Consider the following 41,143-nt stretch of genomic DNA (forward strand, 5'->3'; position numbering starts at 1 on the left):
CCCCCCCCCACAACTATTTAATCGGGGGTTCACTTGCCAAATTCAGCCATTCCAACCTGCTCGGACCTGATCAAGAGCGGGTTCGTCAAGCGGCGAAAAATCATTGGCGAGGTCATGCGCGCCTTTCTGTTTCTCAGCGCGGCCCTGTCGATCTTCGTGACCACGGCCATCGTGTTCGTCCTGCTGCGTGACGCCTGGCCCTTCTTCGCGCAAATTCCGCTCACGGATTTCCTGTTCGGCACCATGTGGACTCCGGTCTTTGCCGATCCGCAGTTCGGGGTGCTGCCCCTGCTGTTGGCGACGCTTCAGACCGCCGGACTCGCGATGATCATCGCCGTTCCCTTCGGCCTGATCATGGCGATCTATCTCAGCGAGTACGCCAGACCGTCCGTGCGTGAGACGATCAAGCCGGCGCTCGAGATGCTGGAAGCGGTGCCGACCGTCGTGTACGGGTATTTCGCGCTGCTCGTGATGACGCCATTCCTGCAGAATTTCATCCCCGGGCTGAAGGGAATCAACCTGCTGGTGCCCGGCATCATCCTTGGCATCATGATTCTGCCCTATGTCGTCTCGATCTCCGAAGACGCCATGCGTGCCGTGCCCAACGGGCTGCGCGAGGGTGCCTACGCGCTCGGCATGGCCAAGTGGCAGGTCGCGATCAGGGTGGTCATTCCGGGGGCATTTTCCGGCATCACAGCGGCGTTCATTCTTGGCATGTCGCGCGCGGTGGGCGAGACGATGGTGCTGGCCATCGCCGCGGGTCAAAACCCCAACCTCACCTGGGACCCGCGCGAAGGCGCGGCCACCATCACCGCATACATTGTGCAGATGAGCCTGGGCGACGTGGCGCACGGGTCGCTGGCATACACGACGATCTTCGCGGTCGGCCTGCTTCTCTTCCTCATCACGCTCACGTTCAACGTCATCGGCTTCTATCTGCGCCGCAAGTTCCGCGAGGCTTATTAAGATGGCCGTTACGACGGAAGGAAATCTCGGCGCGTCGACCAATACCAGCCGAGCTGCATTCAACGCCGTCCGTGCAGCGAAGCGGAAGGACATCGTCTTTGCCCTTGGCGGGCTTTTGGTCATGGCCATTGCCATGACGCTTTTGCTCACCTTGATAGGCGATCTCGTGGTGCGCGGATTGCCGCGGATCGACTACGATTTCCTGACCAATTTCCCGTCGCGCCGGGCCGCGCGCGCCGGCATCCTTTCGGCCTGGGTCGGATCGCTCCTTGTCATGCTGGTAACGGCGCTGCTTGCCGTGCCGGTCGGGGTGGCAGCCGGCCTCTATCTGGAGGAGTATGCGAGGAAGGGGAAGCTGGCGAACATTATCGAGATCAACGTGGCGAACCTCGCCGGCGTGCCTTCGATCATTTACGGACTGCTTGCGCTCGGCCTCTTCGTCTATGGCATGAACCTCGGCAAGACCGTGATTGTGGCCGGCATGACGCTGGCGCTGCTGATCCTGCCGATCGTTATCGTGTCCACGCGCGAGGCGGTGCGTTCGATTCCACGCGTCATCAAGGAGGGCGCCTACGGGCTTGGCGCCGACCAATGGCAGGTGATGTGGAACTACATCATTCCCGCGGCGCGGCCTGGTATCCTGACCGGCGCCATCGTTGGACTCAGTCGCGCCATCGGCGAGACGGCGCCAATAATCACGATCGGCGCACTGACTTTCATTGCCTTCCTGCCGCCGCCCCCGGTGTCGGGTGAGTTCCCATTCATTTCTTTCGAGTGGCTGACCGCGCCCTTCACCGTGCTGCCGATCCAGATGTTCAATTGGGTGTCACGCCCTCAGGTCGATTTCCACACGAACGCGGCGGCGACCGGCGTCGTGCTGATGGTGCTGACCCTCTCGCTCAACGGCATCGCGATCTGGATACGCTACCGGCTTCGCAAGGCGCACAGAAACTAATTCCACGGTGAAAGATATGAACTTCAGCAGTACCCAGACCAGCGTGATCTCCGAAATTCCCGGTCCGGTGGATGACAAAATGCCGCCCCCGATCAAGCCGGCAGCGGAGCAGGAGAACCTGCGCGCCCGGCTCGAAGACTTCAACTTCTTTTATGCGGACGGCACGCAGGCGATCAAGAATGTGACCATGCCGATCCTCGATCGGAAGGTGACAGCGATTATCGGACCTTCCGGCTGCGGCAAGTCCACGCTTCTTCGCAGTCTCAACCGGATGCACGACCTTTATCCGGGCAACCGCTACGAGGGGCGGATCATTCTCGAGCCTGAAGGCGAGAATCTGGTCGGGCCCGATGCGGATCCGGTACTGGTGCGGCTGCGCATCGGTATGGTGTTCCAGAAACCGAACCCCTTTCCAAAATCCATATACGAGAACGTCGCTGCCGGATTGCGCGTGCGGGGCGTCAGAAATCGCGTGGTGATCGACGAAGCGGTGGAAAGCGCGCTCAAACGGGCTGCGGTGTGGGACGAGACCAAGGACAAGCTGCACGGTTCGGCCTATGACCTTTCGGGCGGGCAGCAACAGCGCCTGTGCATTGCTCGCGCCCTGGCGTCGAACCCCGAAATTCTGCTCCTTGACGAGCCGACTTCTGCGCTTGATCCGATCGCAACGGCGAAGATCGAGGACCTGGTGCAAGAGCTTTCGGAGAGCGTCACGATCGTAATCGTGACGCACAACATGCAGCAGGCAGCGCGCATCTCGCACCGCACGGCATTCATGTATCTGGGAAATTTGATCGAGTTCGGCGAAACCGAGCAGATTTTCAGAGCGCCGAAGCATCCGAGAACCGAAAACTACATCACGGGTCGCTACGGTTGATCCTCTTTGCGATTGAGTTCTGGAAATGTTACCGCGGAAGGCCGGAAAATGACTGAGAAGCATACGCTGCGTTCGTTCGATGATGCCCTTGACAATCTGTCTTCGCGAATTTCGACCATGGGACAGCATGTCATCGCAATGGTGGACACAGCGGGAAAGGTATTTCGTGACCGGGACGTCGAAGGCGCGAAACAACTGGTAAGAAGAGATCTGGACATCGACCGTCAGCAAGACGAAATCAATGCCGCCGTGGTCGAGTTACTCTCCCGTTTCAATCCCATTGCCCGCGACCTGCGGGAAGTACTGGCAATGGAGCATGTGGCGGCGAATCTGGAGCGGATAGGCGATCACGCGAAGAACATCGCCAAGCGGTCGATCACGGGTCCCCAGCCGATTGCTTCCGGGGGAGGCGCGGAACTTCTGGATCAGCTGCACAATTTCGTTTTGCGCTCGCTCCGCGATGTGATGCGCGCACTGGGCGATCGCGATGTTTTGCTTGCGGACCAGGTACATCGCAATGACGACCATATGGACCAGCTCTATGACGACCTGTTCCACACGATCATAGCTGACCTTCAGGTATCCCATGGAACGGCCGCCAACGAAATTCAGGCACTTTTTGTCGGCAAGAGCCTGGAGCGCATCGGGGACCACGCGACCAACATAGCCGAGGAAATCCGTTTCATGACCAAAGGAGACATGCCGTCGGCGACACGTGAATCTGATCTGTCTCATTGAAGATATGGCGGCTTCACAGGATTGAATGGAACCTGCCGCGGTTCCGTTCGGCATGCCATCATAGCGCCCCGCATCGACGATAAAGGTCAATCGACGGAACCCGGATCGACGGCGACGCCATTGCGAACGGCCCTGACGATACGTGGCGCACTCGCCGAAGGGATCCTTTCACCGTTTCCTATCCGTGTGACCCTGTACAGCTTTACGTCTTCGAAACCGGAGCGTTCCGGCGAACTCTCGTTACCGACGTGCCGGCCGCCCGGTCCCAGGTCGCGGGCTGCGGTGGCCACGGCGGTACCGGACGATTCCGCCTCCACGATAACTTCGTCCCAGCGGGAATGGTCCAGCCAGCGCGGATCCGTGGGATCGGCCACGGGTTCTATCTTCCAGAGATGCATATCCTGCCGCTGCATACCCGATGCGCCACTTCTCCAGTAAGGTCTATCGGACTCACCTGTTCAGATCGACCCGGTCGCGGTTCCACTTACCGACGTCGGTACCATGACATCATCCGGACAGGCTCTGCTTCCAGGCACTCCTCACCGGAGGTCGCCAGATCCAGAACGATAGGGCAATGGTCGGAACGCCCGCGGTCTAGTATCCCGGTACTGGTACAGCGCAGGCCGCGCGCCAGACATCGGTCTAGCCGGAACGGAACGACATTGGCTGCCCGGTGCGTCGCCCGACGGGGACCGATATCGGTAAAGCCGCGAAGGAATATCGGACCGACAGCATTGAAATCCCCGATAATGGCGGCGGGACCTTCAAGGGACGCCGCCGTGTAAGTAAGCTGACGCCGGTTCAGCCGTTGTCCGTGCGACAGATGTATATTCGCAAAGGCAATTCCATTGAGTTGCACTATCTGCGCAATGCGGCGCGGCAGACGGCCGGGCAGAGAGGAAACAGGCAGCGACAGTTCCGTCGGCTGCTCCAGGCGACCCGGAGTCCAGGCCGCCAGCCCGTATATCCGGCCAGGCATCGGCATGTGCCGGATGTTTCCACCGGCCAGCGACGTCAAGGCTTCAATATCGTTCGTCGCTTCCTGCAACAACAGGAGATCAGGTCGCTCCCTGTCGATAAGCATCGAAATGTTTTCGACAGTCGCACCTGTCTGGCGCAGAAGGTTCCAGCTGATTACTTTCACGCAGGCTACTCCCTGTAGAATAATGTCCTTCCGTCCGGCCGACGAGCAACCAGGATGTTGCGGGTTTTTGTAAAATGGAATACGGGTCAAGGGTACCCGGTATTACAGATGGTTACAGCGGCACGGAGTTCAAGGACTTCAGGCAAACAAAACCTTATAAATACGGCAACATCAGCCGCGCCGCCGCGTCCCGCAGACGCAAGGCAAGCGGTTGCGTCGCGAGTTGCGACGCCGGCACCCGGTGCGATACCGCGATCCTTGCGTCGATCATGCCGTCAATTTCCGCGGTGGTTGCACGGGAATACGCCTCCAGATTGAATTCGAAGTTCAGTCTCGTGCTGCGAGTGTCCCAGTTTGCTGTTCCGATCAGGCACCAATGGCCATCCACGGTCATCAGTTTCGCGTGACTGAACGGCTGGGATACCCGATAGATGCTGATGCCGGGTGGCAGCTGCCTGAGATGCGCACCCATGGCCCAGTCCAGCACGCGGTGGTCCGACCTTTCCGGAATGAGGATGTCTATCGAGAGTCCGCGCAGTGCCGCCCATTCTATCGCATACATGAGTTTCTCATCCGGGAGAAAATACGGCGTTACAATCCGTAGCCGTTTGTTGGCCGCAAAAATCGCGGCGGCCAGAACGGTTTCCAGAATTCCGACCTGCTCATCCGGACCGGAACTTATGCCGCGCGCCCAGACAGAACCGGCATTGTGGAGTTCGGGCCACCAGACGTCGTCGTCAAGCATCTCCCCGGTGGTAAACCCCCAATCCTCCGAAAACGTTTCCATAAGGTGGCGAACCGCCGGGCCCTCCACGCGAAAGTGAATATCGGAAACGGGATGCTCCGGGTGACGGCCGATAACGTTCTCGTCAGCGATATTCATCCCGCCGGTAAAAGCTGTCCTGCCGTCCACGACCAGTATTTTCTTGTGGCTGCGCATGTTCAGATACGGCATCCGCCAGGGCAGCCTGTTATGGAGGAAGCGCGCAACGGTTACGCCTTCGCGGCGTAGCGCCCGAACCGCGGGCGCGTAAAAATAGCCGCCGCCGATGCCGTCGATGAGCACCCGTACATGGACGCCCCGCGCTTGCGCTTCGCAAAGCGCCTTGATGAATAACCGGCCGACCCTGTCGGCCCGAAAGATGTAGGATGCAAACGCGATGCTGTGCCGGGCATTCCGTATCGCGGACAGCATCGCCGGGTAAGCCTTGTCACCGCATTCCAGCGCAACGATGCTGTTGCCGCCGGTCAGCGCCTGCCCCGTCAGTTGTTTGACGACGCGTGCTATGAGGCCGATGTTTTCAGGAATCTCGGGGGCGGCGCATCCCTGCGGCGCAGCCGCGCGCAAATTGATCGCCTGACGCAGTCGCGAGGCGCGACGGGCAACGCGGTTTATCCCGAAGAAATAATATGCGGTTGCGCCGAAGAGCGGCGACAGCCACGCCACCCCGATCCAGGCAATCGCGGCCCGGACGGATCTGCGGCGGAGAAGAACATGGATCGTTACGGCGCCTCCCAGGATCACGTGAATAACGCCGATCAGCATTCCGTGACTGAATAAATCCGGCAGGACATAGGTCATCGAAGAATGTCAGCAGTCGGTCGCCGGGGCTGCGGCTCCGGGTGTAATAAGCTGCGACTGGGACTGCATGGGGATTTTCAACACCGCACGAACACCGTCAGGGTCGAAGCGGATATCCACCGTGCCGTCGAGTTCGTATTCCACTTCACGTTCGATCAGCGTTGTTCCGTAGCCGCTTCCCCTGGGCGCGACGACAGCGGGACCGTCCGTTTCTCGCCAGCGTAGGACAAGCCAGTCTCCAATCTCGTCCTGTTCTGTCTTCCAGTCGATTGATACCCTGCCTTCGGACGCGGAAAGCGCGCCATACTTCACCGCGTTGGTTCCCAGTTCATGCAAAACCATGCCAAGCGCCAGGGCGGCCTTCGGATTGACCCGCAACGGCGGACCCGAAAGCGAGATGCAAGCGTCACCGGACAGTTCATGCGCCTGCGTTGCATCGCGGATCAGTTCGGCCAGGTCGACACTGGTCCATCCCTCCTGCGAGATAAGATTATAGGAGGTGGCCATGGCCTCCAGGCGGCCCGAGAAGACCTCCACGAACGCTTCGGGATCGGTGGTGCGGCGGGCGGTCAGCCTGGCCAGCGCCATTATGACTGTCAGCATGTTCCGTACGCGGTGGTTCAACTCGTCGATCATGGTGCGAAGGTGATCCTCCGCATGCACGATCTCGCTGACATCCACGAACGTCACGAGTGTTCCCTCGACTCCCTCGCCGCCGCCCTGATACGGCAGTACTCTCATCAGGAAATGCTGATCGCCGCAATTCACGCGCCGTTCCAGCGGTTCGCCGGAATTCGCAACCGACTGAATGTTGTCGCACAGATCGGGCAGGTCCACCTTGTATGTAATGTCGGTCAGGGGACGGCCCCGATCGCTCGGGAGCAAATTGAAAATTCCTTGTACTTTCGGCGTAAACATGCGAATTCGCAGGTTCAGATCGAGGAAGACAACGGCAATATCCGTGCCTGCGAAGACATTTTGAAGGTCGCTGTGCGCCGTATCGAGCGCGCGCATCTTCAACTCCAGATCGGCATTCACACTCTGGAGCTCCTCATTCATCGATTGAGACTCCTCCTTCGAGGTCTCCAGTTCCTCATTTGCCGATTGAAGCTCCTCATTCAGCGAAAGCAGCTCTTCATTCGTGGACCGCGCTTCGTTCAATGAAATCTCATATTGCTCCGTTAACAGCTGAATACGCTCACGCATCTCGTGCAATTCCTGCTCCAGCTGTCTGCCATCGTCTTCGGAGCGATTGGCCGGCAGGGGAATGCTGTCATTCTCCCGGACCTGCGTCGGTCCGGTTTCGTCAAACAGGACCACATACAGCGGTTCTTCCCTGTCGATGGTCAGGGGCTCAACGATCAGGACGACCGCCTGTACCTTGTCGCTGTCCGGTTCAAGCATCATGCCACGCCGGGATGCAGCGCGGTTCCCTTCCCGGGCCTCCTTCAAGGCGAGCATTAAATCGAAGCGCAATTCCTTCCGGGCCATCGGCAGAATCTGCTGGATCGGCTTTCCGGTGGAAAGTTCAAGATATTTTCCGGTGCCCGACGACGAATGGATAATATTCCCGGAACGATCCACGACCACGTGCGGCGGGACATAGCGCGCCACGACCAGTTCACCGACGGCGCGACTCACCGCCGACATGCCGGCCGTCCTGTTTCTGTAATGCCCCTCGCCGGCCGAACGGGTTCTGGTAAAGGGCAATATCGGGGCAGGCGCGGCGCGGCCCGGATCATCGTTGCGCCTGAAAATCGAATTCGTGCTGTCCACCGGCGTAAACAGTTCGGTTCCCCTGGAAACGCTCTCCGATGTCCCAAGGAACAGGAATCCCCCGGATCGAAGAGCGTAGTGAAACACCGGAAGTAGCTGCTGCTGCAGGTCGCTGCCAAAATAGATCAGAAGATTGCGGCACGATATCAGGTCGAGCCGCGGAAAAGGCGGATCGTTTGTAATATTGTGATGCGAGAATACACACAGTTTACGCAACTCCTTGCGAACGGTATAGGTGAGACCGTCGCTGTCGAAGAAGCGTTCCTTGCGCTCTTCGGATACGCCGCGCAGCAGCGGGGCCGGATATCTTCCCGCTCGCGCGGCCGCCAGTGCGTCCTCGGCGAGGTCGCTGCCAAAAATGCAGATTTTGGGACGCGATCCCGCCCTTGCCGCACCTTCACTCAACAGGATAGCCAGTGAGTATACTTCCTCCCCGGTTGCGCATCCCGGAACCCAGACCCGAACATCCGTATTCGGGTCGATATCCTCCACAAGTTCCGGAATTACGTTTTTTTCCAGACTTTCAAACGCATCGTCGTTGCGAAAAAAATAGGTGACGCCTATCAGCAGGTCCCGAAACAGGGCTTCGTGTTCCGCCGGATTGTCGCGCAATGTATCCACATAGTCGCCAACGTTGAAAATCTGCAGCACCTGCATCCGCCGCTGCACACGGCGCATGAACGAGCCTTCCTTGTAACCGCTGAAATCATGTCCCAACTGCTTTGCAAGCAGCGCGCATATCTCCAGACGAACCGCATCGGGATCCTGCGTCGGCGTTTCTTCTTCTATTGCGGTTGCAACACTTTCCGCGGCCTTCAGGTAGGCGGTAATGCGATCCATCATCTTTTCAGGCGGAAGAATATAGTCGCTCAGACCGGCGCTTATGACGCTTTCAGGCATGCCGGTATGCTTCGGTGTGGAATGATCGGCGCCCTGGGTGATGGACAGGCCCCCATGTTCCTTGATTCTCTTGACGCCGATGGTCCCGTCGCTGCCTGTACCCGAAAGGATGATACCGATCGCCCGTTCCGCCGCATCCGCCGCCAGCGAGGAAAAAAAGATGTCGATCTGGTTGAGCGGGCGCTGGTTTCCGGCGGCGGCCACCTTCAGCCGCCCCGATTCAATCGTCAGTAAAGTGCCTGGCTGAATAACATGCACGCTGCCCGGCTCGACCGCATCGCCGTCTACCGCCGGCTTTACGGGAATCGGCGCACTACGGCGTAAAATCTCCACGAGCATACTCTCGCGATCCGGCGAAAGATGCGCAATCACCACAAAGCCCATAGGGGTATCCGGCGCGATCGTCCGGAAAAACGCCTGCATCGGTTCCAGCCCGCCCGCGGACGAACCCAGCGCCACTATGGGAAAATCGGTTGCCAATGCATCGCCATCCTGAATTTTCGCATCAGAAACGCGCCGTGAAGTGGCCGGCGAGTACGGTAAACGCGAAATACGCCATTACCGTTCCATCCCGGGAGCCTCGGGCGCACCTACTGCAGGATTCGCCGGAGCGCCGTTTCCAGTTCATATAACCGGAATGGCTTTTTCAGGACCTGTCGGTCCGCGTATTTAGGCTCGACAACCCTGTCGCTATAGCCGGTGCAGAATATGAACGGTATGCCTTTCCCGGCGAGAGCGTCGGCGACCACGAAGCTATCCTGACCATTCAGATTCACGTCGAGGATCGCGGCGTCGATGCCTTTTTCCGTCAGCACCCGCAACGCCTGGGCAGGTTTCCTCGTCACTACCACGTTCCGGCAGCCTAACTCGTCGAGCAGTTCCTCCAGTAAAATCGTTATCATCATCTCGTCTTCCAGCACGAGAATGCGATGACGGGACAGCATATCGTCCATCGGAAGGCACCCCCCTGTCTTTCAAAAGATCTACGTGAATATTACGGCCTCCTTGGAACGCAAATGTCAGTGTCAGGGTCTTTATTTTGTCGCATTGTCACTGGACAGGCGCCGCAACCCGCTTCAGACCGCCCTGCCGGTGGTTCCCCGGCAACAGGGCTTCGCGGCGCGCATTACCGTCCAGATATTAAGCCACATTAAGATAGTATTAACGCTGCCAGGATTTTGCAACTGCCAGTCGACGGGGAAAGCAAGGACGCAATCGGTAGAATCGGGGCACAGGACACAGGTCCATGTGGAACCCGAAACCGAAATCCGGCGTTTGCTGAAAATACGTCACAGCAACTGCCCATACCCGGCGAGACGGAAGCCAGCAATTGAAACTCTATTGCAATCCAATCGTTCCCAGTACGCGCAGCATACTCGTGACGGCGATGGAAGCGGGCCTCGAAGACGAACTGGATATTGTCCGGACCGGCGGCACGGACGTCGAGGCTTCGGAGGCGGCACGGGCGGCGGGAGTCGTTCAGGAACCCAGACTGGCCCTGGACGACGGGACTGTCATTGTCGGCGCGCAGCAGATTTGCGCCTGTCTGGACAGTCTGCATGAACGCCCGGGCATGATTCCCGGCGCCGGCGAGGCGCGACTTGAAATCGATCAGCTTGAATCGGCGGCGGAAGAACTGTTCGAGGCGGCGCTATACCGCTACCAGGCGCTCCATTGGCCCGATACAGGCGACAACGTTGCGTCCGCGCAATGGCAGCGCATGCAGCAGATAATAGAGACACTGGAATCGGTTGCCGGAACGGTCATGACCGGCCCCGTCAATCTGGGTCAGATAGCCGTGGCCTGCACGCTTGGCTGGCTCGATAAATATCTTCCGGACGACGACTGGCGCAGCCGGTCGCCCGCGCTTGCCCGATGGTATCGCAGGTTTCGCGACCGTCCCTCGATGCGCGCCACAGAGCAATGATTTCCGGGCGACCGCCATCCAGGTCCGCTGACGTCGCGTTAACGGGAACGAATTGTCCCGGCCGCCGTTAACCGAACGGGAACCATGGCTGCCCGCACCTGCCATTGAGGCGAGAATGACCGAGACCGTGGCGCAGGAACATACTGTCGATCTGCATGTCAACGGAAGCCATTACCGGATCGCGGTGGATGAGCGTACCAGCCTGCTTGACGCCTTGCGCGACCGGCTGGGCCTGATCGGCGCCAAGAAAGGCTGCGACCACGGCCAGTGCGGCGCATGCACCGTCCATATGGAAGGCCGCCCGGCTCTCGCGTGCCTGACATTCGCTGTCATGGCGGACGGACGGAACATCGTGACGATAGAGGGGCTCTATGGCGCCGACGGAAAACTGCACCCGATGCAGCAGGCCTTCATCGATCATGACGCTTTTCAATGCGGTTATTGCACGCCAGGCCAGATCATGGCGGCGGTGTCATGTGTTGTTGAGGGGCATGCGGAATCCGGCGCCGATATCCGTGACTACATGAGCGGAAATCTCTGCCGCTGCGCGGCCTACCCGAACATCGTCGCCGCGGTGGAACAGGCCCGCGACCGGATGAAGGACGGCTGACATGCAGCGCTTCAGCTTTGAACGCGCAAAAACCGCGCGCGATGCGGCGATCTCGGCACAATCGGACAACTGCCGGTTCATTGCCGGCGGCACCAACCTGATCGACTATATGAAGCTCGGCGTCGAGCGTCCCGAGGCGCTGATCGACATCAATTCCCTGGCGCAAGGCGATCCCGGAACGATCCGGGCGAACCCGGAGGAATTGCGGCTGGGGGCGCTGGTTCGAATGGCCGATGCCGAGGCGCATCCCGAAATCCGTCGCAGCTATCCCGTTATCGTCGACGCGTTGCGCCTCGCCGCGTCGCCCCAGATTCGCGCCATGGCAAGCCTTGGCGGCAATGTCCTGCAGCGAACGCGATGCGAATATCTGCGCGAACGGTCGTGGCCCTGCAATCGGCGGGATCCGGGAAGCGGCTGCGCCGCATTCAACGGCATCAACCGCGAACACGCCATCCTTGGCGTAAGCGATGCGTGTATCGCGGCCTATCCGGGGGATCTCGCACAGGCGCTTATCGTGCTGGACGCGACGGTGGAAACGATGAGCCGAGGCGGCGGCCGGATTATCGCCTTCGCCGACCTGCACCGTCCGCCCGGCAATTCCCCGGAAATCGAGACGATCCTCGATCCTGGCGAGTTGATTACCTTCTTTTCGGTACCGGCAGGCCCGCATACCCGGCGGTCACGCTTCGTAAAGATACGCGACCGGGCCTCGTATCAGTTTGCGCAGGCATCGACGGCCGTTGCGCTCGATCTCGACGGCGACATCGTGCGCGACGTACGAATTGCCCTCGGCGGCGTCGCAACGGTCCCATGGCGGGCGCGGCAGTCGGAGGCCCTCCTGCGCGGGCGCAAGCTCGACGAAGCCGCTGCACGGGATGCGGCCGAGTGCGCATTTGCCGACGCAGAAACACGCGATCGCAACGGGTTCAAGCTGACGCTGGGCAGGCAGACCGTCATGCGCGCACTGCTTGAAACCGTCACGATGGAGATCGGGGATGGATGATACGACCCGATCGTCCCGGGGCGAAGCGGACATGGCGCCGCCGCGTATCGACGGGCGTCTCAAGGTCACCGGCGCATGCCGCTACGCCGCCGATTTCCGGTTGCGCGGCCTTGCCCACGCCGTAATGGTAACGAGCGATATCGCCCGCGGCCGGATTGAGGCGGTCGACATGGATGCGGCGCGGGCTGTTCCAGGCGTGCTCGATATCCTGAGTCATGGCGATATGGAGGGTGTGAACCCGCCCGGCTTCGGGACATCCAGTTTTACATCGCTCGGCCCCCTGCATACGCAGGACATCGTCCATGACGGCCAGATTGTCGCCCTCGTGGTTGCCGAAAGTTACGAGGCCGCATGCGAGGGCGCCGAGGCCGTTGCGATTACCTATGCCCGCGAACCGGCCGCCGGCACCCTTTCGGCTGATGGAGTCGAGGTTGAGGAGGACGAGGACAGCGCGGTGTCGACAGGCGACTTCGACGCCATTTTCGCCGATGCGCCTGTCCAGCTCGATCTGGAATATCATACGGCATCCGAGACCCATAACGCCATCGAGCTGTTCTCCACGACCTGCGTTTGGGAGGAAGGCCGCCTCACGGTTTATGAGCCGAGCCAGAACGTGTTTGGCTTCCGGGGACAGATTGCCGCCCAGCTTGGGATCGAGCCCGGCCTGGTGCGTGTGATCAGCCCGTATGTCGGCGGCGGCTTCGGTTCGAAAGGACCGATCACACCGCGTACGGCCATCGTCGCGGTTGCGGCCCGGCGCCTCGGCCGGCCCGTCCGCTGCGTTGCCACGCGCATGCAGGGTTACACCACAACGAGCTACCGCGCGGAAACGCGTCAGCGCGTGCGGATAGGGGCGCACCGGGACGGGCGGATCGCCGCATTCGGCCATGACGGCTGGGAGCTGACGTCACGCACGGACGACTATATCACCGGGGGAAACGACCTTACGGTTCGTCTGTATGGTTATGACGCCGTCTGTGCGCGCACATATGCCGTGCGAACGGATCGCCAGACCCCCGGTTACATGCGGTCGCCGCCGGAAACGCCATACGTTTTCGCATTGGAAACGGCGCTGGACGAACTGGCCGAAAAGCTCCGGATCGACCCGGTGGCATTGCGCCGGATCAACGACACCGATATCGACCCGGTTTCCAGAAAGACTTACACCAGCCGTTCCCTGATGCAGTGTTACGATGCCGCTTCCGATGCGTTCGGCTGGTCGCGCCGCAACCCGGCCCCGCGATCCATGCGCGACGGCGAATGGCTTGTGGGGTTCGGCTGCGCCACCGCCACGTATCCGACACACGTTGCCGCCGCGACGGCGCGGGTGCGCTTCGGGGCGGACGGAAGCGTCCTGGTGGAGAGCGCCTCGCACGAGATTGGCACGGGGATTCGAACGGTCGCCGCCCAGATGGCCGCCGAGCGGCTGGGCGTGCCGCTGTCGTCCGTTTCGGTCGCGATGGGCGACACCGACCTGCCCCCGGCGCCGGTATCCGGCGGTTCGAACAGTACGGCAAGCGTCTGTTCGGCGGTGATGCAGGCTTGCGATCGCATCCGCGACCGTTTGTTTCGCGCCGCACCCGCGGACAGCCGTCTTGGCAACGGAGACCCCGACTCGTTCCGGATAAAAGACGGCGCGGTCAGGGCCGGTGAAAACCGCATCCTTGGAATCGAGGAAGTGTTCAGGTCCATGGGGGCCGGCATGATCGAGGAATATGCCGAGTTCGTACCCGCGGGGGCGCCCGATGACGCAATCCGCAAGCTTTACGACGGCAAAACCAGCATGGTCGGCGAGTATATGGGCAGCAAGCTTATGTATGCGTTCGGCGCAATATTCGTCGAGGTCCGCGTGCACTCGCGCACCCGGGAAATACGCGTACCGCGAATGACCGGCGCCTTTGCCGCCGGTCGGATCATGAACCCGCGCACGGCGCGCAGTCAGTTGATGGGCGGCATGATCTGGGGCATGAGCTGCGCGCTGCTGGAGGAAACCCAGATCGATCCCCATACCGCGCGCTACGTCAACCGGGACCTGCAGGATTACCTGCTGCCGGTCAACGCGGATATCGGCGAGGTTGATGTTCTGTTTGTTCCCGAAGAAGACAACGAAGTGAATCCCGCCGGCGTAAAGGGGCTCGGAGAGTTGGGAAACGTGGGCACAAACGCCGCAGTTGCCAATGCCGTCTATCACGCCACGGGAAAGCGCGTGCGCCATTTCCCCATCAGGATTGAAGACCTGCTCGAAACCGGATGACGGCCCGCGCCACCGTCCGCGACGCGCCCGCTTCCGGCCAGACGGACGCGGGGCGGCGGTGTGCATGCGGCTGGCCGTGATCCGACCGGATGGCCGACACAGCATCCGTATCGTCCGGTATTAAATTCCGGTATCGGACAGGAATCACCGGAACAAAACCCCCGATGAGCTCGTTTCAATACTATAGTGCCAATAACCGGGATGTCGTCGTGAAGGTGCTTATCGTTGAGGACAATGTATTCGTTGGCATGCATCTGGAAGACGCGTTATGGCGGCTGGGCCATGAAGTGATAGGGCCTGTGAAGACAGTGGAAGAAGCGATCGCACTGATATCCAATGGCGACGTCGAGTTTTCCCTGGTCGACGTGGAACTGGAAGAAAGTCTTGCGACGGACGTAGCCCAGGAACTCTGCGATCGGTCCATCCCGTTCATCTACGTTACCGGCTGCGATGAAAGGCTGGTGCGCGCGACGATGCCAGAGGGGCCTATCCTGAGCAAGCCCGTTTCCATGGCCCGGCTTCGCAAGGTACTGCAGCCCGGGCAACGCGATGACGCACGCAAGGCGCCGGCAAGGAACTACGAGATAGAACCGCTATAACTGGCTGCCTTTACCTGACCATCCCCTATGCGCTCGCCCGGTTTAAATGACTGCCCGGCCTGCCGGGCACAGGTTTATAATTCACTTGTCTTTATTTTGTGGTGTCCATTTTTCGTCCAATGTAGCACGCCAGAATGGCGATAAGGGCAGCGATAACCATTAACAACATAAACTCCATGTCTCCCCTCTCTTTCAATACACAAATCAGCCGGTAAAATTAAAGATTGTTCAGACCCGCCTGCATGCGGACATGTGGATATTCGACCGATCGCCATTCATGCAGACCGAGACTTAATCACTGAGCGACGGCAGGTCGGGCGACGCGGGTCCGCGTCATCGTCGTCGGTAGCAGACCGGTTCAATCGGCCTGGGAATTGCTCTAACAGAAATCAGGTAGCGCATCATTTTCCCCCTCTCGTTGGGGTCGGTGGGAATTCTCCCGGGCTCCGCCATCGACGGAGACGCCTTAAAATCAAACGCGAAACAGCCTGCACGGTTCCGAAGGCCTTTCGAATTTTCGGTGCTGAACCGCACATTGCTCAAGGTCATCCGGAATTACCGCACTTGCCGCTGAATTACCTTTCCGGCTTTTTCGAGCTGGTTGTAACAATCGATTTCATTGCCTCTTTTGGCTTCTGCCCGGGCGGCAATAAGGATCGACTCCAGCAGGATCCGGTCAGACGGATTCAGTCCTGCCAGATCCTGATTTTCTGCGGGTTTTGCGCCACCGTTTACGTCCGGCGTGGTGGGCATGCCGTAGCGTCGGTCGTCAGGCGGTTCCATGACTCCCTGGTCACCAGTGGGCGCGGGCTCGAATACGCCCCCTTGCGGCGGCGCCTCGTCCGGCGCCTCGGTTCCCGGCACGTTTTCCCGGCCGATATCCGGCGGATCAATCGAAAGCCCGTAGATGTCAGCTATTTCGTGCGCCTGTTCGAGGCATGTTTCGGCGGACGCCGGCGCCGCAGCGATACCGGCGCCCAGTAACCCGTAAACTGTCATACGGCGTAGCAAGCACATAACGTTGCCGCCAAAACATTCCAGCGTTCTTTCCGCCATTGGGATTCTCCGGTTACTGCGAACATTCGAAGTAAACGGTTGCCCAGGGGCGTTGGTTCCTGGTTTGCGACATTCCCGGCGCGCGCGCTGCGCCGTTGTTGCGGCAACCGCGGATCATGCCGCTTTTACATTCAACGCGTTCAATGCGGATTGTTTCAGGCCCTGGCGAACGCTACCGTACCCTTCCCATGGATCCCGTCCTGCAAGGCGCTCCCGGCCCTTGTCGATTGTGACAATGTTCGCCGCACTGAAGTCGCCCAGCACGTCCCACGACACCGGCCATGCGACAGGCCCTCCCTCCCGCGCGCGCGGAGAATAGGGCGCGATTGCCGTTGCGCTCCTTGAATTGCGCAGGTAATCGATGAAGATGCGTCCCGTTCGCCTGGCCTTGCTCATGGTCGCCGTAAATCGTTCGGGGTCATGATCGGAAAACCGTTCCGCAAGCGCTTTTGCGAACGCTTTTACGACAGGCCATTCGTGACGCCGCATGAGCGGTACAACCACATGAATGCCCTTGCCGCCCGTGAGCAACGGAAAGCATTTCAGACCGAGGGCATCCAGCGCATCCCGCATGTCTGTTGCTGCATCTTTTACCTCGGAGAAATCGATCCCCGGACCCGGATCAAGATCGAATACAATTCGTTCCGGCCGCTCGATATCGTCGATCCGCGACCCCCAGACATGTATTTCCAGGACACCCATCTGTGCCGCGGCGACGAGGCCGGCCTTTCGCGTCAGATAGAGATAGCTTTCCGTGCCGCCGGATTTCGCGGGAATTTCCATCGATTTGAGATCGGACGGCAATCCCGACCCCGCATGACGCTGAAAGAAACAGCTTTTTTGGCGACCCTGCGGGCATCGAACAAGGCTCACGAGCCTGTTCCCGCAATAGGGAAGCATGCGCTCTCCAACGGCGTCAAAATATTCCGCGAGACCGTGTTTCGTTATGCCCTGCCTGGGAAACAGGACGCGATCCGGGTGGGTCAGGCGGATCCCGGCAACTGTCTTGTCCTCCGCATCTGGCATCCTGTCCACCTCATCTTGGTCCACGGGCCTGATCGGCCGCTCTGCTGTGACTTCCATTGGCTTCTTGTCTTCGCGCAGCCCCAGATACCTTCCGTGCCGGACGAGGCCATCCCGGGTGAATTCCGCAAAGGCGATCTGGGCCACAAGCTCGGGCCTGATCCATCGGGCGGATTTGGCTATCGCACCTGGTGGCGGCGTATCCAGCGGTGACGTCTTTCGCGACAGGGCGCGGAACCGCGTCGCCAGCCTGCCCAATTCCGATTCGCTGAACCCGGTTCCGACGCGGCCGGCATACACGAGCCTGTCGCCATGGTATTGACCCAGCAGGATCGAAGCAAACGGCCGACCCTTGCTCGACGGCGACCATCCCACAACGACAAACTCCTGATCCTTGCTGCATTTTACCTTCAGCCATTTACGTCCGCGCCCCGGCCGGTAAGGCGCGTTCATATGCTTGGCAATGATGCCTTCCCAGCCCCTGTCACACAGTGTGTCCAATAATGTCGCGCCATCCGAAACGTCGTCGACGTAATAGAGCGGTCCCTTGCGCGGCAGATCGCTCAGCAGTTCCTTAAGCCGTGCTTTCCGCTGCGTAAGGGGTTGGCGAACAAGGCTGCTGCCGCCGTCGGCAAGAAGGTCGAATATAAAATACGACAGATTGCCCGAACCTGATTTAAGCGCGTCCTGCAGCAGACCAAAGTCCGAACGACCGTTTCCGTCGATAGCGACGACCTCTCCATCGAGTAGTACGCCATTCAGATTCAACGCAGACAACGCATCCGGGATTTTCGGATAACGCGCTGTCCAGTCGAGGCCGCTCCGCGAGTACAGATGTGCTACGTCACCGGAAACCGCGGCGATTGTCCGGTATCCGTCGAACTTCACCTCGAACCGCCAGACGTCACCCTCAGGTACTTCGTCTACCAGTGTGGCCAATGCGGGTTTGTGAAACGCCGGCAGCGGTGCGCCGCCGGTCTTGCGACGCCTGTTCGTTCTGCCGCCGCTCTCCCGCTGTACTTCGGGATGCGTCTCAATGGCATCGATGGTGCGGCCCGAAGCCACGCTGTCCGTCGCCGCCCCGGTGACGTCGGTTTCACGGTCGGCAAATTCGTCATCTTCCTTTATGAGCAGCCAGTTTTCCCGCTTTTCCGATCCCTTTCCCTTGAAGCGAACAAGCGCCCATCCGCCCTTCAGCCGCTCGCCGTTCAATCGAAAGGTCAGCTTTCCTGCCTTCAGGCCTTCCCGGGGATCATCGTCCGGCATCCAGTTTCCTTCATCCCACAGGAGTACCGGGCCCGCACCGTACTGGCCGTCGGGAATGCGCCCCTCGAATCTTGCATATTCCAGAGGATGGTCTTCCGTACGGACCGCCAGGCGCTTTTGCGAGGGGTCCAGGCTTGGGCCTTTCGTGATGGCCCAACTCAGCAGGACGCCATCCAGTTCCAGGCGCAGGTCGTAATGAAGCCGGCGAGCAGCGTGCTTCTGAATGGCATAAAGATTCCCCTTCCGGGCGCGGCTTACATTCCCTTTCGGCTCAGGCGTTTCGCCGAATCGGCGCTTGCGATTGTAAACATCGAGAGCACTCGCCCTTTGGCGATTCCGGGAGGAGGCCATGAATCATCCGGTCTTTTTTTGCCGGCCACCGGAGGACGACCGGCGGTTTTTGTCCGACTTCGCCCCGCTAACGCTTCGCTTCAGCGCTTCAACAAGGTCAATCACATTCGCGCCGCCGGACGCGCCTTCCTCCTCGTCAACCCTGACGACTTTCTTCCGCTTCGCTTTTGCATCGATCAACTCGCGTACCGCAGCGGTGTAGCTGTCCTTGAACTTTGTCGGATCGAATGCGGCGGATTTTCGCTCGATAAGTTCCTTCGCCAGATCCAGGAGTTCCTTGTCCGGACGGGTGTCCGAAAGCGTTGAAAAATATGGCGCCGCACTCCGCACCTCATCGTCGAAACGCAGCGTTTCCAGCAACATGCCCTGCCCGGACGGCTTCAGCGCGCCGATATACTCACGACCCCGCATGACAAATTGCCCGATCCCGACCCGTTCCGATGACCGGAGCGCCTCGCGCAGGATGCCATAGGCCTCTTCGGCCAATTCATTGTCGGCGACGACGTAATAGGGCCGATCGAACCAGATAGGGTCGATTTCGCAATGGCCGACAAACTGCACGAGATCCAGCGTCTTTCTGGCTTCCAATTTTATATCCTCAAGTTCGTGGGGGTCGATCAGGATATATTTTCCCTTCTCCAGTTCGTATCCCTTCACGATGTCGTCGGTATCGACAGGACCGATCCCCGGGACAACTTTTTCGTAGCGGATGCGTTTCCCCGACGGTTCATGGATCTGGTGAAAGCTGATATGCTGGCCGCCCTGTGTCGCCGGGTACAACTTCACGGGTACCGACACCAATGCCAGACGCAGGTTACCGGACCAGGACGGACGCCTGCCTTCGATACCTCGACCGGCGTGACTGGATGACCGTGTCGTCTTCTTCCGGGCCGAAGACGATGGTGTGGTTTTCTTGGCCGCCATGATAGCGCAGTAACGGACAGAACCATCCGCCGGTTCCGCTATCGGGTATTGAAACAGGCGATACGCGGGCCGGAATCGGCGCAAGTCAGTGCCCGCGCGAACGGAACCTTCCGTCGGCCGCGGCGTTCACTGCGTAGATGACGCAAAATCCCACGTTCATCGAACACAGGATTTCGACGCGACAGAAGGAGAAATCAATGCCCATCAGTCTTCCGGAATTACCATACGCCCTAGATGCCCTGGCGCCACACATGTCTGAACGGACGCTTCAGTTCCATCACGGAAAGCATCACAAGAGTTACGTCGACAAGGCGAACGGCCTGATTGAAGGAACGCCCCACGAAGGCAAGGAGCTGTACGAGATTGTCGTTGCGGCAGCGCGTGACAAGGACACGGCGCTATTCAACAATGCTGCGCAGGCGTGGAACCACAGCTTCTTTTGGCAGTGCATGACACCGAACGGCGGCGGTGCGCCCGAAGGCGAAACCATGGATGCGATTGAAAATGCCTTTGGCGGTCTCGATGGTTTCAAGAAGGAGTTTCGGGAGAAAGCGACCGGGCAGTTTGGAAGCGGCTGGGCGTGGCTCGTACTCCGCGACGGAACGCTGGAGGTTACAAGCACGTCTAACGCTGAAACGCCAATTGTTTCGGGTCTTCAGCCTGTCCTGACCTGCGATGTCTGGGAGCACGCCTATTACCTCGATTATCAGAACGAGCGGCCCAAGTTCGTGGATGCTTTCCTTGACAATCTGGTCAACTGGAATTTCGTCGCCGAGCAACTGGCTGCCTCGGAGTCGACGGAAAAACGGCGCGGCGTCGGTTGAACCAGCGTTGCTGGATCATCGATAAGACAGGTCAGGTCATGGTTGCTGGATCGCCACAGGCGAATTCAACAACCATGACCTGACCTAGCAGCGGATGAGGGACAATCCGGAACGACGGTCGTACTGCTTCTGAAGATGGACCGGATGTTCCGTCAGGATAATTTCCAGGGTTGGCCGGACAATAGCCTTGGCAAGATGGCCGCCATGCGCCGTTCCATCGTGTCTGCCAACGATCAGATGGCAATGCAGCGCCGGCTTCCCCTCTTCGTCCAGGGCGATATCACCTGTCAGGGTCAGGACTTCGACCTGCTCGTTGAATTCCGCGGCGTTTTCATACTCCCGAGTCTCCCAGTTGAACCAGGTGGTCCTGACATAGGAAAACGCGCCGATACCCTTGAAGCTGCTGCTCGTGAGATGTTCTCTCGTCGCGAATTGCCGCAGTTCGTCGAGGACGTCGTCTCCCGTCTCCAGGATCAGGGCGAAGGTTTTCGGCTTTTCGGAGATCTTCTTGCTGAACATTCCATGGACCCGCTTGTTTCTGAATTGGCCAGTCTCTCGTTTTATTAACGGCAACGGGCGTTCGCTGTTCCGCAATCCGGGACGCCCTGTGCATGGGACAGGCTCTCCTGTCACGCCGCCTCCGATCAGATCGTGTTTGGCTGGAGTCCCCTCACGCGATCAGCGTCAGGCCGAACAGGATCGCCAGCCACAGGCCCGTGGCGGCAACGGCGAGCCGTGGCAACATCCCGTGCGAAGACAGGTGCATGAACAGTGTTGCAATCAGCGTGGCTTTGCCCGCCGCAATAACGATGTTGAGAACGGCGTTGAATACGCCGAGTTCCACGAAAGAAAATCCGACGGTCAGACCGAGCAGCGCCATGAGCGCCCCATAGATCATGAAAAGTTTGCCGGTCTCGCTCATCGGTCTATCAGGTAGAGGATCGGAAACAGGAAGACCCAGACGATATCCACGAAATGCCAGTACAGCCCCATCGCCAGTATCCGCCGTCCGCGGCCCGCATCGCCTGTCCGGCGCCACATGCCCAGTATCCACAGCATGGCGACGAGCCCGCCGAGCAGGTGGGCCGCGTGCAGCGATGTCATCGTGAAATAGAGATTGAAGAAATATTCGGCGTGGACCGGTTCCGGCCCCTCGTAACGGAACGCCAACCCGAGAACCGGCGCCAGCCCCTCGCGGAATTCGCTGTAATATTCGTAACCCTTTATCGCCAGGAACGCCGTGCCAAGGCATGCCGTTGCGGTCATGGCCAATACGCAGGGGCGCCAATTGGATTTCCGTGAATACGCGTGGGCGAGGGCCATCGTCAGGCTGCTGGTGATCAGCACGGCCGTATTGAAGGTCCCCAGAGGCAGGGAAAGGTGCTGCGACGCGGCAGAAAATGTCTCGGCATGTTCAAGCCTTGCGGTGAGGTAGACCAGCAGCAATGCGCCGAACAGCATCGCTTCCGAACCAAGAAAGATCCACATTGCGAAAGCGTCGGCTGCCCGCTCCCGCGCCGCGATCCTGAAGGCCTCGCTCTGCGTGTTGTCGGTCATGGTCCCTCTTCCGGTGGCGGATAGGCATAGGGTGGACCTGAGACACGCGGCAGTTCATCGAAGTTATGCACAGCGGGCGGCGACGACGTCCGCCATTCGAGACCGGTCGCATTCCACGGGTTGTCCGTGGCGCGAGGCCCCCGGAACACTGACCAGCCCAGATAAAAGAGCGGCATCAGATAGCCCACGGCCAGCACCACAGCCCCTGCGGAGGACAGCACATGCCAGAAACTGAACTCCGGCGGATAGGCATGATAGCGCCGCGGCATGCCGAGATAGCCGAGCACGAATTGCGGGAAAAAGGTGAGGTTGAATCCGATGAAGGTCGTCGCCGCCGCGATTCGTCCCCACAGCTCGGAGTAGAGCCGACCCGTCATCTTCGGCCACCAGAAATGCAGCCCGGCCATGTAGGCCGTCACCATTCCGCCGACCATGATGTAATGGAAGTGGGCGACGACGAAATAGGTGTCGTGAAGATGCACGTCGACCGCGAGCGAGGCGACAAAAAGCCCGGTAAGGCCGCCAAAGGTGAATAGTCCGAGAAATCCCAGGGCATACAGCATCGGCGTTTCGAAACTGATAACCCCCTTGCGCAGCGTGAGGCTCCAGTTGAATACCTTTATGGCCGACGGAATTGCGACGCAAAATGACAGGAAGGAAAAAACGATTCCGGCGTAGGCGGACTGGCCGCTGACAAACATGTGGTGGCCCCAGACGAGGAAGCCAAATATCGCTATGGCCATGCTGGCCAGGGCAACCGCCTTGTAGCCGAACAGCGGACGCCGGCTGAAACAGGGAATAATCTCCGAAATGACCCCCATGCCCGGCAGGATCATGATGTACACGGCGGGATGCGAATAGAACCAGAAGAGGTGCTGGAACAGCAGGGGATCGCCGCCAAGCGCCGGGTCGAAAACGCCGATTCCGAAGACCCGTTCGAGGACGATCAGGATGAGCGCCGCGGCCAGAACCGGCGTGGCGAGAACCATCACGAGGCTGGTCGCATACATCGTCCAGACAAAGATTGGCAGCCTGAACCAGGTGAGGCCCGGTGCGCGCAGCAAATGGATCGTCACGATGAAGTTGATGCCTGTCATGATCGTGGAGAAGCCGACGATGAACACGCCGAGCGCCGCGATGCTGACAAAGCTGTTGGAATAGAGGCTGGAATAGGGCGTGTAGAAGGTCCAGCCGGTGTCGACGCCGCCGGCAATCACGGCGAACAGCGCAAACAGGCTGCCGACCATGAACACGTACCAGCTCGCGAGGTTCAGGCGGGGAAACGCCAGGTCCCGGGCGCCGAGCATGAGCGGCAGCAGGAAATTGCCCAGCGTGGCGGGGATTGACGGCACCAGGAAGAACCAGATCATGATGATGCCGTGGATCGAAAAGAGACGATTGTAGACGTCGTCGGTGACCAGATCGCCCGCCGGCGTGGCCAGTTCGAGCCGCATTATTACCGCCATGGCGCCGCCAACGAAGAAGAACATTGTCAACGACGCGAGATACAGCCAGGCGACCCGCTTGTGGTCGGTCGTCAGCAGCCACGAACGAACGCCCGAGCCTTCCTGGAAATAGGATTCCGGCGTGGCGGCGGTCTGCGTCATTGCACGCTCTCCCCGGGCGACAGGGACCGGACATATTCGGTGAGCATCTGCAGTTCCGATTCATCGATGAGGCCGTCGTAACTCGGCATGACCGGTTCGTACCCGGCAGCGATCTCCTTGTCCGGCATCAGGATCGAGTCGCGGATGTAACGGTCATCGGCTATCGTTGCCGTACCGTTCGAAAGAGCCACCGGACGGCCGAAAACACCGTCGAGCCGCGGCGCGCGGACCTGGCTCGAATCGCCGTGACAACCGGAGCAGCCGAGCGCGCGGAACAGCCTTCCGCCTGCCTGTGCAAGCGATTCGCCTTCACCCTGCAGTTCCAGCCATTCGGCGAATGCCGCCGGCTCCATCACAATGACGAAACCGCCCATCGCCGAGTGTTCGGTGCCGCAGAATTCAGCGCAGAACAGGCGGTAACGACCCGGCCTGGTCGCAGTGAACCAGACATGGCTTGCGCGGCCGGGCACAACGTCCTGCTTGACCCGAAATGCCGGCACATAGAATGAGTGGATGACGTCCTGGGATGCCATCGATACGACAACCGGCTGATCGACAGGAACATGAAGCTCGTTGATCTCCCGCTGGCCACCGGGATGACGGAACTGCCACATCCACTGTTTGCCGATCGCCGAGATTTCCAGCGCATTGGCGGGTGGATTGTCCCGGTCGAGGAACAAGACAGCGCCCCATACGAACAGTCCCAGGGCGACCAGGAACGACGTGCTGGTCCAGCCGATTTCCAGCCGCAGGTTGCGTGTCCGCCTGCCGGAGCGGTCCGCGCTGCTGCCGGCGCGATAACGCACGGCGTATCCGACAACGAGAATCGTCAGAAAGAGGCCGATGCCGAACGAAAACGCCACCAGGGTATAGAACAGCGTGTCTATGCCAGCCGCCCCTGCGGCGGCGCTTTCCGGTATGAACCGTATCTGGTCGTTCATGACCGGTTCCTCCGGAACAGGAGGACAAGGATGGCTAGGGAGAGAAGGAGCACGGTCAGGAATCCGCCAATCTGCAGCGATGCCATGACGACAGAGGTGTATCGACCCTTTGAGTCGTCGAACCCTGCGCACAGAAGGAACACCTGATCTGCGACCGATCCCAGCCGGCCCCGCGAGGCCTCCACGAGAGCAAGGCGGAGATCGCGCGCCTCAAACGCCATGGCGGGCAGGACACGCGCAATCCGCGCGTCGGGCGTCAGGGCGAAAATCGCTATCGGGTGTACGAATTGCCCGGCATGGGTGCGCGTCTGGAATGTCAGGCCGGACTCGCGAGCGAGGCGCGCGCCGGCGCCCCCGGCATCGGTGAGGAACCGCCACGGCCGGACGACATCCTCATCCGTGGCATCCGCGAGTTTGGCCCGCGCTTCGCGGGCGTCCCGGGAGGTTTCGTTGCTGTCGATGGAGATGAACAGGGCATTGTAGTCGCGCTCGTCCAATCCCGTTTCCGACAGGGCGTTTGCGACTGCCGTCTGCGCGACGCCGCAAAGATTTGGACACTTGGCGTATCCGAAAATCATCAGGGCAGGTTTTTCGGCAAGCGCCTCTTTCAGGGATATCGCCTGACCGTCGCCTGTACGAAATGGACTGTCCAGCGACAGGGTCGCGCCGATTTCCGGCGTGAATTCGGGTCGGGTATAGGCGCTGGCGCCAGACCAGGTGGCGAGAGCGACCAGCAACAGGGCGGTGGCGCGTCTCATTCGACGCCTCCTTCCAATTGCTGCCGGATTGCCGAACGGCACCGTGCTGCCTGCGGGGCGCGTGGCACGGCAGCCATGAGAAACCGGCAATCCCCATCCGCATTTGCGGCCTTCTGTCCCCAGTCCGGAAAGCCGTTCTCCGCCGCGATGCGCAGGGCGTCGGCAACCGGTATCCGCGCTATGCCGGCATCCCGGTCAACCCAGCCCAGGGTCGTCAGCGCCTGTTGTTCGCGCTGCCGAAAGGCCGCGAGTTCGGATTTTGGCGACCGCTGAAGAAGCGGACCGGACCCTTGCTGTTCGACGACAGTCGAAGGCCACCGCGCCGCCGTGTCGAAGAACAGGGCCAGAAGGGTCAGCGACGCCACGAGGAAGAGAATCAAACCGACACCGAAGACGATCAGCGCCTTCGGGGAGACGTCGCGGCTCTCCGGTTGCCTGGAATTATCCGGCACGGGCGCGCCTCCCCAACCAGGAATCGATCCGGTCCGATCGCGACAGGGCAACCAGGTATGCGAGGGAGAACAACCCGCCGGCTGCCAGCAGGGCCGATCCGTCAATCCATCCGGCAATTGCGCTGTCGCGCCAGACAGGCGGCCGAACCCGCCATAGCACATCAAGAAAATGGCCGATCAGGATGATGCATCCCAGCGCCATGACGCCGGACCGGGAGCGCTTCACCGCGCGATTAAGGAAAGCGGCAAATGGAACTGCAAAATGAAGGATGATCAGCAGCCAGAGAATGTAGCGCCACCCGCCCTCGACTCTCAGGAGATACCAGTGAATTTCAATCGGCAGGTCGGCCGCCCAGACGATCAGCCACTGCATGAAGGCAAGATAGACCCATATCAGCACAAAGCCGAAAAGCATGTTTGCCGTGTCCTCGCGAACGGAGACGCCGGGTCTGTCGTCAGCCGCCTGTATCGGTGTGTCGAGGGCAGCCAGAACAAGGATCGCCAGCGCATGAGCGGCAGCCATCTGCCCTGAAATTTCGAGCAACGGATACATGCTCGAGTAGAACTCCGGTTCGAGCGACATCATCCAGTCCACGGAGAACACGGAAATGGCGATGACATGCACTATCAGCCCTATCGCGGCATTCCGCTGGTGGTATCGTCGCCGGGTGACGGTCCCGGCCGCCGTGTCCGCCGTCAGGGTCCATCGCAGGACAAGCCATGCCAAGCAGAGCCACAGGACACTGCAGACGGCAAACCGCACCAGGAAGAACGGCGTGTTGAGATAGGCGAGCTTGCGACGAGCCGTTTCCGAGAGGCCGGACAGATCGCCATCGGCCCAGGGAAAAACGAGACCGAGCGAACCGGCTACCGGCAGGAGCAGAAGCAGTCCCAGCGGCAGCACCGTGACGGCGGCGCGTAAGGGCACGTACATCGCGCGGCCCCAGGCGCCGCCCGTCAGCATGTGGATCATCAGCACCGTAATGGCGCCAAGCGACAGGCCGAGGACAAACAGGGCCATCGTCATCCATGCGGCAACCGTGGCGGGACCGTCGAACATGAACCCGACGCCACAGCCGACGATACCCGCCGCCGCAACCGCGACGACAATGAGACAGCATCCGGTTGCCAGGCGGCTTTCCATCATCGTCCGGCCCCCTGATCGAGTTGTCGACGCAGCGCATCGGGCAGCATGTCGAGCGGTGCATGATGGGCAAGCTGAAGGGTCCGGATATAGGCGACGATGGCCCAGCGGTCTTCAGGCGGCACCCGGTCGGCATAGGGATGCATCGCGCCATAGCCCGCCGTGATGACGTTGTAGAAATGAACGTCCGGCGCCATTCTCAGGGCAGCCAGATGGAAGCTTGGCGGTTCGGGAAAACCGCGCTGGACGACGATACCCTTTCCGGTTCCCGACATGTCGTGGCAGGGTACACAGAATATGTTGTAGTGCTTCTGTCCCTGTTCGAGATATGCCATGCCGGGACGGTCCGGCAGGCTGGTTCGCTGCGGGCCGATGTCGTCATCGCGCGCGACGGTGCCTGGAACGGGAAGCCGGGCGGACATCCCATCCCGGAAGACGGGACTTGCCTCCAGCGGCTCCGACCGCGGCATGTCTTCCATCTGCTGGTCGCAGCCGGCGATAAGGATCGCCCCGAAAGCCGCTGCGAACGCGCGCATCATCGGGCAATCTCCTCGATTGAGATGGCTTCGACAGCGGCGAGATTCCGCGCCACCTCAGCCCTGTCGAAACGCGGGTCCGCCGCCTCGACCAGCAGGAAAAACCCGCCGCCGCGCGCGTAGGAAAACTTCTTCGCATTGAAAACGGGATGGTAGTATTCCGGCTGTCCGTTTGCCGCCAGCATGCCGAAAAACGCCGAGAGTCCGGCCCCCAGGATACCGCCTTCGAAGGCAAGGACGACGAAGGGCGTCCAGGCGTGCAGCGGTCGCCCGCCGACATTGATCGGGTAGTCTATCGCAAGGGAATACCAGACGAGACCATAGGTGGCCGCCGCCCCGATCACGCCGCCGGCCAGCACGACCCAGGGCAGGCGCGTCTTTCGCATGCCGAGCGCCGCCGCCAATCCGTCGATCGGAAACGGTGAAAACGCGTCCATGCGACGGTAACCGGATTCCCGCATCCGGCGCGCCGCCGACGTCAGCGTTTCAGGGTCGGGAAACTCGCCCAGGAGACCGTAGCAACTCATGGTCCGGCTCCCTGCGTCTCGTGCGCCAACTCCTCGACTTCAAAAATGGTGATCGCCGGAAGGATCCGGATGAACAGGAAAATCAGCGCCAGGAACGTGCCGAGCGAACCGAACAGGATTCCGAAATCGAGCCAGGTCAGGGACTGTTCATTCCACGACGATGGAAGGTAGTCGCGGCTGGGGCCCGTGACCACGATGACATAGCGCTCGAGCCACATGCCGATGTTGATCAGCAGGGCGATGACAAACAGCGCCGCCATATTGAACCGGATGCGCCGAAACCAGAGGGCCTGCAGCACCACGACATTGCAGAACAGCATCGACCAGAACAGGACCCCATAAGAACCGAAGGCGCGATTCCACATCATGTGGCGCTCGAACGCTTCTCCCGAATACCATGCGAAAAAGGCTTCGTTCGCGTAGCCATAGGCCACGAACAAGCCTGCGGCGATCATGATCTTCGCGGCGTTATCGATGTGGCGGTTCGTGATAATATCCTCGACCGCAAACGCGCGGCGTAGCGGAATCGCGATTGTCAGCACCATGGCGAAGCCCGAATAGAGGGCGCCGGCGACGAAATAAGGCGGGAAAATCGTCGAGTGGTATCCCGGGATCATCGCGTAGGCGAAATCGAGCGACACAATCGAGTGTACGGACACGACCAGCGGCGCCGCCAGGGCGGCAAGCAGATAGTAACTCGTGTCAAAACGCGCCCAGTGATAGGCGGAGCCGCGCCATCCCAGCGCCAGAATGCCGTAGAAAAGCTGGCCTGCCCGGCTTCTTGCGCGGTCGCGCAGGATGGCCAGGTCAGGCAGCAGCCCCATATACCAGAAGAGCAATGAAATGGTCGCATAAGTCGCGATGGCGGCGAAATCCCAGACCAGCGGGCCGCGCCATTGCGGCCATTGCATATGGGTGTTGGGCAGGGGGAGCAGCCAGTAGAAATACCATGGCCGGCCGAGATGGAGGATCGGGAACAGTCCCGCGATGGCAACGGCAAAAAGTGTCATCGCCTCGGCGAAGCGGTTGATCGACGCCCGCCAGGGCTGCCGTAACAGGAGCAGCACTGCGGAAATCAGGGTTCCGGCATGTCCTATGCCGATCCACCAGACAAAATTGCTGATCATCGTGCCCCAGGCCACGGGGATGTTGATCCCGTATTCGCCGACGCCGACGCTGAACAGGTACGTGATCGAGTACAGAAAGAGCAGGACCAGCAAAAACGCAGCGAGGAAACATGGCCAGAACAGGCGCGGCAGGCGGCCTTGCAACGCGATGGAGCTTATTCGCCGGGTGATTTCAGGAAAGTCGTGTGTCCCGCGCAGGACCGGAGGCGGATCGGGCGGCAGTCCGCCTTGCGGCAAAGGTTCAGCCATTGGAATCCCCTTTGGCAGCTTTACGTTGCCGCGCCAGTTCCGGATTCGGATTGCCGATCCTGCCGAGATAAGTGGTCCGCGGTCGGGTGTTCAGTTCCGCGAGCAATGCGTAGCTGTGCGCCGCGCCCTTTTCTTCGACGACGCGTGAGTCGGCATCGTTGATGTTCCCGAAAACGATCGCTTCGGTCGGGCAGGCCTGCTGGCACGCGGTGATAACGGCACCGTCGTCGATTGCACGGTCTTCAAGCTGGGCATCGATGCGGGCCTTGCTGATGCGCTGGACGCAATAGGTGCATTTTTCCATCACGCCGCGAGAGCGTATGCTGACGTCAGGATTACGCGCGGCCTGCTGCGGTCCGGCGGTTTCCTTGTCGAAGTCGACATATTGCAGGAAGTTGAACCGCCGGACCTTGTAGGGACAGTTCTGCGAGCAGTACCGTGTGCCGATGCAACGGTTGTAGACTTGGGCGTTCAGGCCGTCATGGGTATGAACTGTCGCATTGACCGGGCAAACGGTCTCGCACGGCGCCTTCTCGCAATGCATGCATGGGACCGGCTGGAAGAAGGTATCAGGCGTGTCCAGCGAACCGTGGTAATATCGGTCCACGCGCAGCCAGTGCAATTCGTGCCCGCGCGCGCACTCGTCCGGACCGACGGTCGCGATGTTGTTTTCCGTCTGACAGGCGGCGACACAGGACATGCAGCCGATGCAGGTGCTCTGGTCAATCGACATGCCCCAGGATTCGCCGGGATAGCGCCATCGGGGATAGAGTGATCTGGTCGGTGCGGGTGGGACGCCATCGTTGACGAAGCCGGGATTGGCGCGGAACTTTTCGAGGGACGTATGACGGACTATATGGCGGCCCTCCATGGCCTGATGGTGCTGGGTCGTCAGGACACGAATGCGCCCGCCGGTCGGTTCGACGGTTGCGCCGGCAACGATCGAGGATGCATTCAACGGCTTCAACAGGAAGGCGTCGTATCCCGACGCCATCGCCGCCACCGTACCGGCCTGTTGCCGCCCATGGCCAAGTGAGAGCGTCACCGTTTCGTCCGGATGGCCGGGGACGATCCACACGGGCGCCTCAAGCGTGCGCCCGGCATGGCTGATCCGCACAACCTGCTCGTTCCCGACACCAAGTTCTTCCGCCGTAGCGGGCGACAGCAGCGCGGCATTCCCCCATACCAGCTTTGTTATGGGCCGGGGCAATTCCTGCAGCATTGCCGAATTGGCGTGCCGCCCGTCCCAAAGGAAGGGATCCGGCACGAACCGCAGTTCCAGTCCCGTTTGCCGGGTCTGCTGCACCGGTTCGTCGCGGCGGCGCGGCGGCGGCATATCAATCGCGGGAAACGCGCTGTCGGCAACAACACCGCGTTTCAGGCTTTTCCGCCAGGCTGTCTCGTCCATTCGCTCGGCCCAGCTTTCCCGCACGATCGTGCGGACGTCCGGGCTGGCTTCGCCCGAGATCGCGGCAATGACCTCGTGCACGCCGATTCCGTTGTAGAGCGGACGAATGAGCGGCTGGATTATCGAGGCCGTACCGTCGAAGGCGCGCAGGTCGCCCCAGCTCTCAATCTCATGGGTGGCGGGGATGTGCCACTTTGCGTGCAACGCCGTTTCGTCCTGGTAAAGTCCCAGGTGGAAGAGGCGGGGGACGCGGTCAAGCGCCCCGGCTACGTCCAGTTCGGCGGGCGCCGTATGGACCGGGTTGGATTGCAGGACCAGGGCGGCATCGATCCGTCCGGCGCGAATCCCGGAACAGAAATCCGCGAGGTCGCCATCTGCCGCAAGTCGATGCGGGGGATCGATGAATGCAACGGTATGCCCCACCGAGCCGAGCCGGACATTCATCCGCATTGCCGCCTCGCAGGTTGCGGTAGTGGCGTTCGCACCGGGGACAACCAGAGCGTTCCGGCCCGCCTCTTCGAGGTCGCTGGCGAGAGCGGCGAACCATGCCGGATCGCCCGGCGGTTCCGTGTCCGCCACCGGATCTCTACCGCGCGCCTCGAGATACGCCGCCATGCTGTCCACGGCACTCGGTTTCACGGCGATCCTGTGGTCGGCCGTGGCGCCGGTGATTGTCGGGGTCGATTCGATGACGTAAACGCGGCTCATGTCGTCTGCCGGATGGCGGACCCGGCGCCGCGCCGCAAAATCGCGGGCATAGGCCAGGCGCCCCGGCGTTTCGTTCAGGAAATCGGCGTCGAGCGACAGAACCACGTCGGCCCTGTCGAACCGGTAGATCGGTGCAAGGTCGCGGCCGAATACATGTCGAGTGGCCGTATCCGTTGACACGCCGCCCAATGGATCGTGGAGAAATACCCGCGCTTCCGGCAGACGCAACCGCAATGCCTGCAATTGACGTTTTAGTGTGGGCGACGTCGTTGGCTCGAGTAGAATGGCGAAACCGCGTCCTCTGGTTTCGGCGATTTCATAAGACAGTCCCGCGAGGGCCCGTTGCAATGCCTGGAAACTTATCGGTCGCCCATCCCGCGTGGGCCATTGAGACCGATCCGGGTCGAAAGCGGCAAGCACGGCCGCCTGCATCACAGCGTCGGTTGCCCCCCGTGACGCCGGATGGTCAGGATTGCCTTCGACCTTGGTAGGACGGCCCTCATGCGTTTCGATGAGGGCGCCGATGCCATAGCCGCCACTCGCCAGCGTCGTGGCGTAATAACGGGGCTTTCCGGGGATCACATTCTCCGGCTGATTTACATAGGGTACGATGCTTTCCGCCTCGTCGCACCCGGAGAGGCCCGCCAGCGCCAGGGAAGCGCCGAGCAGCTTCAGGACCGTTCGCCGGTCCGAAATTCCGTCCATTGATGCCGCGGCGGCAGGAAATTCCGATGCGAGGTATTCACGGAATGCATCGCTGTCCGCCAGTTCATCGAGTCCGCGCCAGGGTTCCTGCCGTTGGCCGAGACGACGGCGCAGCGTATCGAAACTGCAGGATTTCCGGGCGGAGGAATTAGCGATGACAGGCATAGCAATCCATCATCTTTTCGCGGCGAATGTCGTTGGTTGTCATGAGCGCCGCCTGAATGGCCTCCAGATTGCGTGGCGGCTTCCACCTCATGTCGAAAACCGACGACGGCGGCCGAAGTCTGGGCGCCGGATCGCGGTGGCAATCCAGGCACCAGTCCATGGTCAGGGGATGTTCCCGAACCATCAGCGGCATGTCGTCCACCTGCCCGTGACACGTTACGCAGGCAACGCCGGTCTTCAGGTGGATGGCATGGTTGAAGTAGACAAAATCCGGTACGCTGTTGACGCGTTTCCATTCCAGCGGCTGACCGGTGGCGAGGCTATCGCGGACCGGCGCAAGCATGGCGGCGTTGGTCCATATTTGTGAGTGGCAGGTCATGCACACGCCGGTCGCGGGCAGCCCTGCAAACGCAGACACCTCGACACTATTGTGGCAATAACGGCAATCGATCCCAAGGCCGCCTACATGGTGCGCGTGACTGAACGGAACCGGCTGTTCCCGCGCCTGTGCCGTGTTCGTGTAAAAGCCGGAACGCGGCGCCAGCGTCGCGATCAGGAGCACGGCCACCGCCGCCGCCACGATTCCAAACAAAACGAACCGGGCAACGCCGTTCGCGTATGGCTTGAAAACCTGCGCTGTCTCCTCCCTCGGATTGACCCCTTACCTACTGAATTCAGCACAACTCGTGACCATATCGGTTCCATGACGTCAGGACCCTGACAGCCGGTTGTCGCGACGGTCTACCGGCTCACGCCGTCAAGCTCGATCACCGCGTCGACATCCGACTGCACCGGGTTGTAGGGGCGTTCGCGACGGATCCGGACAGTGGCCCAATCACGCGACGCTGTCTTCGCGCCCCGGCTGTAGAGAAGGCGTTGGGGCTCGCCGTCGCGCGCCAACGCGATATCCGCGACGGACCCTGAATTTTCTCCCGTATCCAGCAGAATGTCGGCAGAAAAAAGCTTCGAAGCGAGAACGCCGTCGCGCACGCCAAGCGTGCCGGAAACCGGTCCGTAATACCGGTCGAACTTCCCCAGCTCGGCTGGTTTGCCCCGATACAGAAAGGCCTTGCGGTCAATGTCGTAATAAAGCTCATTCCACGGGATAATCACGCCGTCCGCGTCTATGATTTCCGGTTCTTCAACGGATAGAATCACCTTGATTTGTCCTCCGCCCTCCAAAGGAATGAGAGCATCCGTGACAGCCCCGATCTGCGGCTGGGGGTTGTAATAGCCACGCCCCTCCGGCTCCAGCATCACCGGAGCGTCAATAACGGCGCTCAGCATGATCGGCCTGTCCGTCTGGCTGAACGATCGCAACGGCCAGACAAGACAGAACCCGATCACCATCGCTGAAAGTATCGAAGTGGCGGAAATCTTCGCCATGTTCAGCCTTTCTTTCCGATTGGCTTTCCATGAAACCGGCGCGGTCCGGCATGCCGCGATATTTCGTCCGGTTGCCGTCGGTCCAGGCGCTGTTAATTGTCGAGAACGAACGTAACCAGCATATGGACCTTGTATTCGGACACCCGGTCGTTATCGATGACGACTTCCTGTTCCTTCACCCACGCGCCCTTCATATTGCGGACCGTCTTGGCCGCGCGTGTCAGGCCTTCGTTGATGGCGTCCTCGAATCCCTTTGTCGATGTCGATGAAATTTCCGTCGTGCGCGCAACCGTCATTGGTATTCTCCTTTTGCCATGTTTGATATCAGGTCAACGCGGACCCTGGCGTCTTGTTCCGGAATCACGGTTCGATATTTCCCGCCGGCCCGGCGCCGCCGAACCGAGTAACCGGACGCAATACTTGCGTCCGGTTACTCAAGATGTGTTTTTTAGGGAGCGGCATCCGGCATCATCGACCGAACCCGTTGTCGTTCATTTTATTGTAGTCAAAAAGTTCGGCCCGCGAGACTTCCTCCCGCGAATACGGCAGGCGGTAATATTCATGCCCGGGGCTCCAGGCATGCGGATACCTGTAGAACGGATAGGCAAAGGGTCCGACGTAGCCATGGCCGCTCGCTGGCGCGACGATAACCGATCTGACGGCGCCGTCATTGTCGAAGATCAGGTCGGACACGTAACCGTAGTTTTCGTCGTTGGCGAGGACGACATAGTCGTCAAGCAATTCGGTTGCCTTCCACTTGCGTGGGCCGGCGGTGACATCCTCCGCGACCCTTTTTGTCGCACCCACGTTCCCGACGACATGAAAGATCGAATAATCCTCGACCGTCTCCTCCCTGACGGGGATTGTCACGCGGTCGGCGTTTTCCCGGCCAACCTCGTCCCATGGCACGGCAACATGCGTGTCGCCAATATCCCAGAATCCGCCGACTTCCGCGATAATGGCCAGGGCATGGCCATTTTCGTCGATAATAATGTTCTCCACTTCGCCGATTTCATCGCCTTCCGGACCGTACACACTGGTATCCATCAAGCGCCTTGCGCTCCATCCGTTGTCATAGAGCGCCTGATAATCCCAGTCGCGCAATGCGATAATGTCGACTGTTTCAGATCGCGCGGCGGTCTTTTCTGACGCGTTTGCGGGGCGCTGTTCCTGTCCTGATGCCGGTGCGGTCAAGGCGATGCCCAACGCGGCCGCCAACGACGCAACGGTCAGATATGTCTGCCGGGGCATGGTATCCTCCTGGGTCGGTGAACGTTCCGGGATGGTAACGCCGGCGTCCGGTGCGTGTTCCGAAACCGCACCCTTCGGTCCCGTTTCGGTCCCGTCGGCAATTCCCGAAATGCCTCATCGAAGCGGGCGGAGACGTCGAACGGCGCCTTCGGACTCGTCGATCAGTATGTAGATGTAGCCGTCCGGACCCTGCTCGACATCGCGCACGCGTTCACCGATCGGGATACGTTCTTCGTTGGCAACTTTGCCACCATCGAGGTCGAGCCTGACGAGCGCATGCTCGGTCAGTCCGGCAATCAGCAGATCCCCTTTCCAGTCCGGGAATGCATCGCCGCCATAGAAGGCGATTCCCGACGGCGAAACGACCGGGTTCCAGTGATAAACCGATCCCGCAAGATCGGGACGCTCCGACGGATCGGGAATGTCGATAAATGTATAGTGGCGACCCCAGCTTACCAGCGGCCAGCCATAGTTTTTCCCCGCTTCGGGAATGTTGATTTCGTCGCCGCCGCGCGGCCCTAATTCGCTGATCCACAGCGCACCGGTCTCCGGATGAATGGCCGCGCCCTGAACATTGCGATGACCGTAGGACCAGATTTCCGGCTTTGCGTTCCGGTCGCCGACAAATGGATTATCCTCGGGTACGTTTCCATCCGGCCTGATTCGGACGATGGTTCCCAGATGATCGGACAGATCCTGAGCAGGATCGAATTTGAATCGTTCGCCCAGCGTGATGAACATGGCGCCATCCGGCGCGAATACAATTCGCGATCCGAAATGCTTGCCGCCGGAAACTTTCGGTTCCTGTCGGAAGACGACCGCCACGTCGGTCAAACGCTCATCGTTCAATTTACCGCGGGCAACCGCGGTAGAGGCGCCGCCCTCGCCCGGTTCCGCATAGGAAAGGTAGATGAGCCGGTTCGACGCAAATTCGGGATCGAGCGCGATATCCAGCAGTCCACCCTGGTCCTCGGCATAGACTTCCGGAACACCGGCGACCGGCGCCGATATCTGGCCATCCTGAGAAACGATCCGCAACCGGCCCGGGCGTTCGGTCACCAGTATCCGGCCATCCGGCATGAACGCCATGCTCCATGGATGCTCCAGTCCGCCCGCGACAAGTTCGGTGCCGACCGATCCCGCGCTGGTTATTACCGTGCCGCCGGTGACACTGCTGGCCGGCGCACACGCCAACCCCATAATGGACATCAGGATGACGATCGCCGATCGCATCTCTACCCTTGCAGGCGACAAGCCGCCGCGGACCTCGTGCCAATTCGTTCTCATATCCGTTAACCCCGATTGTTTCGTTCGTAAGCGGCATTTTGCTACAATAACGATACGATGCTCGATTTCGTTCCGACGGCTGAATGTTCCCCGTACCCGTTGCAGCAGGAAATCTCCCGCATCCCCTCGGGGAGCGGGCTTCGTCAACGTCCGGGCGCGGCGCGACCGCTCGGCGGTGACCTGATTGTTCTGCGTCATCGGACAGGCCAACGGGCGGACCTTCAGAGTCGAGCTAAAGCCGGGACATGCCTAGAAGATCAGCATCAGAATCCCGATGACAACCAGAAGTCCGACCAGGAAGATGAAACCGACCGTGCCGCCAATGAACCTGAACATTCTTAATTCTCCCATGTATCCATAGCACCTTCACGTGTTGGCTGGGTCGCCAGAGGCGATTCCAAACAAACACGACCTGATCCAGGATTAACGAACGCTGAACGGACGACATTGTTCAGATTGTCGATCGCCTGGGGAACTGGCACGGCCATTGACGCTCCGGGCGGCAGCCATTGAGCCGGTAAACGGGCTGTCGGCGTTTTATCACCGTCGCTCGTCTTCGACGGCGCACCATGCGAGGAATGGTTCCCGGTCCTGCAGAAAGGCCATGGTTTCTTCCGGCGTCAGCCATTTCTCCAGCGCCGCCAGGTCCGCGGCACGCTCCGATTTGGTCCGCGCCAGAACCCCCGGTACGTCGATTTGTTCCGGAGCGGATTCCGTCCGGTCCTCGATCTGCGCCAGATGCCAGTCGCGCAGCGACCGGTCGCGGACGAGATGCCGCAGCGGCCCGTCCGGTTCCACCGCGAAGCGTTCAAGGTTTTCCTCATACGCGGCCAGTATCCCGGGCAGACGCCGTTCTTCGGGCGTGCGCAGAATGGCGAGGCGGCGCAGCGCGTTGCCCCAGCCCACGCTGCCGCCGATCCAGGACAGCGGCGCGGCCAGAACCAGCCCCGCGGTTATCGGCAGCATCCACAGGAAAAGGTCGGGGTTGAGCGTCCAGGCCAGCAGGCCCAGCCCCGCGCCCGCGCCCATGTGCCATCGATGCGCCCGCACCGCATCGGCGAAGGGAATACTGCCGTCGCCGCGCCGCTGGGGCGCCCAGCCGCTGTCCCCGCCGAGCAGCACCTCGCGTACGATCCGGGACTGCGCCATCATCATGATGGGGGCGTAGAGCACCGACATCAGCAGTTCCGCCACGACACCCGCCGTCAGCGCCAGCGGACCGCCGAAGCGGAACAACCGCCGGGGATGGAGCATGACCCCGAGCCATCCCAGCGTCTTGGGACCGAGCACCACGGCAATCGACAGTACGAAAAGGCCGATGGCGCGCTCGCTGTCGAAAACGGGCCAGGTGGGAAAGAGCGACGGTTCGGTGAAATATTCCGGCTGCGCAAGGGCTGCCTGCACCGCGATGACCAGCCCCACCGCCACCAGCCCGAACCACAATGGCGCGCTGAGATAGGCCATCATGCCGCTCAGCAGATGCATCCGGCTGACGAACCGCAGGCCGCGCGCAAATACGAACCGGCCATGCTGCAGGTTGCCCTGGCACCACCGGCGGTCCCGCACCATCACGTCCTGCAGGGAAGGCGGCGCTTCCTCGAAGCTGTCCGGCAGATCCGCGTCGAGCCGGACGCCCCATCCGGCGCGAACCAGCAGGGCCGCCTCGATGAAATCGTGGCTCAGGACGGGCCCCCCGAACGGCGGCTTGCCGCCCAGGATTGGCAGCCGGCACGCGGCGGCGAAGGCCTCCGTGCGGATGATGGCGTTATGGCCCCAGAAATTTCCGCTGCGGCCATGCCATGCGGCAAGGCCATGGCCGACGACCGGTCCGTAACACCGGTTGGCGAATTGCTGCAGACGGGCGTACAGGCTGCGCGCGCGGACAATCGCCGGCAGGGTCTGCAGCAGGCCGAGGCCCGGATCCGCGGCCAGCCGGCGGGTCATTTCGACGATGGTTTCCGGCCCGATCAGGCTGTCGGCGTCCAGCACCAGCATGGCGTCATAGGCGCCGCCCCAGCGCGAGACCCAGTCGGCGATGTTGCCAGCCTTGCGTTCCGTGTTGTCGCGGCGATGGCGGTAATAGATCGGACAGTCGTCGCTCGCCCCGGCGATCAGGCGCGCGAATGCGGCCTCTTCGGCGATCCAGGCCGCCGGACGATTACTGTCGCTGAGGATGAAGACGGCATACCGGCCGGGCGCCAGCCGTCCCAGGCCTTCCGTCATCGCGGACAGCCGCGCGGCGACGGAACCGCCGTCTTCGTTGTATACCGGCGCCAGTATCGCGGTGCGGAATGCAACCGGATCCTCGCCGGGCGGCCGGGCAAACGCGAGATCGGACCCGAGCTGCCGCAGGAATCCCAGGACGGCCTGACAGAATGCGAGGCTGATCCAGGTGAAATTCAGCGCGAAGAACACCAGGAACACCCATTGCAGGACCGTCAAACCGCCGGTCGCCATGACGCCATGCATTTCGATCACGCCATAACCGGAAAGACCGAGGGTTCCGGCGACGAGAAGAAGGCGGGCCGCGGCAGTGGTCAGCTTCCGCCATACGCTGCCGCCCGGCCGCCAGTTCCGGCGCAGCCCGTGCAGCGGCTGGCGGGGCATCGCCAGCGGCGCATCCGGCGGCCGCGACGGGCTGAGACCCGCATCCAGCAGCGTCTCAGCTGCGAAGCCAGCGATTGAGCCAGGTTTCACCGACCGGGTTTCCATTCATAAGGGGTTGAAGGCGTATTTCGCATAACGGCGCGCTGCCGGGATCGAAGGTCACGAAAACCCGGAACCCGCCGGTCGATGGATTCGGCTGGATCCTTGTTTCCAGGAGCCGGCCTGTCGAAACCGAGACATGCGGGGTTACCTCGCCCGCCGCAATATTGGGCGCCGCGCCGTAATCGACGACGTACTGCTGCTTGCCGTTCGCGAGGTCGAGACCGAAGGCGCTGCGGCCGACCGTCGCAATATCCTGCGGCGGCGGATAATCGTTCGGCCATGTAAGCCGGTAGGAAAAGGGAAATGCCACCCCCGGTTCGAGGGGCCGGCTCGGCCGCCAGTAGGCAACGATATTGTCGTTGCCCTCGAAGGGGGAGGGTATTTCCACGAGGTTGACGAAGCCCGCGCCCCAGTCGCCGCGCGGCGCGACCCATGCCGACGGCCGCTTGTCGTAGTGCGCCTCAAGATCCTGGAACTGTGAAAAATCACGGATCCTCTGAATCAGACCGAACCCTTTCGGGTTCTCGTCGACGAAGGCGCTGACCTGCAGGGCGGCGGGATTGGCGAGCGGGCGCCACAACCGTTCCCCCTGCCCGGTGACCATTGCAAGCCCCAGCGAATCATGGACGGCTGGGCGGTAATCCGGCCGGTCCGGCGGATCGATGGCGCCATGCATGAACATGGATGTCAGCGCGCCAAGGCCGATATGGGTCAGGGGCGCGCGCGGGATCAGCGTCGCGTCCACGTCGATCGTCGTCGGCGCGCCGGGATAAATGCCAAAGCGGTAGGCGCCGGCAACACGGGGACTGTCGAGCAGGGCATGCGCCACAATGGCGTTGGCGCGAGACGACGGCCGCTCGATCCAGAACCGGCGAAAGGTCGGAAACTCCTCACCCGTCGGTTCCGCCACGTCGATCGCAAGGCCCCGTGCCGACAGCCCGTAGTGCTGCCCCTTGGAAACGGCGCGCAGATAACTCGCGCCCTGGAAGACGATGAATTCATCACGATAGTCGGGCCGGTTGAGCGGATAATGCAGCCGGAATCCGGCGAATTGCGCCACCTTGCTGATCAGGGCGCCGATTTCCGGGTTCGGCGCCTCGAAACTTTCCGGCCCCACGGCGATGGCGCGGGACCGACCGTCTTCGACGATGAAAACATCGACGCCATGCTTGTACAGCGAGCCAGGCGCAAAGAGCTCGATTGAAAACGGCGTTGGAGCCTGGCCCCAGATGGCTTCATCCTTGCGGTACCGGATTTTGCGATAGGCATCGTAGTCGAGGTCTTGCAGCCCGGCGGGCAGGGCCGCGAGCGGCCGGAAGGGCTGCGATGCCAGCGCACGGGCCTGATTCACGACGGTGTCGCGGGTGAACGGTTCGGTGTCGCGGGCGGCCGGTTCCGTCCTGCCCGACGGCCCCGCCATCCCGGCACCGGGAAGCATCAGGGACAGCCCGGCTGCCAGCCCGCCCATGACCTGTCGCCGGCACAGCAATCTTTCGTTGGCGCGCATTGTAATTGAACTTTCGATCGGAATCCTTATCCGGCACCAGAACGTGAAGCCGGCAATATGGTTCCGAATAAAGCGGCCATATGGCAACGGTTGGACTTAAATAAGGCAACGCCGCCGGATCCGCCGCCAGCCGTCTCGAAACCGGTGGTCTATGCCGGGCAAGTTCATAAAAATCGGTGACAAAAATCGGTGACAGTGCACTATTTATAATTTCCAAAACCGGTGACAGTGCACTATTTAAAATCGGTGACAGTGCACTATTTTTGATACGCTGCAATCTGCCCGACTTCGCCAGGGTACAATCATGAATCGTTAACGTGCGAGGATTTCGGCGCGGAATGCCG

Annotated in this window: 37 protein-coding genes; 10 read left to right on the plus strand and 27 right to left on the minus strand. The window is 60.8% G+C overall.

What is annotated here, in order from left to right; genetic code table 11:
- The first annotated feature begins 33 nt into the window (after positions 1-33).
- The 4 genes from pstC (at position 34) to phoU (ending at position 3,536) form a co-directional block, all read left to right on the plus strand.
- Positions 34-966, plus strand: a complete 933-nt coding sequence (gene pstC / locus WD767_03855; protein ID MEX2615211.1) for a phosphate ABC transporter permease subunit PstC — start codon at positions 34-36, stop codon at positions 964-966.
- Between the two features lie 121 nt (positions 967-1,087).
- A complete protein-coding gene (pstA, locus tag WD767_03860; protein ID MEX2615212.1) occupies positions 1,088-1,921 on the plus strand; it encodes a phosphate ABC transporter permease PstA in 834 nt (277 codons plus the stop codon).
- 79 nt (positions 1,922-2,000) lie between these two features.
- On the plus strand, positions 2,001-2,798 hold the full coding sequence (gene pstB, locus WD767_03865) for a phosphate ABC transporter ATP-binding protein PstB (GenBank protein MEX2615213.1): 798 nt from the start codon (positions 2,001-2,003) through the stop codon (positions 2,796-2,798).
- A gap of 48 nt (positions 2,799-2,846) precedes the next feature.
- Positions 2,847-3,536, plus strand: coding sequence for a phosphate signaling complex protein PhoU (gene phoU, locus WD767_03870; protein ID MEX2615214.1), 690 nt, complete (start codon positions 2,847-2,849; stop codon positions 3,534-3,536).
- Positions 3,537-3,622: 86 nt separating this feature from the next.
- On the opposite strand, the gene WD767_03875 is transcribed toward phoU, so the two are convergent.
- The 5 genes from WD767_03875 to WD767_03895 form a co-directional block, all read right to left on the minus strand.
- Positions 3,623-3,910 (minus strand): hypothetical protein, encoded by a 288-nt coding sequence (locus WD767_03875; GenBank protein ID MEX2615215.1) that lies wholly within the window; start codon positions 3,908-3,910, stop codon positions 3,623-3,625.
- Positions 3,911-4,020: 110 nt separating this feature from the next.
- Positions 4,021-4,680 (minus strand): endonuclease/exonuclease/phosphatase family protein, encoded by a 660-nt coding sequence (locus WD767_03880; GenBank protein ID MEX2615216.1) that lies wholly within the window; start codon positions 4,678-4,680, stop codon positions 4,021-4,023.
- Positions 4,681-4,834: 154 nt separating this feature from the next.
- Complete coding sequence (locus WD767_03885) at positions 4,835-6,262, minus strand: phospholipase D-like domain-containing protein (GenBank protein MEX2615217.1); 1,428 nt, start codon at positions 6,260-6,262, stop codon at positions 4,835-4,837.
- 9 nt (positions 6,263-6,271) lie between these two features.
- Positions 6,272-9,418 carry a CheR family methyltransferase gene (locus WD767_03890; GenBank protein MEX2615218.1) on the minus strand — a complete coding sequence of 1,049 codons (3,147 nt, stop codon included), beginning with the start codon at positions 9,416-9,418 and terminating at the stop codon, positions 6,272-6,274.
- A gap of 110 nt (positions 9,419-9,528) precedes the next feature.
- Positions 9,529-9,891 (minus strand): response regulator, encoded by a 363-nt coding sequence (locus WD767_03895; protein ID MEX2615219.1) that lies wholly within the window; start codon positions 9,889-9,891, stop codon positions 9,529-9,531.
- Between the two features lie 377 nt (positions 9,892-10,268).
- Between WD767_03895 and WD767_03900 the strand changes: the two genes are divergently transcribed.
- The 5 genes from WD767_03900 to WD767_03920 all read left to right on the plus strand — a co-directional run bounded on the left by WD767_03900 (position 10,269) and on the right by WD767_03920 (position 15,331).
- Positions 10,269-10,865 carry a glutathione S-transferase C-terminal domain-containing protein gene (locus WD767_03900; protein ID MEX2615220.1) on the plus strand — a complete coding sequence of 199 codons (597 nt, stop codon included), beginning with the start codon at positions 10,269-10,271 and terminating at the stop codon, positions 10,863-10,865.
- Between the two features lie 115 nt (positions 10,866-10,980).
- Positions 10,981-11,475 carry a (2Fe-2S)-binding protein gene (locus WD767_03905; protein ID MEX2615221.1) on the plus strand — a complete coding sequence of 165 codons (495 nt, stop codon included), beginning with the start codon at positions 10,981-10,983 and terminating at the stop codon, positions 11,473-11,475.
- A 1-nt stretch (position 11,476) separates the two neighbouring features.
- On the plus strand, positions 11,477-12,478 hold the full coding sequence (locus tag WD767_03910; GenBank protein ID MEX2615222.1) for a xanthine dehydrogenase family protein subunit M: 1,002 nt from the start codon (positions 11,477-11,479) through the stop codon (positions 12,476-12,478).
- Positions 12,471-14,732: a xanthine dehydrogenase family protein molybdopterin-binding subunit gene (locus WD767_03915; protein ID MEX2615223.1), complete on the plus strand. Its 2,262-nt coding sequence runs from the start codon at positions 12,471-12,473 to the stop codon at positions 14,730-14,732. Before WD767_03910 ends, WD767_03915 begins: the two co-directional genes overlap by 8 nt.
- A 164-nt stretch (positions 14,733-14,896) precedes the next feature.
- A complete protein-coding gene (locus tag WD767_03920; protein MEX2615224.1) occupies positions 14,897-15,331 on the plus strand; it encodes a hypothetical protein in 435 nt (144 codons plus the stop codon).
- Between the two features lie 555 nt (positions 15,332-15,886).
- Here the strand turns inward: WD767_03920 and WD767_03925 are convergent.
- From WD767_03925 to WD767_03935, 3 genes are all read right to left on the minus strand, one after another.
- The gene (locus WD767_03925; GenBank protein ID MEX2615225.1) at positions 15,887-16,387 is read right to left on the minus strand and encodes a hypothetical protein; all 501 of its coding nucleotides are present in this window, start codon (positions 16,385-16,387) and stop codon (positions 15,887-15,889) included.
- A 114-nt stretch (positions 16,388-16,501) separates the two neighbouring features.
- Complete coding sequence (ligD, locus tag WD767_03930) at positions 16,502-19,027, minus strand: DNA ligase D (GenBank protein MEX2615226.1); 2,526 nt, start codon at positions 19,025-19,027, stop codon at positions 16,502-16,504.
- A 3-nt stretch (positions 19,028-19,030) separates the two neighbouring features.
- Positions 19,031-19,951, minus strand: a complete 921-nt coding sequence (locus WD767_03935; protein MEX2615227.1) for a Ku protein — start codon at positions 19,949-19,951, stop codon at positions 19,031-19,033.
- Between the two features lie 197 nt (positions 19,952-20,148).
- On the opposite strand from WD767_03935, the gene WD767_03940 reads away from it, so the two are divergent.
- Entirely contained in the window at positions 20,149-20,775 is a 627-nt protein-coding gene (locus tag WD767_03940) for a superoxide dismutase (protein ID MEX2615228.1), read from the plus strand.
- 84 nt (positions 20,776-20,859) lie between these two features.
- Here the strand turns inward: WD767_03940 and WD767_03945 are convergent, their stop codons facing one another.
- From WD767_03945 to WD767_04035, 19 genes are all read right to left on the minus strand, one after another.
- Positions 20,860-21,294, minus strand: coding sequence for a DUF296 domain-containing protein (locus WD767_03945; protein MEX2615229.1), 435 nt, complete (start codon positions 21,292-21,294; stop codon positions 20,860-20,862).
- A 151-nt stretch (positions 21,295-21,445) separates the two neighbouring features.
- Positions 21,446-21,697, minus strand: coding sequence for a cytochrome C oxidase subunit IV family protein (locus tag WD767_03950; GenBank protein MEX2615230.1), 252 nt, complete (start codon positions 21,695-21,697; stop codon positions 21,446-21,448).
- Positions 21,694-22,332 (minus strand): cytochrome c oxidase subunit 3, encoded by a 639-nt coding sequence (locus tag WD767_03955; protein MEX2615231.1) that lies wholly within the window; start codon positions 22,330-22,332, stop codon positions 21,694-21,696. Before WD767_03955 ends, WD767_03950 begins: the two co-directional genes overlap by 4 nt.
- Positions 22,329-23,939, minus strand: coding sequence for a cytochrome c oxidase subunit I (gene ctaD, locus WD767_03960; protein MEX2615232.1), 1,611 nt, complete (start codon positions 23,937-23,939; stop codon positions 22,329-22,331). Before ctaD ends, WD767_03955 begins: the two co-directional genes overlap by 4 nt.
- The gene (gene coxB, locus WD767_03965) at positions 23,936-24,880 is read right to left on the minus strand and encodes a cytochrome c oxidase subunit II (GenBank protein MEX2615233.1); all 945 of its coding nucleotides are present in this window, start codon (positions 24,878-24,880) and stop codon (positions 23,936-23,938) included. The genes ctaD and coxB overlap by 4 nt, the downstream gene beginning before the upstream one ends.
- Positions 24,877-25,638, minus strand: a complete 762-nt coding sequence (locus WD767_03970) for an SCO family protein (protein ID MEX2615234.1) — start codon at positions 25,636-25,638, stop codon at positions 24,877-24,879. Before WD767_03970 ends, coxB begins: the two co-directional genes overlap by 4 nt.
- The gene (locus WD767_03975; GenBank protein MEX2615235.1) at positions 25,635-26,090 is read right to left on the minus strand and encodes a hypothetical protein; all 456 of its coding nucleotides are present in this window, start codon (positions 26,088-26,090) and stop codon (positions 25,635-25,637) included. The genes WD767_03970 and WD767_03975 overlap by 4 nt, the downstream gene beginning before the upstream one ends.
- Positions 26,080-27,237 (minus strand): hypothetical protein, encoded by a 1,158-nt coding sequence (locus WD767_03980; protein ID MEX2615236.1) that lies wholly within the window; start codon positions 27,235-27,237, stop codon positions 26,080-26,082. Before WD767_03980 ends, WD767_03975 begins: the two co-directional genes overlap by 11 nt.
- Complete coding sequence (locus WD767_03985; GenBank protein ID MEX2615237.1) at positions 27,234-27,773, minus strand: cytochrome c; 540 nt, start codon at positions 27,771-27,773, stop codon at positions 27,234-27,236. Before WD767_03985 ends, WD767_03980 begins: the two co-directional genes overlap by 4 nt.
- Positions 27,770-28,297: a DUF3341 domain-containing protein gene (locus WD767_03990; GenBank protein ID MEX2615238.1), complete on the minus strand. Its 528-nt coding sequence runs from the start codon at positions 28,295-28,297 to the stop codon at positions 27,770-27,772. Before WD767_03990 ends, WD767_03985 begins: the two co-directional genes overlap by 4 nt.
- Positions 28,294-29,673, minus strand: coding sequence for an NrfD/PsrC family molybdoenzyme membrane anchor subunit (gene nrfD, locus WD767_03995; protein ID MEX2615239.1), 1,380 nt, complete (start codon positions 29,671-29,673; stop codon positions 28,294-28,296). The genes WD767_03990 and nrfD overlap by 4 nt, the downstream gene beginning before the upstream one ends.
- Entirely contained in the window at positions 29,666-32,659 is a 2,994-nt protein-coding gene (locus WD767_04000) for a TAT-variant-translocated molybdopterin oxidoreductase (protein MEX2615240.1), read from the minus strand. Before WD767_04000 ends, nrfD begins: the two co-directional genes overlap by 8 nt.
- Positions 32,643-33,227, minus strand: a complete 585-nt coding sequence (locus tag WD767_04005) for a cytochrome c3 family protein (GenBank protein MEX2615241.1) — start codon at positions 33,225-33,227, stop codon at positions 32,643-32,645. The genes WD767_04000 and WD767_04005 overlap by 17 nt, the downstream gene beginning before the upstream one ends.
- A gap of 173 nt (positions 33,228-33,400) precedes the next feature.
- On the minus strand, positions 33,401-34,045 hold the full coding sequence (locus WD767_04010) for a hypothetical protein (GenBank protein MEX2615242.1): 645 nt from the start codon (positions 34,043-34,045) through the stop codon (positions 33,401-33,403).
- Positions 34,046-34,137: 92 nt separating this feature from the next.
- Positions 34,138-34,341: a dodecin family protein gene (locus WD767_04015; protein ID MEX2615243.1), complete on the minus strand. Its 204-nt coding sequence runs from the start codon at positions 34,339-34,341 to the stop codon at positions 34,138-34,140.
- 172 nt (positions 34,342-34,513) lie between these two features.
- Positions 34,514-35,296, minus strand: coding sequence for a PRC-barrel domain-containing protein (locus WD767_04020; GenBank protein ID MEX2615244.1), 783 nt, complete (start codon positions 35,294-35,296; stop codon positions 34,514-34,516).
- A gap of 114 nt (positions 35,297-35,410) precedes the next feature.
- On the minus strand, positions 35,411-36,505 hold the full coding sequence (locus WD767_04025; protein ID MEX2615245.1) for a PQQ-dependent sugar dehydrogenase: 1,095 nt from the start codon (positions 36,503-36,505) through the stop codon (positions 35,411-35,413).
- Positions 36,506-37,123: 618 nt separating this feature from the next.
- Positions 37,124-39,280 carry a glucans biosynthesis glucosyltransferase MdoH gene (gene mdoH / locus WD767_04030; GenBank protein ID MEX2615246.1) on the minus strand — a complete coding sequence of 719 codons (2,157 nt, stop codon included), beginning with the start codon at positions 39,278-39,280 and terminating at the stop codon, positions 37,124-37,126.
- Positions 39,246-40,799 (minus strand): glucan biosynthesis protein G, encoded by a 1,554-nt coding sequence (locus WD767_04035; GenBank protein MEX2615247.1) that lies wholly within the window; start codon positions 40,797-40,799, stop codon positions 39,246-39,248. The genes mdoH and WD767_04035 overlap by 35 nt, the downstream gene beginning before the upstream one ends.
- Between the last annotated feature and the right edge of the window lie 344 nt (positions 40,800-41,143).

The organism is Alphaproteobacteria bacterium (genome assembly GCA_040905865.1).
In the GTDB taxonomy this organism is placed as follows: domain Bacteria; phylum Pseudomonadota; class Alphaproteobacteria; order UBA8366.

Excerpts from the sequence above, each read along its gene's own strand:
- pstA (MEX2615212.1), top strand. The coding sequence starts at position 1,088 with ATGGCCATTGCCATGACGCTTTTGCTCACCTTGATAGGCGATCTCGTG.
- pstB (MEX2615213.1), top strand. The coding sequence starts at position 2,001 with ATGCCGCCCCCGATCAAGCCGGCAGCGGAGCAGGAGAACCTGCGCGCC.
- phoU (MEX2615214.1), top strand. The coding sequence starts at position 2,847 with ATGACTGAGAAGCATACGCTGCGTTCGTTCGATGATGCCCTTGACAAT.
- WD767_03885 (MEX2615217.1), bottom strand. The coding sequence starts at position 6,262 with ATGACCTATGTCCTGCCGGATTTATTCAGTCACGGAATGCTGATCGGC.
- WD767_03895 (MEX2615219.1), bottom strand. The coding sequence starts at position 9,891 with ATGGACGATATGCTGTCCCGTCATCGCATTCTCGTGCTGGAAGACGAG.
- WD767_03905 (MEX2615221.1), top strand. The coding sequence starts at position 10,981 with ATGACCGAGACCGTGGCGCAGGAACATACTGTCGATCTGCATGTCAAC.
- WD767_03910 (MEX2615222.1), top strand. The coding sequence starts at position 11,477 with ATGCAGCGCTTCAGCTTTGAACGCGCAAAAACCGCGCGCGATGCGGCG.
- WD767_03915 (MEX2615223.1), top strand. The coding sequence starts at position 12,471 with ATGGATGATACGACCCGATCGTCCCGGGGCGAAGCGGACATGGCGCCG.
- WD767_03920 (MEX2615224.1), top strand. The coding sequence starts at position 14,897 with ATGAGCTCGTTTCAATACTATAGTGCCAATAACCGGGATGTCGTCGTG.
- WD767_03925 (MEX2615225.1), bottom strand. The coding sequence starts at position 16,387 with ATGGCGGAAAGAACGCTGGAATGTTTTGGCGGCAACGTTATGTGCTTG.
- ligD (MEX2615226.1), bottom strand. The coding sequence starts at position 19,027 with ATGGCCTCCTCCCGGAATCGCCAAAGGGCGAGTGCTCTCGATGTTTAC.
- WD767_03935 (MEX2615227.1), bottom strand. The coding sequence starts at position 19,951 with ATGGCGGCCAAGAAAACCACACCATCGTCTTCGGCCCGGAAGAAGACG.
- WD767_03940 (MEX2615228.1), top strand. The coding sequence starts at position 20,149 with ATGCCCATCAGTCTTCCGGAATTACCATACGCCCTAGATGCCCTGGCG.
- WD767_03945 (MEX2615229.1), bottom strand. The coding sequence starts at position 21,294 with ATGTTCAGCAAGAAGATCTCCGAAAAGCCGAAAACCTTCGCCCTGATC.
- WD767_03950 (MEX2615230.1), bottom strand. The coding sequence starts at position 21,697 with ATGAGCGAGACCGGCAAACTTTTCATGATCTATGGGGCGCTCATGGCG.
- WD767_03955 (MEX2615231.1), bottom strand. The coding sequence starts at position 22,332 with ATGACCGACAACACGCAGAGCGAGGCCTTCAGGATCGCGGCGCGGGAG.
- ctaD (MEX2615232.1), bottom strand. The coding sequence starts at position 23,939 with ATGACGCAGACCGCCGCCACGCCGGAATCCTATTTCCAGGAAGGCTCG.
- coxB (MEX2615233.1), bottom strand. The coding sequence starts at position 24,880 with ATGAACGACCAGATACGGTTCATACCGGAAAGCGCCGCCGCAGGGGCG.
- WD767_03970 (MEX2615234.1), bottom strand. The coding sequence starts at position 25,638 with ATGAGACGCGCCACCGCCCTGTTGCTGGTCGCTCTCGCCACCTGGTCT.
- WD767_03980 (MEX2615236.1), bottom strand. The coding sequence starts at position 27,237 with ATGATGGAAAGCCGCCTGGCAACCGGATGCTGTCTCATTGTCGTCGCG.
- WD767_03985 (MEX2615237.1), bottom strand. The coding sequence starts at position 27,773 with ATGATGCGCGCGTTCGCAGCGGCTTTCGGGGCGATCCTTATCGCCGGC.
- WD767_03990 (MEX2615238.1), bottom strand. The coding sequence starts at position 28,297 with ATGAGTTGCTACGGTCTCCTGGGCGAGTTTCCCGACCCTGAAACGCTG.
- nrfD (MEX2615239.1), bottom strand. The coding sequence starts at position 29,673 with ATGGCTGAACCTTTGCCGCAAGGCGGACTGCCGCCCGATCCGCCTCCG.
- WD767_04000 (MEX2615240.1), bottom strand. The coding sequence starts at position 32,659 with ATGCCTGTCATCGCTAATTCCTCCGCCCGGAAATCCTGCAGTTTCGAT.
- WD767_04010 (MEX2615242.1), bottom strand. The coding sequence starts at position 34,045 with ATGGCGAAGATTTCCGCCACTTCGATACTTTCAGCGATGGTGATCGGG.
- WD767_04015 (MEX2615243.1), bottom strand. The coding sequence starts at position 34,341 with ATGACGGTTGCGCGCACGACGGAAATTTCATCGACATCGACAAAGGGA.
- WD767_04020 (MEX2615244.1), bottom strand. The coding sequence starts at position 35,296 with ATGCCCCGGCAGACATATCTGACCGTTGCGTCGTTGGCGGCCGCGTTG.
- WD767_04025 (MEX2615245.1), bottom strand. The coding sequence starts at position 36,505 with ATGTCCATTATGGGGTTGGCGTGTGCGCCGGCCAGCAGTGTCACCGGC.
- WD767_04035 (MEX2615247.1), bottom strand. The coding sequence starts at position 40,799 with ATGCGCGCCAACGAAAGATTGCTGTGCCGGCGACAGGTCATGGGCGGG.